We start from the raw sequence: 56,925 nt of genomic DNA, 5'->3' as shown, positions 1-56,925 counted from the left end.
GATCGGCTCCGGCTGCAAGCCGGAGGAAGACATCCCGATGTTGCTGGACGCAAACCGGCGCATGTACCCGCTGGTGCCGAAGGACGGCAAGCGCGACCAGGCGGAGCATGGCGAGTTGCTTGCGAACAATGCGGTGTATGTCGCCTCGCGCTATGCAAAGCACTACCGCATCGGCTCCGACAGCCTGGGCTACATGGTCACCCTGGGCGGCGGTTTCTCGATGAGCGCCCGCACACTGACGGTGCCACAGTGCTACCAAGTCGGACTGACCTACAACAACGCCACGACCACGGGCTCGTCGCATGCCTCGTTTCCGCCCGGGACCTACACGCTGGCCAACCATGGCATGACGAATGGCGTCGTCATGGCAACCGTGCAACGCAGCCCCGGTTGCAGCCAGGCTCCCCGGCCCGCACCGGTCAAGGTGACGACGACGGACATCTGCATCCACCCCAACGGCGGCAGCGCCACGCCGGGTAACGGCACCCTGGCGATCTATCACAGCGGCTGCAAGAACGAACCCCGCCTGAGCTTCAGCTTCACCGTCGGTGGCAGCCTGCGCCAGGCATCCAGTGGCCTATGCCTGCACCCGGCGGGCGGCAGCGCCACGCCGGCGCTGAATACACCGCTCGTCTTCCACAGCGGTTGCGATGAAGCACGCCTGCGCTTCGAGCTGACCGCTGCCGGTTTGCTGCGCCACGTCAGCAGCGGCCTGTGCGCGATCCCCGAGGGCCTGAACGACAGCAATATCCTGCGCAATCCGGGGAATGCCACACGGGTCGTCCTGAGCACCTGTCCGGCCAGCATCATCGGATCGCACCTGTTCCGCAGCCGCCTCAACGGCACGCTTCCCTACCACCTTGGCCAGGAAGGTTACGACGTCTCCTACGGCTTGCCGAACTGAGTATCGGTGCCTTGCGGCGGTTGCGCAGCACGCGCAACCGCCTTTTTTTGTTTCAGGCCGAAGCACCCGTCTGCAGCGGGTAGCCCGCTTCGCGCCAGGCCTTCATGCCACCATCCAGCGCCACCGCGCTGGCAAAGCCCATCTCGCGCAGCGTGGCGGTGGCCAGCGTGGACACCTTGCCGACTTCGCAGCAGACCAGGATGCGTTGCGTCGGGTCCGGCAACTCCTGATTCACGCGCAGCTCCAGTTGCCCACGTGGCAGCAGGCGTGCGCCGGGCACGTGACCGGCCTCGTAGGCATCGCGTTCACGCACATCCAGCACCACCAGCGCATTGCCCACCTGGTCCAGGCTCGCGCGCAGGCTCTCCAACGACATGAAGGGCACGCTCTCCGCGGCCTCGTCGAGCATCTGCGCCACCGACTTGCCACCGCTCATGTTCACGCGCAGCGCCTCGGTGATGTGGGTGGGCATCGACAGGTTCAGCGTGTTCATCATCTCGACGAAGGCCGCCTCGTCGCGCACCTGCAGGCGCGGGTTGCTGGCGATCTCCTCGCCCAGGGTGCTGTGCTTGCGCCCCTTGTAGTCATGCGCCGGAAAGACCATCAGCGCCGGGTCCAGCTTCAGCAGGCGGTTGAACAGGCTGTCGTACAGTGAATGCGGGTCGCCGGTGGGCAGGTCAGTGCGGCCGGAGCCACCGATCAGCAGGGTGTCGCCGGTGAACACGCGGTCCTCCACGCGCAGGCACATGGAGTCGCTGGTGTGGCCCGGCGTGTGCAGCGCCTCGATGCGCATCTTGCCCAGCATCAGCATCTCACCGTCGCCCAGGCGCAGGTCGGCGTACGGCGCCGGGCTGCTGCGGAACATCACGACAGGCGCCTGCAGGCGTTCCGCCAGCTTGCGCGCGCCGGAAAAGTGGTCGGCGTGCGTATGGGTGTCGATCAGGTAGCGGATATGCAGGCCGTCGCGCGCGGCCAGCGCGAGGTACTGGTCGAGCTGGCTGATCTCCGGGTCGATCAGCGCGGCGGAACGGGTTTCCGCGCAGCCCATCAGGTAGGACTGGCAACCACCGGTGGCAATCTGTTCGAAGATCATGGTCGTTCCCCCAGGCTTCATCCACGTCGGACCGGCTGTCCGCGACGCCGCTTCCCGCATGCCGGCAGTATGCCGGCCACGCAGCCCGGCCGGAAGCCGCCGGAACGATGGCGTTCTCCGGTGCTGCACCCATCCCGCTTTTTTTGCACAGGTTTGACCCCGATCTGCGGCCCGGTTCGTTCACCGGACAGGCACACCCCTTTCTGCGTGCCCCGACAAGCTTCAACCAGCTTCACAACGAACCCCGATCTCCCGTCACGACACGAGGCCCTCATGCACACACCACTCCCCATCCACCGCCCTGCCCTCCTTCCGCTCGCTGCCGCCCTGCTGGCCCTTAGCGTGAACGTCACGGCGGCCGACCCGAGCCCCGGTGAGCGACGCAGCACGCTGGAGGACCAGCGCGCGGTCGCGGTCACCGTCTACAACGAGAACCTGGCGCTGGTGAAGGAAACCCGCCGCATCCCGCTGGACGCCGGCGTGAACCGCCTGGCCCTGCGGGATGTCAGCGCCATGATGCGCCCCGAGACGGCGCTGCTGCGCAGCCTGTCCCACGCCGGGAGCTTCAGCCTGCTGGAGCAGAACTTCGACTTCGACCTCCTCACGCCCGCCAAGCTGCTGGAGAAATCCGTGGGTCGCAGCGTGCGCATCGTGCGCACCCACCCGAGCACCGGCGCCGAGACCATCGAGACTGCGGAGGTGCTGTCGGCTGCCAACGGTGTGGTGCTGAAGATCGGCGACCGCATCGAGACCGGCATTCCCGGCCGCATCGTGTTCGACCAGGTGCCGGCCAGCCTGCGCGACCGCCCCACCCTTGTCTCGCAACTGCAGAGCCGCCAGGCCGGCGTGCAGGACGTCGAGCTGTCCTATCTCACCGGCGGCCTCTCGTGGAAGGCGGATTACGTCGCCGAGCTGAACGCGGACGACAGCAGGCTGGACCTCAACGGCTGGGTCACGCTGAACAACCAGAGCGGCACCACCTACAAGGACGCGCGGCTGCAACTTGTCGCCGGTGACGTCAACCGCGTGCGCGACGAGATGCACCAGCGCCGCGACATGGTGGCCGTGGCGATGGCCCCGATGGCGGAGGCCAAAGCGATGACGCAGGAAAGCCTGTTCGAGTACCACCTGTACGGCCTGCAGCGGCCCACCACGCTGGCCGACAGGCAGATCAAACAGGTGGCGCTGCTTGGCGCCGCCAACGTGCCCGCGCGCAAGGAGCTGCTGCTCGACGGCAGCGGGCACTACTACACCGCGTCGGTCGGCGAGATCGGCAGGAAGATCAAGGTCGGCGTGTTCGTCGACTTTGCCAACCGCGAGAGCGCGGGCCTGGGCATGCCGCTGCCCAAGGGTGTCGTGCGTGTATACAAGCGCGACAGCGCCGGCAACGCACAATTCGTCGGCGAGGACCGCATCGATCACACGCCGAAGAACGACAGCGTGCGCCTCAAACTCGGCGAGGCCTTCGACGTCACCGCCGACAAGAAACAGACCGACTTCCGCTCGTTGGGCCGTAGCGAAGGCGTGTACCGCAGCGAGAGCGCATACGAGGTGGTGCTGCACAACGCCAAGGCCGAGCCGGTCACCGTCACCGTGCGCGAACCGGTGCCCGGCGAATGGCGCATGACGGAGCAATCCCACCCGCACGAGAAAGTGGCGGCCGGCACAGCGCAGTGGAAGATCAGTGTGCCCGCCAACGGCAGCACCACGCTGAAATACCGCGTGGCCGTACGCATGTGATTTGCAGGTGCGGCGCAAAGACACACCAAAGCAAGGACGCACCAAAGCAAAACGCCCGGGCTCAGCCCGGGCGTTTCCTGTACTGCCCTGCCGGGTCGCGTTGCGGCGTGCTACCCCACACTCCGCAACGACGATCTCCGGCAGTGATGGATCAGAAGCTCCAGATCAGTAGTTCCAGTTTTCCTGCACGCGGTTCACCGGCGACGGATCGACGCCGTTACCCGGGGCGATGCCGGTCTTCTTGGTGCCGCCCAGCTTGTCCACCGCGTAGATGTCGGTGTAGTTCACGTTGCAGGTCGGGGTGTTCCACTCGGCGCCGATGCTGCTCGACGAACCCGAACCCTTCTCGACACCCTTGTAGGTCGAGCAGACTTCGATCTCGCCGTTCCAGCGCAGCAGGTACACATTGCGCAGCGTGGCCTTGTCGGCCGGGTAGCCCAGCGAGTACGAGCTGTTCACACCCACGATGGTCTGGTGGTTGTGGATGCGCGAGTTCTCGATGATGACGGTGCGCGGGCCCACGTTGTTGGTGCAGTCACCGCACGAGCGGTAGAACTTGCCACCCTTGGTCTTCCAGTTGTCCGCCACGAAGCGGGTGATGTGGAAGGTGCCGCGGCCGTTGTGCTGGAAGGTCTTGTCGGTGCCCAGGAAGGCACCGCCGCAATCCACGCGCATCGTTGTGCCGGGGCCGCCCTTGGCGGTCGCAGCGTCTTCACCGATGTCTTCCCACCACACGTTGGACACCGTGCAGTTGCCCGTGCAATGCACGCCGTCGGCGGCCAGGTTGCCGATCACGACGTTGCGCAGCGTGGCACCTTCTTCCAGCAGGAACACCGGCGGCTGGCCTTCGCCTTGGCCACCGTCGCTGAGGTTGAAGCGCTGGCCACCACCATCGTAGGTCTGGCCGGCGGGCACGGTGATGCTGGCCGTCAGCGGCACGGTGTTGCTCGGCGTCGCGTAGGCCGGGCAGCCGGGCCATGCGCCCACCGTCACGTTGCCGCTACCGCCGGACGAGGTGGAGCTCGACGAGCTGCTGGAACTGGAGGACGACGAACTGGAGCTGCTCGATGAGGAGCTGCTCGACGACGAGCTGGACGAGCTGCTGGAGCCCGTACCGCTGGAGCTGGAGCTGCTTGAGGTGCTGCTGGAGCTCGACGAGCCGGAAGAGCTGGAGGAACCGGAAGGCACCGAGCACTCGTTGTTACCGCCCGAAACCTTGGTGCCGGCGCCGAAGGTCACTTCGCCGCAGACGAAGCTGCCGGTCAGCACCTTGAAGGTGAACTTGTCAGCGCGGCCATACGCCACGTTGGTGGCAGCGGACACCGAACAGGTCTTGCCCTCGGTACAGAGGGTGGTGTAGCCGGACGGCCGGTTGGCGGCCCAGGCGCTCGCAGTCAGGCCCACCGCAAACACGGCGAGCGCAATCTTCTTTGCGTTCAATTTTTGTCTCCTTGGTCTTGTTGGTGCGCGCTCCGGCGTGCGGAGCGGCAACATCCGCCACCCGTTGTCTGACGGATTGACGAGATGTCAGGCTTACATTGGTCGAGCCCCCGGCCCGAGTCAAGGCGCAGTGCAACGAAGTGTGTCGACGATTGCCACGGACCGAGAAGAATGTCTCTTCGAGCGCAGCCACGACAGACGCGCGACGACATCCGTCGATCCCGCCACAGCCGCGCCAGCCAATGATTCAGCGCCCGGTCCGGGCTCGAGAACCTGGCCCCGCCGGTCCCCAGCGTCACGGTCGCGACGGCAACATAGTCCGGGTTCCTGCGACTGTACGGCGTAGCGTTCAGCTCACCTGGAAGCGATTCACCTCGCGCGCCAGTTCGTCGGCCATGCGGTCCAGCGCCTGCGCCGTTTCCGCGGCCTGGCGCACCTCGGCCAGCGACGCTTCGGCCATGCGCGCGATGTTCTCCACATTGCGCGCCACCTCCTCGTTGGCGGTGTTCTGCTCGCGCAGCGCGGCGCCGATCTCGCCGACCGAGCCCAGCACCTCGTCGGCGCTGTGGCGGATCACGACCATGCGCTGCCCGGTGTCGCGGGCCATGGTCACGCCGTCCTGCACCTGGGCCACACCGCCCTGCATGGCGCTCACCGCCGCGTCGGTGCCGGTGCGGATCGCCTCCACGGTCTGCACGATCTGTTGTGCGGTCTGCGCGGAACGCTCCGCCAGCTTGCGCACCTCGTCGGCCACCACCGAGAAGCCCCGGCCGTGCTCGCCGGCACGCGCCGCTTCGATCGCCGCATTCAGCGCCAGCAGGTTGGTCTGGTCCGCGATCTCGCGGATCGCGCCCACCATCTGGTCGATCTCCCGCGAGCGCTCGCCCAGCGCGTGCACCGACTGCGCACAGCCGCCGATCACCTCGGCCATCCGCTGGATGCCGCCGGACACCTCCTCCACCTGGCGTGCGCCCTCGTCGGCATTCGTACGCGCCGTCATCGAGTCACTCTCGGTCTGCGCGGCATGCCGCGAAATCTCGCCGACGCTGACCGCCATCTCCTCCACGGCCGCCGCCATCGCGGCGGCGGAGTCGCTCTGCCGCTGCGCCTGGCCGCTCACCGAAGCGGCCAGCGCCGTCAGGTGGCCCGCTGCCTCGCGCAGGCGAGCCGCGTCGGTGATGACGGTCTTCATCACCTGCTCCATCTGCTCGCTCATTTCGTTGAAGTGAGTCGCCATTTCGCCCAGCTCGTCGCGGGAATCCACCACGATGCGATGGCGCAGCTCACCCTGCCCCAGCATGCGCGTGCCGGCGATCAGGCGGTCGAGCGAGATGCGCAGGCTGCGATGCAGCGCCAGCAAGCCCACCACGAGCAGCAGGGACGCCCCGCCGCCGAGCAGGGCGGTCAGCATGAGACGTTGCGTGGTGGCGCGCTCGCGGGCTGCCAGTGCCTCGCGGATGCCGGGCAGCAAGGTGCCGCGCGTGCCCTCCACCAGGCCGCCGATGGCTTGCGTGAAGCGCGCGAAGTAATCCGCCGGGCTCACACCGAAGCGACCCGCCACCACTTCGTCGCGGGCCAGCGCCACCGCGCTCGCGGTACGTGCCTCGGTCTGCTCCACGAAGGCGGCGAAGCCCTCGTGTTCCGCATGCTGCCCCGCCCGCATCAAGGCCTGGCGCATGTCGGCCCAAGCCAGGTTCAGCTCGCCGAGCACCTCCGACATCGCGGCGCGCTGGGCGTCGCCGATCGCCTCCTGCGCCAGGATCGCATTGCCCATGCCGCGCAGCTTGCCCAGTCGCTCCGACAACTGCGGCATGTCCTCGATCACCGCCACGATGGCGTAGTAGGTGCTCGCGTCCGGGTCCAGCGCCAGCCCGCTGCGGTCACCCAGATGGCTGATGGTCTCGATGAGGCCGTTGATCAGCACCGTGTGCGCCTTGAAGTTCTCCGCACCGGTCAGGTTCATTCCGCCCTGGCGCAGGCTGTTCCACTCGGTGCGCAGCTTGAGCACTTGCTGAGCGAGGCCCCAGGCAGGGTCCGCGCCCGCCGCCATCCGCTCCAGCTCGGCAAAAGCAGCCTCGGCATCTGCCGTGCGTGCCGGCAGCGCGGCCTTCATGGCGGCGTCTCCCGCCAGCGCGCCCGCCGAGGTGCCGCGATGTTGCTGCAGCAGGATCAAGGTATCCAGCGCCGGCGCAAAGACCTCCAGCCCCGCCTGCTCGCTGCGGGTCACTTCGCGCAGGGCCAGTTCGCCCCGCACCGTCCAGCCCACCAGCAGCACCAGCACGGCCAGCGCACAACCGCCGACGACCGCGAACTTCACATTCCAGGACCAGCGCGACAGCAGCCGCACGACAGGGGCAAGCAGGTATTTCATGGCAGGGCTCCGTCCGGCTTCGTTGCCGGCATCTACATGCCTGCAATGACGATGCGATGACATCCGCACTTGATACCCGGCCCGGCCTGTCTGAGCGAAATCTGACGCCGCTCAAGTTTGCCGCCCACAGCCCGGGTACCCGCTGAATGAGCCGGAAAACAGCCATTGCGGGAACTTCCGGCCAGAGTGGTCTGCCGGGATGTGAACGCTCAACCGGTCTCGACGCGCAGCCCAGGCAAGGCGCCATGCAACGAAGTGTGTCGCGGCGAGCTGGACAGGCCCTGGCCCGCTGCACGCCTGCGCGCCAGGAGCCTGGCCCCAACATCAATGCCGGCGGGACAGCCTGCGGATCACGAGCAAGCCGATGCCCGCCAAGGCGAAGCCCACGCCGACGTCACGCTGTACGCCCGGCGCAGTCATGCGCGAGGCCTCCAGGAACGTGGTGGGCGACTCCGGCAGATAGATCACGTCCACGTAGCGGCGGGTACTTGCACCGGACATGTCCGCGGCCTGGCTCTCCGTCAGGCCCAAGGTGTCCCGCACCTCACGACCGTCGTCGGTGGAGAAGGCAATGATCGCCTTGTAGCTGCGGGTGCGCCGGCGCTCCTCCCGCTCGATCTTGAGGATCTCCGCCCGCGCCGTCTTGCCGTGCTCCCTCAATCTGTCGGCACGCTGACCCGTGTAGAGGATGAAGGCACCGCCCGCGACAAGGCAGTACGCAAACAGGCTGCTGCGCAGAAGCTTGAACATGGGTGGCCCCTCCGACCCGTCCGGAACCGGTCTGAACGCCGGAATGTGGGTGGAGTATGGCAAGCGACTGCCGCCCTGCAATCGTGCAGCGCACCACCTTCCAGCGAAGGCACGGCGGCAGTCGATGAAGCGCCAGTCAATGAGCGGCCGTCGGGAGAATGCCATCCGGATCGACCCGATGCCGTCCGCGCCTTGCGTCCACGCGCCTGCCACAATCGCGGATGCCGCACATACGGATGCTATAAACCTACGCTCGTACCCTCACCGGCCGTGCTGCACCGCTGGCCACACGAAGGAGAAAGCCATGCAACGCAAGATCGGCGTGCTGCGGACAACGGTCGTCGGGGGCATCCTGTTCCTCGCGCCACTGGTGGCGACGGTCTTCATCGTCGAGAAGGCACTGGGCCTCGCCAGCAAGCTCCTGCAACCCATCCTCGGGCACTTCCCGCACAAGCTTCTCGGCTTCGTGGCGGTGTCCGATCTGCTGGCGATCGTCCTGCTCGTCGTCATCTGCTTCATCGCCGGTCTGCTGGCGCGCACGGTGCTCGCCAGACGCCTGATATCCACCATCGAACAGCGGCTGCTGTCCAACCTCCCCGGCTACGAATTCTTCAAGGGGCTGGGAGAGAGCATCCTCGGCGCGGACGGCGCAGCGAACCGCCAGCCGGTGATGGTGCGCTTCGACGACTGCCATCAGCTCGGCTTCCTGATGGAACACCTGGACGACGGCACTTGCGTGGTGTTCCTGCCCGGCGCCCCAATCCGTATTCCGGTGGCGTGTTCTACTTCAGCGCCGATCGCGTGCAGCCGGTCCAGGCACCACCGCAGGCCGCGCTAAAGTGCCTCAAGCGCCTGGGCATCGGCTCGGCACAACTGCAGCGGGGCGAACCCGTGCCAACGGAATGAACCCTCGGCGCTCACGGCAGTCGGAGCGTATCCATCGCGCGGGGAAGCGGTACGTGTCGCACATCGCGCGTACCATCGCCGCTCAGCCTCACTCCGCATCAACCCCGCATCAACCTCGCATCACCTCAGGAGAACCCACATGAAATCCCGCGCCGCCGTCGCCTTTGCCGCAGGCCAGCCCCTGCAGATCGTCGAGATCGACGTCGCCCCGCCGAAGAAGGGCGAAGTGCTCATCAAGATCACTCACACCGGCGTGTGCCACACGGATGCCTTCACCCTTTCCGGCGACGACCCCGAGGGTCTCTTCCCGGTGGTGCTGGGCCACGAAGGCGCGGGCGTGGTGGTGGAAGTCGGCGAAGGCGTCACCAGCGTGAAGCCGGGCGACCACGTCATTCCGCTGTACACCGCCGAATGCGGCGAGTGCCTGTTCTGCAAGTCGGGCAAGACCAACCTGTGCGTGTCGGTACGCGCCACCCAGGGCAAGGGCGTGATGCCCGACGGCACCAGCCGCTTCTCGTACAACGGCCAGCCGCTGTACCACTACATGGGCTGCTCCACCTTCAGCGAGTACACCGTGGTGGCGGAAGTCTCGCTGGCGAAGATCAACCCGGATGCCAACTCGGAGCACGTGTGCCTGCTGGGCTGCGGCGTCACCACCGGCATCGGCGCCGTGCACAACACCGCCAAGGTGCAGGCCGGTGATTCGGTGGCCGTGTTCGGCCTCGGCGGCATCGGCCTCGCGGTCATCCAGGGCGCGCGCCAGGCAAAGGCCGGCCGCATCATCGCCATCGACACCAACCCGTCCAAGTTCGAACTGGCAAAGCAGTTCGGCGCCACCGACTGCGTGAACCCGAAGGACCACGAAAAGCCCATCCAGCAGGTCATCGTCGAGATGACCGGCTGGGGCGTGGATCACAGCTTCGAGTGCATCGGCAACGTGAACGTCATGCGCGCCGCGCTGGAATGCGCGCACCGCGGCTGGGGCCAGTCGGTCATCATCGGCGTGGCCGGCGCGGGGCAGGAAATCTCCACCCGCCCCTTCCAGCTGGTCACCGGCCGCAAATGGATGGGCACCGCCTTCGGCGGCGTGAAGGGCCGCTCCCAACTGCCGGGCATGGTGGAAGACGCGATGAAAGGCGACATCGAACTCGCGCCCTTCGTCACCCACACCATGGGTCTGGATGCGATCAACGAAGCCTTCGACCTGATGCATGAAGGCAAGTCGATCCGCTCCGTCATCCGCTACTAGGAGCCCTCAGAGAAACAATGCTGGCGTCGTTGCGGCCGCTTGCCGTACCAGTCGTACTGTCTGCGCGGCCGCGCCTCGCCAGCACCGTTCCGCTTCGCTCCACTTTGTTTCTCTGAGCGCTCTCCATCCAGCAAGAACACAACCAGACAATCAGGCGCAGCGCTAGCGCTCACGGCAATAGCGCAGACCAAGCAAGGAAAACACCACATGGAACGCATCGAACACCGCGCCTGCGCCGGCGGCTGGCAGGACGTGTACCGCCACGAATCCACCGTGCTCGGCTGCACGATGAACTTCGCCATATACCTGCCACCGCAGGCGGCGGAGAAAGACGCAAGGCTGCCGGTGCTGTACTGGCTGTCCGGCCTCACCTGCACCGAGCAGAACTTCATCACCAAGGCTGGCGCGCAGCGCTACGCGGCGGAACACGGCGTCATCGTCGTCGCACCCGACGCCAGCCCGCGCGGTGACACGGTGGCAGATGCCGACGGCTACGACCTCGGCAAGGGCGCCGGCTTCTACCTCAACGCCACGCAGCCGCCCTGGGCGCAGCACTACCGCATGCACGACTACGTGGTGCAGGAGCTGCCCGCGCTGATCGAAGCCAGCTTCCCCGCCAGCGATGCCCGCGGCATCTCCGGCCACTCCATGGGCGGTCACGGTGCGCTGGTGCTCGCGCTGCGCAACCCCGGCCGCTACCGCAGCGTGTCTGCCTTCTCGCCCATCGTCGCCCCCACGCAGGTGCCCTGGGGCGAAAAGGCCTTAGGCGCCTACCTGGGCGCTGACCGCGCAAGCTGGAAAGACTGGGACGCCTGCGAACTCATCGCCAGCGCGAAGGAAAAACTGCCACTGCTGGTCGACCAGGGCGACGCCGACGAATTCCTCGCCACCCAGTTGCAACCGCAACGCCTGCAGGCCGCCGCGCAAGCCGCCGGCCACCCTCTCACCCTGCGCATGCAGCCCGGCTACGACCACAGCTACTACTTCATCGCCAGCTTCATCGGCGAACACATCGCGCACCACGCGCAAGCGCTGCGCGACTGACGATGCCGGCAGGGGGCCGGAAACCGTGCCCCCCTGTTCGCGGCATGAACGGATTGCGGCGCCTCAGTCCTGGGCCTGCGTCAGGCTCAGTTCCACCGTGAAGCACGATCCGGCGCCGGGCCGGCTGCGCACGCTGATGCGCCCTTCCATCTGTTCGACCAGTCGCTTGCAGAGCGCCAGGCCCAGGCCGCTGCCACCGCGCTGCATGCGCTGGTGATCGAGGAACTGCGCGAAGGGTTCGAACAGTTGGCGCTGGTCTGCCTCGGCGATACCCACGCCGGTGTCTTCCACCTCCAGCTTCACCGCGCACAAGCCCGCCCCCTGCCCTTTGGCGACGAGGCGCACGGTGATCTGACCCGCGTCGGTGAACTTGACCGCGTTGCCGACGAGGTTGTCGAGGATCTGGCGCCAGGCATGGGGGTCGATCCACACCCGCGCGGTCGAAGCACCGGAAGTGTCCGCGATCAACTGCAACTGACGCGTGCGGGCCGTGTCGTCATGGCTGGCGATGACGCGCGCCAGCGCCGCGCCCAGCTCGACGGGTTCAGGGGCGAGCAGGTGCGTGCCGCTCGCCAGCCGGGTGAGTTCCCGCAGGTCATCCAGCAACGCCAGCACACTGGCGGTCGCCTCGCGCGCGGCCTCCAGCGGCGCATGCGATCCGGCAGGCACTTGCGCCAGCGCCAGGTCGAGCATGGCTGCCACGTTGTGCAAGGGTGGCCTGATCTTGCTGCCCACCGTGGCAAGGAACACCCCCCTCGCCCGGTCCGCGGCTTCCAGCCGCGCATTGCTGTCACGCAGCTCGGCAAGCAACACGTCGCGGTCGGTCAGGTCGGACGCGCCCATGATGTAGCCGCGATAGCGTCCGTCGGCATCCACATACGGGTGGCTCCAGTAGCGCACCGTCCGCATGCGGCCGTGCACATCGACGACCTCTACATGCTCGTAGGGCACGCCGCTGGCGGATGCCTCCGCCATTCTCCGCGAGGCGTCCACGACATCCCTGACGCTCCCGGGCCCGGTTCCTTCCGACAAGGGCTTGCCCAGGACATCGTCCAGCGTGACGCCAAGGTCCCCCAGGTAGCGACGGTTGCAGGTCGTCATGCGCCCTGCCGGATCGCGCACGCAGATCGCATACGGCAGGGCATCGAGAATCCTGCGCAGCAGCGCCAGCTCCTGCTGCTGAGCCGGGTCGCCCGCTGCCGGAGAGTCGTCCCCGCTGCCTTCCACCAGGCCATGGTGACGCGCAATGTCGATCATCTCGATTAGCGAACCGACGTTCAGCTTCTCCTTGAGCCGGATCTTGTAGGTACTGATCGTCTTGTCACTGAGAGCCAGCTGGTCGGCAATCGCGACATTGCTCATCCCGCGCGCCACCATCTGCAGCACCATCAGCTCGCGACTGGACAAGGCGCGCAACGCAGCGTCATGCCCCCCATGCCCCTTATGCGCGTGCGTCGTGCCGGACGGCGCAAGGAGTCCGGCCGGAAAGTGGCTGTGCCCGTTCAGCACGGCATGCACGGCCACCTTCAGGGCCTCCGGCCCCTCCTGCTTGCTGACGAAACCGACGGCACCCGCCGCCAGGCAACGCTGCGCGAAATAGTCGGTCTGCTGCGCGGTGAATACCAGCACGCGCGGCGCGGGGCTCATGGCCGCCAGGCGCTGCAGGACGGCAAGCCCGCCCAGGCGTGGAACGGCGATATCGAGGATGAGCAGGTCCAGCTCGTGCGTGCGTGCCAGCTGCACGGCGTCGATGCCGTTGTCCGCCTCCGCCACCACCTCATGGCCCTCGGCTTCCAGCACCAGATGCAGCGCGTGGCGGGCAATCGGCTGTTCGTCGACGATCGCGATGCGACTTCCCTTCATGTCCGCCCCGCTGCATTGGCTATGACGAAAGCGTAGTGGGCGTGCGGTGAAAAGGAAAGAACACGGCCCCTCACTGTTCGGAAGGACGGCGCTGCGTGGCCGGGCCAGCCAATCAGTACCCTATTACAGCCGCTTCAGATTCATACGATTTATCCGCAAGCGCCGAATCCCGAGACTGTGCTCATACCCACCGATCAAGGAGCACCGTCATGAAAACCGATCTCTCCAGGCCCGCGGCTTCCCGTCCCGGCCTGCGCCTCTCCGTCCTGGCCCAGGCCATCGGCCTGCTGGTCGCGGGGCTGGCCTTCTCCGACAGCACGAGCGCGGACACCACCGTTTCGACCACCGGCGCCACAGGCATCAGTACCGGCGCCCATGCGGGTGAGACGGTGAAGCTCGCCGCCCCGCAGACGACCGGTGTTGCCGCCGGCGCGGCGCAGGAAACGCAACTTTCCAACGGCAGCGTACAGAGTTCCGCCACCACCGCCGCGCAAGCAGCCGGCCAGACCGGCGTGCGCGCCAGCGATGGCGGCAAGCTCACGGTCTCCGGCAGCGAGGTGCTGCTCGACCCGAAGACCGGCACCGGCGCAGCCATCACGGCCAGCGGCCTGACCGGCGTGAGCGTGGAATCCGGCGCGGCGGTGACGCTCGACGACACGAAGGTGGTCGTGGGTGGCGGTGCCAAGGGCAACAACAATCGCGGCGCCGTGGTGACAGGCAGCGGCAGCAAGCTCGACATGAGCGGCGGTTCCGTGGACACCTCATCCTGGGGCGCCGTGGGCGTGCGTGTCGATGACGGCGCCAGCGCCACCCTGCGCAACGGCGCCCGCGTCACCACCACCGGTGCGCGCAGCACGGCGACGGCGGGCAGTCATGGCGTATCGGTCAGTGGTGCCGGCAGCCGCCTGGATGCAGCCGATACGAGCGTGACCACGTCAGGCGCATCGGCCTATGGCCTCAAGCTGGACAACGGTGCGCAGGCCAGCCTGGACAACACCGACATCCGCACCGCCGGCGGCAACGGTCACGGCGTGGTCGTGGATGGCACGGGCTCGGTCGTCGATATCCAGCGCGGCAGCATCGACACCACCGGGAAGGGCTCGGTCGGCGTGTGGGCACGCCAGGGCGCCACGGCCACCCTGTTCGATACGGTGATCGGCACCAGTGGTGCGGCACTTTCCTGCGCCGCGCCGGTGGACGACGAGCGCGTGCTGAGCCTCAGCCATGCGCTGTTCAGCACCGGCATCGGCACACGGATCGACGGCAGCGGCCTCGACATCACCGTGGCTGCGGGCAGCGCCAGCGCCGCCCGTGCAGAGGACGGTGCCGCCATCCAGCTGCGCGACAGCAAGCTGAAGCTGAGCGGCGCGGCAACCAGCACGGCGACGACGGCAGCGCTGCACGCCACGAATGGCAGCCGCATCGATGGTGAATCGCTCAGCGTGGAGAGCATCGGCGCCAACGTGGGCGGCGCGCGCGCCGAAGGTACAGGCAGCGTGGTGAGTCTGCGCGGCAGCACGGTCGCCATCGGCGGCGGTGGCAGCATTGCCAACCCTGCCGCCGCTGCGCGCGCCATGGCGGGTGCCTCGGTCAACATCGAGGACAGCCAGCTCAAGACCACCGGCATGTTCGGTCACGGCGTCAGCGTCGAAGGCGCGGGCTCGCAAGCTACCGTCTCAGGTTCGCTGATCGAGGTCGAAGGCAGCCGCGCCATCGGTGTGAATGTCACGGGCGGCGCCACCGCCCAGGTGAGCGACAGCCGCATCAGGCTTGGTGCTGCTCCCGGCGCAACCGGCCCCTTCAGCCCCGGTGTGCTGGTGGAGAAGAACTCTCAACTTGCCTTGACCGCCAGCGAAGTACACACCACGCAGAACAGCAGCCATGGCGTGAGCGTCCAGTCGGACTCCACCCTGGCCATGCGTGGCGGCAAGGTCACGACCGACGGAAACTACTCCACCGGTATCAGCGCGGGCAGCTCGGTGGTCAGCGTGGACGACGTGGCGGTCGCCACCCACGGCAACGACAATGCCATGGGCATCGTGGCGAACGGGGATTCCCGGGTGACGGTGAATGGCGGTTCGGTGACCACCACCGGTGACGGATCGCCGGTGGCCAGCAACCTGACTTTCCCCCACGCGCTGGCCGCGCGCAACCCGGGCGCAGTGCTGATCGCGAATGGCGCCAGCCTGCATACCCAGGGCAAGCAGGCCTACGGCGCCGCGGCGGACGACGGCGGCAGCATGGTGCTGAACAACCTCTCCGTGCTGACCGAGGGCGACTACTCGCGCGGCCTGTATGCAGGCATCGGCCAGGCCAAGCCGGGCAACGTCAGCTTGGTTGCCAGCAACGTTTCCGTGGAAACACGCGGGGACCAGGCAGCGGGCGCAATGGTCAGCCGCCAGTTCAAGGACGAGACGGCGGTGATGGCCCTCGACAGCACCACGCTGCGCACCGCAGGCCTGCAATCGCATGCGCTGCAATCCGAATCGGGCGCCTCGCTCAGGGCCCGCAATACCGCAGCGGCAACCACCGGCAACGGCGCATTCGGCGCACTCGCCAGCAACACCGGCACGCTGGACCTGGACACCGCCAACCTCGTCACCGCCGGCGCCTCGGCGCACGGCGCAGTGGCAAAGAACGGCGGCCACATCGATGGCCAGGACGTGGTCATCCACAGCGCTGGCGACCATGCCGCAGCCCTCTACCTGCAGGGCACGGACGCCCAGCGCGGAACGGCAAACCTGCGCGACGCAGTACTGAACAACCGCAGTGGCGCGACGATCGCGGTGGCCGGTGCGGGCGATGTCAACCTGCAGAACGCGATTGTCGGCGGTAGCGGCGAATGGCTGGGCGTGGATCGCGCGATGGCCAGCGACGGCAGCAGCATCCCCGATATGGGTACCGGCCAGTGGCAGGGCGTCGGCAAGTCCTACGACGCCGCGGGCCAGGCCACGGTGAACCTGTCCCGCTCGGTGGTGACCGGCGCGGCACGCACCGAGGCAGGCAGCCACTCGGACGTCGCCCTGCGCGACACCAGCCTCTGGCACATGACGGCCGACTCCACGCTCGGCACGCTGCGCAACCAGCAAAGCCTGATCGACTTCAGCGCGCCGGCAGGCGGTCGCTACAAGCAACTGCGCGTGGAGAACTACGAGGGCGACAACGGCACCGTGGCCCTCAACACCTATCTCTACACCGACAACTCTCCGTCTGACCAGGTGGTGATCGATGGCGGCAAGGCCAGCGGAAGCACCAACCTGCTGGTCAGGAACGCAGCCGGCCCTGGCGCACTGACGACGGGCAACGGCATCAAGGTGGTCGACGCCGTCAACGGCGGCACCACGGAGACCGAGGCCTTCCGCCTGTTGAACCGGGTGAAGGCCGGACCGTACGAGTACACGCTGCATCGTTCCAGCCAGGACGACAGCAACACGGAAGCCTGGTATCTCCGCTCGACCACGGAGGCGAGGCCGGACGACGCCACGCCGCATGACCCGGGCAAGGCCACCATCGCGGCCGTGGATCCCGACGCACCGCGGGTGACGCCGAACTACCGCGCCGAGACTTCGCTGTACAGCGGCGTCCCCGCACTGGCCCTGAAGTACGGTCGCAGCATGGTGGATACCCTGCACGAGCGCATCGGCGAGCAGCGGCGTCGCGACATCGACCCCCTGCCGACCGAGGACAAGGGCGAAGGTGGACCCTCGATGGCCTGGGGTCGCCTCATCTATGAAAAAAGCCAGGATGCGCTGGGTGGCATCGACGCCCGGGACACCGTGCAGGCCGTGCAACTGGGTGTCGACCTCTACCGCCACGAGGACAAGGACGGCAGCAAGGACCATGCTGGCCTGTCGGTGCATGACGGCCGCATCGACGGCGAGCTGTCACACCGGGACGGCCAGCATGCCGGCACCGACGCGCTGCATGGCTATGGCATCGGTGCCTACTGGACGCACTTCTGGCCGAAGGGTGGCTACCTGGATGGCGTGTTGCAGTACAACCGCCTCAAAGTGAAGGCCCTGCCCGCCGACATGCCGGCACTCACCACCAACGGGCATGGTTTCACCGCCTCGCTGGAAACCGGGCGCCCCTACCTCTTCGGCGAAGAGAAGCGTTTCCTCGTCGAACCGCAGGCGCAGCTCATCTACTCCAGCCTGAAGCTGCATGACACGCGTGACGAGGCCGCCGACGTGCGCTTCAGCCAGGTCGATAGCCTCACCGGTCGGCTGGGCGTGCGGCTGCAGCGTGAGTGGTACCGCGGCGACAAGCCGGAAGAACAACTGCGCACCACCACCTGGCTGCGCCCCAGCGTCTGGCACGAGTTCCGCGGCAAGCCGGTCACGGAGTTCTCGTCGGCGGCCGGCTACGTCCCGTTCCGCGTGGATACCGGCGGCACCTGGATGGAGCTGAACCTGGGCCTGGATCGCCAGATCAGCAAGAACACGAGCCTCACCGGCTCGCTCGGCTACCAGCAGTCCCTCGACGGCGACAGCCGCGGCTATGGCGGAATGATCGGACTGAAGATGAAGTTCTGATGCCGGGCGCGGGCGAGACGACAAGGCGGGCCATGGCCCGCCTTGCTTTTTGTGAGGCACGGATGCGCGGCTGCGCGAGCGCGGTGGTGGCTGCGTCGCGCTGCCACCTGACCGGACGACTTCATTTCATGCAGGTGTGCCCCACCTCTCCCTGATGCTGCCCGCACAGACACACGCTGGTAGCGTTCATGGTGCCCGGCGTTCGCTGCAGGTTCATGCCGTCGGCGCCCTGCCGCTGCCTGTGCCGCGCTGGGGGCTAAGCGGACGGGGTCAGTAATGCCCCACCCGGGCCGGCAGTCCTTGCAGGCTTTCAGGGCCCCGTCGGCCTTGGTGGCGGAGAGGCAGGCCGGGGGCCTGGCCGGCCGGTCGGCGCCGGATCGCGGGCGGTCTGGGCGGGGGTCGGCGAGCCGAAATCCGGCGGCTGGCAGGTGAAGTGCAGGTCGCCTTTGCTACGCATCAACTGCATGCCGTCCGGGCACTGCCGGCCGTCCAGTGGAATCGCCACCTTGCCGTAGCAGGAGAAGCGCTGCCCGCGCACCGGCGGGTCGGGTCTGCGCCGCCAGTCGGGCGGGCACTCGTAGCCCGACATGCCATCCGCACCCGCGGCGGGGGATGCCGGCTGCGCCGGTGCCGGATTGCTGGCCAGCAGCATCAAGGCACCGATCGAGGTGGCGAGGTGATGACGCGTCCGCCACAGGACACGTGAGCAATTCAAGGACGGGGATCGCAAGGACTGGCCTTTCATGGGTGTCGGGGGGACGGGGGACGGTGCGTTGCGTGCATCGTGGCCCGGGGCGGCGGGTGCCACACTCGGTCGCGCGTTCGGTTGCTGCTCGGTTGCCCGTGCAGTGCACGCATAGATTCACGCATCCCGGCGCCGCTTGACAAGCATTTGCCGGAGCCCGCGCGTGACCATGTTTGCGCTGCCGCGCACGCGCCCTGGACAGCGGCAAACGGTGGCGTGCTGCGCGCCCCATCCTGCGTGGAAATGTCCGGCATGCGGGCACGGCCAGAGGGTGGCCGCGGAGTACCGCAACAACTGCCGGATCTCGTCGCCCGACATGTGGCGATGGCTCAGCCGCCGTCCGCACCCGTGATGCACCCCACCTAGCGCGTCGCCCGCATCTCCGTGGGGGACGCGCCGAAGCGCTGGCGGAAGCGGATGCTGAAGCGTGACGCGGAGTCATAGCCGCAGGCCAGCGCGATGTCCTCGACGCGGCGCTGGGTGTTGAGCACCAGCCCCAGGCCGGTGTTCATGCGTATCGCATCCAGCATCTCGCGCAGATGCGTGCCCTCGCTGGCAAGGTGACGGCGCAGGGTCGCCTCGCTGCAATGCAGGCGCTCGGCGATGTCGGCGGCAGACCATTTCGCCGCCGGTGCCGCCTGCAGGATCGCGCGAAGACGCTCGCTCCAGGCATCGTGCCGGTTCAGGAACAGCACATGGCCGGCGCCTTGCAGCACCAGCGACAGCAGGACTTCTTCCAGGCGGTGGCGTGCGATGTCCGGCTGCGGTGGCTGATCGTGCTGCCACAGCTCCAGCAGGTGCTGCCAGGCGGAAGCGAGGGCTGGCGCCGGCACTACCGGCGCGCTGGTGTCCGTGCGCGTGTCCAGCAGCGCACGCACCTGCGGCCCGTATCGCCCACGGAAGGCCTCCACCGCCTCGGGCGCGATGTTCAGCACCTCCGCCAGGTAGCCCTGCTGCGAGGGCACGTTCATCAGGTCGATTTCCGTGCGCGCCGCAAACGCCGCGATGCCCCCCGCCGGCACCTCGCAGGTCGGCAGCAGCCCCGCTCCCGCGAAGAGCCGCTTCGTCCCCACCGCCACGCGGATCAGCAACGGCCGGAATACCGGCACGCGGCGGATGCGCTGCGGCAGGCTGGCGCGATGGTGGCTCAGGTGGAAGACGCCCGGCACGGACAGCGCCGGCCGGGGCGTGGGGGCATCGGTGTTCACGCCGCGCATGGTGCCGCGCGGCGCCTCCGGCAGCAAACCGGTGCGCGACCCGGTGTCCAGCGCGGCATCCACGCCGGCAGCTCCATGACGCATCAGCAGTACCTCGACCACGCCACTACGCCACTACACGAGCGCGCGGCTACGGCCGGCCATAGGTCAGCGTCAGGCTCGCCTTGCCCAGCGCGCTGCGCAACAGGTTGAAGCCCACCATCGCGTTGCTCGGGTTGGCGGGCAGCTTGATGAGCTCCTCCGGCATCGCGAACACGGTGATCACGTAGCGATGCGGCTTGTCGCCCCGCGGCGGGCAGGCGCCCATGAAACCCGGCCGGCCCCCGTCATTGACGTTCTGCACCGCGCCGGCAGGCATCAATCCCGCCGCCGGGTCACCCGCGTTGGCGTGCAACGACAGCGCGGTGGCCGGAATGTTGTAGACCTGCCAATGCCACCAGCCACTCATCGTCGGCGCGTCGGGGTCGTGCATCGTCACCGCGAAACTCTGCGTGCCCGGCGGCGCGTTGCGCCACTGCAAGGCGGGCGATGCGTTCTGCCCACCGCACTGCACCTGCGCCAGCGGCAGGCTGCCACCGTCTTCCAGGCCCGGGCCGGTCAGGGAAAAATCGGCGCCGCGAACGGCGCCGCAAGACAGCAGGAGACACAGCGGGAAGGCGAACGCGCGGAAGCGACGGAAGGGACGAAAGGGGTGCGCACAACGGGGCGTGGGCATGGCGATCTGCCTTGCGGACATGTCGGGATTGACGCCACCAGTCTGCCGCCAGACGCCGGCGCCCTGCGGTGCGCGGACGCGCAATGTCGGTGCCGAAGCGCGCATGTCGTGGGTGCTGCATGGCAACCGCCCGTCGCCTGGCGGGCCGATTTCACGCAGCGAATTTTTGCCCGTGTCTGGTGCGATTGATTCCGCCGCGTCGGCGCCGACACCGCGCGAGGCAACGCTTTTGCCACGCCCGTCACCGCCGGAAAATGCCGAAGGCATCGACGGCGCAGTCAAGCCGCTGAAATTAAAGCTTGCTTAGTACGCCGAACAGGTGCACCCTGCAGTCCGCGACATTCAAGTCCGCGCAGTACGTCCAGTTTAGTACCCTCGCAGTTCCCGGTATTTCCTTGATTCCCCTGTCGTCTTGATCTCGCGCCCTTCGGGGGCGTGTGCCCCTTTATTTTCTGGAGATTCAAAATGGCAACAGGTACCGTCAAGTGGTTCAACGATTCAAAAGGTTTTGGTTTTGTCACGCCTGACGACGGCGGACAGGACCTTTTCGCGCACTTCTCCGCGATCCAGGGCACCGGCTTCAAGTCGCTCGCCGAAGGTCAACGCGTGAATTTCGACGTGACGCAGGGCCCCAAGGGCGCCCAGGCCAGCAACATCACGCCGCTGTAATTACCAAGCGGTCGTAGCGAAGCCCGGCAACTGCCGGGCTTCGTCTTTATGCGCACGAGGCACGCACCCAGCGTTTCTCACCACGCATCCAGACTGCGCGCTACCCGCCCCCTTCAGCTGCGCCCTTCTCTACACCCTTACCTGGACTCCCTGCACATGGCCAAAGAAGAACTCATCGAAATGGAAGGCACCGTGGACGAAGTGCTGCCGGATTCGCGCTTCCGCGTCACGCTGGAAAACGGACACCCCCTCATCGCCTACAGCGCCGGCAAGATGCGCAAGCACCACATCCGCATCCTGGCGGGTGACAAGGTGTCGCTCGAAATGTCGCCCTACGACCTCAGCAAGGGCCGCATCACCTTCCGCCACATCGAGAAGCGCAACACCCCGGCCGCCGCCCGGTCGCAATTCCGCCGTCGCTGAGACCCCGGCAGCGCGTGGCCAGTCGCTGACGCGCACCGCCATCGCCGGTTGCGGCGTGAAGTCCCACAACACCTCGGCTGTTGCGCCTAGGTGACAGGGCTTGCATGGCGCCCATAGTGAGGGTCTGGTTCCTGCCTTTGCGGGGCCTCACCCCCAAAGGAGCGCACCATGTCCGTCAAGACCCTGCAAGAACTGTTCATCCACGAACTCTCCGACATCTACAGCGCGGAGAAGCAACTTACCCGCGCCCTGCCGAAGATGGCCCGCGCGGCCACCCACCCGGAGCTCATCGCCGCCTTCGAGTCCCACCTCGAAGAGACGCGCACCCAGGTCGAGCGTATCGACCAGATCGTCGAGGCTGCGGGCCTCTCGCTCAAGCGCATCAAATGCGCAGCGATGGAAGGCCTGGTCGAGGAAGGCAAGGACGTCATCGACGGCGTGGATCAGGGCCCGGTGCGCGACGCAGCGCTCATCGCCGCCGCGCAGAAGGTCGAGCATTACGAGATTGCCAGCTACGGCACGCTGTGTGCCCTCGCCCGCCTTCTCAAGTTCCCTGCCATCGAGAAGCTGTTGCAGGAAACGCTCGCCGAAGAAAAGAACGCCGATCAGAAACTGACCGCCCTGGCCACCACCGCTGTAAACGAAGAAGCGCTGGAAGCGGCCTGACCGCAGAGGCACTGCGACCGCGAGCCCGTGCCGCACCCGCAGTGCCAGAAAGGCGGCAACGCCATGAAGACCGTACGCACCCGGCAGCTTCGCATCGCCGAGCTGGACCAGAAGATCGCCTCAGCCGAGGCACGGCTGCGTACGCTGCGCGACGCACTTGAAGATCTGCGGGAACAGAAAGGGCTGGCTGCGCTGAACGACGCCCTGCTCGAAAACGAACGCTTGCAGGAACAACACACCCAGGCCGCGCAGGAAGCAGACCGCACGCACGCCGCCGCGCTGAAGGAAGCCTTCAGGGCCTCGGAGACCGACGTGCTGACCGGCCTGCCGAACCGTGCGTCGCTGTGGAACCGCCTGACGCATGACATCGCCATCGCCCGCCGGCACCAGGCGCACGTGGCGGTGTACTTCATCGACATCGACGGCTTCAAGCAGATCAACGATCAACTGGGACACGAAGCCGGCGACCACCTGCTTCGGCACGTCGCCGACTGCCTCGCATCCACGCTGCGCGCCAGCGACTCGGTGTTCCGCCTGGGCGGCGACGAATTCCTCGTCATCGTGCCCGACATCAACCCGGGGCACATCGCCGTCATCGCCCGCAAGATCGCCGAGGCCATCAGCCGGCCGTGCGCCCAGTCAGGCCAGCTGGTGAAGGTGCAGGCCAGTATCGGCACCAGCCTCTACCCGCAGGATGGCGCCGACCCGCAAGGGCTCGTACGCAAGGCGGACGCCGCCATGTACGACGCCAAACGCTCCAGCGCCTGCGCAAGCTGAGCGCGCTCCTCACACCCTGAAGCCGCGCATTCCGCGGCTGGCAACACATTTCCGAAAGGTTCGCCATGCGCGACTACTCCACCCGCACCCAGCACATCCATGCCGGTGCCTACTGCGACCGCCAGGGACTCTGGTGGGCGGCCGGCTTCGTCCGCGCCCACGGTCTGTCCCCCGGCGCACACGACGTCGCACTCGCCATGCCGATGCGCACCGAAGCCGAAGCACGCGACCGCGCCAGCCGATGGCTCAGCAAGGTCCACCCCACCGCGACACCGGACGCCCCTGCCCTACCCACGCATCAACAGAAGGAACCCTCGTGAAGAAATGGAAACTGGGTGGTCTGACATTCCAGACCAGCACCCTGCGCCACAGCATCCTCGGCTGGCAGTCCTTCGTGACGGCCCGCAGCACCTCCGAGCCCGACCGGCCGATGTCCGAACTCTACAAAGGGCGCTCCATCGACCAGCCCACCGCGCAGCAGCAGGCGGACAACTGGCTGAACGGAAAATATCCTGGCGTACGTCAGGTGCGCGATTGAAACGTAGCGGCTGCGGATAGCCCGCACAGGCAAGGCAGAGGCAGACCAGGCCGGAGCGGAATGTAGAAGCATGGCGCGCGAGGCCTGATGCATTGGCGCGCCCGGCGCGCTCATTCATGCCCCCGGCCGGCGCCAGGCCGTCCGCAGGGATCGCAGCGGCAAGCCGAGCGGAGCACCGCCTCCACACCGCTTACACCTGCGTCGTCGGGGGGCCGGGCGAGTCAGCACGCCTCAGCCGGAATCTCGTGCCCCTCGTCCCCGGTTACCCGACGACATATCCATGTCCGCCGGCAGGCCATCGACCGCCTCGCCCGCCCCGCCTCTCGCTACCGGTCTGCGGGAGCGACCTCAGCGCGTCGCCGTCCAGTCCTTGCCATTCACCTTGCCGCGTATGGTGTTGCCATCCACCACGCCCACGTAGCGCTGGCCCGCGGCGGTGAACTGGATGTTGGTGCCGGTCAGCTTGGTGTCCGAAATGAAGGCGCCCTTGCCGCCGCTGTTCAGCGAGCCCTCGATCTTCTGGTAGGTCTGCGTCAGCACAAGCTGCTGGTCGCCCAGCTTCCAGGTGCCACCCACCTTCGCCGGCACCGTCCACTTCAGCGCGTTGCAGTGGCCGGAGCAGCCCTCCGTGACCACCGCGGATTCATCCGGCACCCAGTCACCCATGTCGAAGGAGTTGGACACGATGCGCGTGCCCGGCTTCATGTCCAGCAGCGTCGGACGCAGGCGCAGGTTCAGCTGCGGCAGCAGGAACAGCGTCACCACCGTCGCGTCCGAAAAGTTGGACTGGAAGATGTCCCCCAGTTCCAGCTGCACCTTGTCGGCCATGCCCTCCGCGGCGGCGAGGCGCTTCGACAGCGCCACCATGTCCGGGTTGTATTCGATGCCACGCGCCTTCGCGCCGCGCTTCGCCGCGGTGATCACCATGCGGCCATCGCCCGAACCCAGGTCCACCAGGCTGTCCTTCGCCGTCAGCCCCGCCATGTCCAGCATCTTGTCCACCAGCGTCTGCGACGTGGGCACCCACACCACGTCCTTGCCCGGCTGCCCCACCGAGGGCTCATACGTCGCGCCCCCCTGCTGGGCCCACGCCAGGCCACTGGTCACAACGAAACAGGCTGCAGCTACGAGCGACTTCCGAAAGACCGACATCATCGTTCTCCTTGTTGGAAAGACTGCCTGGACGTCCCGCGCGGGACATGGTTGAAACGACGGTCGCCCATGCCTGTTACAGCCGAGCGCGACCTGCCTGTGCTTTAAACCATTGCGGCGCAAAAAAGTGCCGCGCTTTACAGACCGGCAAGCGGCGAAACACGGCCCCTGCCGAGCTCCCTGTCGGCACTCCCTTTTCCCTCCACACGCCGCGAGGGAAAGGCGTTTTACCGGGCGCTAGGATTCCTGCGCGCGGCCTCATCCTGCACGATAGCCGTTTCAACTACGGCGATCGCGCCCCGACTGCTGGTAGTGGCTGCGCTTGGCCGCGTACATCGCGGTGTCGGCCTGATGCATCGCGCGGATCAGCGATGCCGCGTCGGCACTGGTGGCAGTGCCGATGGAAAACGACAGCGCCGGGCCGGTGTAGAACTGGTTGTTGAGGCCGGTCATGCGCTCGATGCGCGTGATCGCCACCTGCGCCTCCTGTTCGCCCACACCGCACAGCAGGATGCCGAATTCATCCCCGCCGATGCGCGCAATGCAGTGGTCCTCACCGATGGCTTTCTTCAAGGCCTCGCCCGCACGGCGCAGCAGATCGTCACCCGCCGCATGACCCTGACTGTCGTTGGCGGCCTTCAGGCCGTTCAGGTCCAGGATGATGACGCTGACCGGGAAGGGGCCGGCATGCGCCTGCTTGAGCGCTTCGTCGAAGTGCGCCCGGTTGCTCAGCTTCGTCAGCTGGTCATGGCGACCGAGATACTGCAGATAGGCTTCCGCCTGCTTGCGTGCCGTGATGTCGGTCAATGACACCAGCACACGCGTCCAGCTCTCCTCGTGGCCCGGCAGGATCGAGCCTTGCAGATGCAGGTTCAACACCTGGCCTGACAGCGTGTAGTTGATCGTCTCGCACTGCATGGAGTGGCGTCCCTCCCACAGCTCCACCAGTTGATCGGCGAAGTGCGTCAGCATGTCGTCACGGAAGATGCGGTGCAGGTTGTCCAGCACCTCGCGCTTGTCCGCCGCACCGTGCATGTCCAGCGTCGCACGGTTGATGTCGACGACCTTGATCGCCTGCGCGCAGGCCTGGACGAAATCGGGACGGCTGTCCAAGAAGGCGCGCATGTCCGTCACCCCGGCCGCACGCTGTGCATCCAGCAGGCTGCGGATGCCGCTGAAATCCTCGATCCACAGGGATGTCGGCGAGTACTCGAACAGGCTGCGCACATACGCCTCGCTCTCGCGCACACGCCGCTCGGCCTGCACGCGTGCGCTGATGTCTTCCAGCGCGATGATGGCGCGACTCCAGTCGGCCTCGTGCCCAGTCACGATGCGCGCATTCACCAGCACATCGATGCGCTCGCCATCCAGCGTGTAATTGGGCCCCTCGCCCGAGTAAGTGGTCTCCCCGCGCCACAGCGCAATCATGTTCCGCGCCTGCACCTCGCGCATGTCGGCACGGAACACCTTGTCCAGGTTCGCCGTCAGCTGCGCAAGATCCCTAGCCTTGAAGAGCTGCAGCGTGCGCTGATTCACCGCCAGGATGCGGATGGCCTTCGCGCAGCTTTCCAGCGCCGCGGGCGTGTCGCGGAAATACGCCTCGATGTCCTCCACCCCCGCCATCCGCCAGCCGTCGAACAACGCCTTGACGGCGCTGAAGTCTTCGAGCCAGAGGGAGACCGGAGCATCCTCGAAAAACAGGGTGTCGTCTGGAGCGGGCATCTGGTGGCACTCAAGAAGATTGCACAGACCCCAAGACTACGCATTCCGGGTGCCGCGTGGGTGAGAAGTCCCGTGAAGTAGCCCGAATGCGGCAAGGCGGAACCCGGAACGGAACGGTGACACCGGACGGTCCCGGATTCCGGCTTGCGCCTTCATCCGGGCTACTTGCTGAGTGAAGATCGAGGTTTCCCGTTGTAAAGCCTCACCGCTGCTGCGAGCGGATGTGGGCAATACGTTCATCGCAGTAACTCACTTCCGGGGAATCGTCGTCAAACCAGAATTTCGCGTTCTGGAAGCTCTTCTCTGCTTTCTCGTACTCTTTCCGGCCGATCTGAATTTGTCCGAGCTGGATGAGATTGTGCCCCCATACGCGCCTTGGCACGAAAGCAGCAGAAAAGGTTTCGATCAACTCGTTGGCGCGCAACAGCGCAGCCTCCGATTCAGCGAGCTTTCCCTGATCGAAATAAACCGCGCCGAGTTCGCTCAGATACCCCGCCAGACTGCTCGTATCTCCCGGACCGGGCACATCGACCAGCGCAATGGCTCGCAAGAACAACACCTCTGCCTCGCCAAGCTCCCCTAAGCGCCACTGAACGCCTGCCAGATTTCTGATTCCGATAGCAAGCGAAGCGGGTCTCACGTTCTCTATCGCCTCCAGAATGGCATTGGACCTAATGTAGTAATCCCTTGCTTCGGTATCGCGATTGATCTCCGCAGCAGTGAACCCCAAGAAATGCAACACCATGCCCACCGCGCGCTGATCCGGGCGAGATTCGGCTTCCAGCAACACCAGGACTTTCTTATATGTGTCGAACGCGTCGCGGTAACTTCCCGTGACCCGTCTGTCGTCTGCATGCTTCCACAGCGTGCGCCAGTCGGATGAATCGGCAGCCCAAAGGCTGGAACAAGCAATAACCCAGATGAGGGCCGTGCGCATCACACATTTGAACATCATCGTCACAGGGAGAATTCGAAGTCCGGATCGTACAACGCGGGCCGGGCGATACGCCTGAAAGCAGCGCGGCTGCAGGTAGCCTTGCACAGCCACATACCGGTACATCTCGCACGCATGAACCCACTCGTCCAAAGAGTGGACCATTGACTCAGATCAGGGAGCCATCCACTTTCACTCAACCCTCGTGACATATTTCCGTCACTTGCCCCATGGTCTGCCCCGGAAGCAAATGGTCGGCAGATACCCTTCTCGCATAGAACAGGCTGCACGCCACGATGCGGCCGAAAGGGAGACATGGCGCGTCGTCGGAAGAAGACCGGGCGGGGGATCATCGGGCTTGCCTTGCAGAGTAACTGGCCGGTAGCGGCCAGCTTTGCGGTACTCACACCGCTCATCGGCTTCGTGCTCTTCCCTGCTGCGGTCGCCCACACCCCGCTGTCCGCCCTCCCCAAAGCCCTCAACTCGCTGATCTGGATCGGCTCCGGATTCTTCGCGCTGACTGCAGCCGTCAAATACCTCCAGAGCCAAAAGCGCGCTTCAAACCAACGGGCCGCCGAGTATGTAGCGCGCGAGGACATGCAGCTGCACCTCGGCCGCATCGTGGCCTCCGCGAACGCCTCCACAGCGGCAGAGCCCGCACAACAACGCGCTGCAGAAAAAAAGCGGCCCACGCGATGGTCCTTGCAGGTGCTGCAGGACATGGAATGGAAACGCTTCGAAGACCTGTGCGCCGAGTACTGCCGCGCCAAGGGCATCCATAGCGTCACCACGTCGCTGGGCGCCGATGGCGGCGTCGATATCCGGCTGTACGAAGACGCCGACGATCCGACCCGATGTACCGCCATCGCACAGTGCAAAGCCTGGGGCGACCGGATCGTAGGCGTAAGAGCCGTGCGCGAACTGCGCGGCGTGATGGCGCATGAACAGGTGGAGCAAGCCTTCTTCATGACATCAGGCAGCTATAGCGAAGAGGCAACTACCTTCGCTCGCCAAAACCACATCACGCTGCTCGACGGGGAATTGCTCCTGGAACTGATCCAGCAGTTACCGGCGAACGCACAGAAAAACCTGCTGGACTTTGCCACGCGCGGCGACTGGACGACGCCAAGTTGCCCGCGATGCGGCACCAAGATGGTCGAGCGGTCAGGCCGGACGGGGAGATTCTGGGGCTGTTCAAATTACCCGCAGTGCCGGCAGATATTGGGCATGCGCGGAGAAGGGTGGACGGAACTCCGTAAAAGATTCCGCCAGCGCGGCGTAGTGACAATGCCCAGTCAGATTTTGTGCGGCTGAAGCGGTGGAGCACGAATGGCCGGAGGCCGGAGCGCATCGCACAGAAAAATTAAAGATCAAGATACTTTAGTTTCAAAGGGAGGCAATGTGATTTCAAGTTCAACATTTAAGTATGTCGTGAATCATGTTATTGCGCATGGCGACACCGATATTTTCCCTTTGCCAATAGAGGCCAGGGTTTTCAAGGATAAGCCAGACGAGACAATATCCCTCCTTAAATCCATCGACACCAAATTTGATGATTATTTCCATAAGGACGCGCCGGAAAATCATAGAGCACTTTCAGGAGTCGGCTACACCGGTTTTCGCTGGGCTGCTCAGCTTGACCCTCTTTGGAATTTATATTTCCTCGCGCTTGTGTGGGAGCTTTCCGAGGAGATAGAGGAGTCGAGGGTTCGAACCGAGAAAGAGGTTGTATTTTCATATCGACGAGCCGACCCAAAGGACGACCCCACGTTATTCACCCCAAGCATTGGGTGGAAGGAGTTCAGGGCAAAGTCGGCAAAGATGGCCGCGCAGCATAAATATGTGTTGGTGTGTGACATCTCTGATTTCTACTCTAGGGTTTATCACCACAGACTGGAAAATGCGTTGTTGCAGGCTGCGAAAGCAAAATCCCCGAAGAAAATTGCTCTTGTCAAAAGAATCATGTTGTTCTTACAGCACTTTTCACACAACAACTCCTATGGCTTGCCCGTAGGTGGCAACGCGGCAAGATTTTTGTCCGAACTGCTCCTGACGCGAACGGACAAATTGTTCTTAGCGAACGGCATCAAATTCTGCCGATTTGCGGATGATTATTGCGTCTTCGCGGACACGGAAGACGAAGCGTTTAGGTGCCTAGTTGCAATGTCAGAGCTTCTTCTTAGGAACGAAGGATTGTCTCTTCAGAAATCAAAGACCAGAATTGTCTCCGGCGCTGAGTTCATATCGGAGAATAATTTTGAATACGATGACGAGAAAGATCATGGCGCTGAAGCTTCCCGATTTCTGCGTCTTTCCTTGCACTATGATCCATATTCTCCAACCGCGGATGCTGACTATGAGCTTCTTAAGGAAGAGCTGTCCGGTATTGATGTGCAGCGACTGATTGCGCGTGAGCTGGCAAAAAGTCGCGTGCATAACGCGATGGCTAGAAAATTGATTGACGTGGTTCGGCACTTGCCAGAGGCTCAAAAACACCAGAGCATTCAATCATTTATTGAGAACTATGGCGTTCTTGCACCGCTGTTCCCAACGTTAATGAGGTTGTTAAAAAGGGAATTTTCTGATCTGCCAGCCGGCGTGCGGATATCGGTCATTGAGTCCATAGGAAAACTCATAGCAAATGACTCTCACATAACTCAGATTGAGATAAATTTACTGTATGCAATACGAGTCATGTCTGAAATGCATACGGATGAGTCCGAAGAGATGCTCAACCTTGCCTACCGCAAAACTGCGAGCGCCCTCGTCCGTCGCGAGATAATGCTAACAATGGCAAAGTGGGGGGCCTTGCATTGGGTGTCCGACAAGAAATCAATGTTTTCATCCTTCACGAAATGGGAAAGGCGCAGCTTCATTATCTGCGCTCCGTTGCTTGATGATGAAGGTAAGCACTGGCTTGCAAAGGCAAAGAAAGGCTTTTCTTTGTTTGATTCTCTCTGCGAATCTTGGGCATCGGACAAGTACAAGTCGGGAAGCCTTCAGGGGTTGCTATGATTTCTGAAAGAATTTTTGCAAGGGGATTTGGCTCATTCTGGCGTAGCGTCATGCCCTGGAGTGAGCGAGGAGTCCGTACCATTAATTTGGCGCTGCGTGAGAGATTTGATGCTCCGCTAGAGCTAACTTCGCGCGAGGATGATCGAGGGTTTCTGAATGAACTGGCCTTTCGAATAGCGATGGTGGGTTTTGGAAGGAACTTGCCACCTTCGGACTGGGGTGTTTTTGAGGAGTCGCTTCAGATCGCGGTGAACAAGATGGCTCATTTTGTTCATGAAGGCTTGCTGCCGGTGTCGGAGCCGGGCAAAAATGAGGCGATCTTGCTGGCGAGGCGTCTCCACTCACAGCTGCTATTCCATTCTCGCCATTCAAATTTGGTCTTTTCACCATTTTTTAACGGCTGTGGGTTCGTTGATGCTTGCGAGGGGGATATTTTAAGTGGGGCGACTTTGATTGAAGTGAAGTCTGGCGTGAGAGCTTTTGGATCGCCGGATATTCGACAGCTGTTGACGTATTGTGCCTTGGCAAGAGCAGGCGGGGGGCCAGCTATAGACTCTGTGTCACTAATTAACCCTCGGCAAGGGGTTAGCTTTGATATCTCTCTGGACAATTTGTCTGATTTGCTGGCAGGTTGTTCGTCCACCCAGCTTCTTGATCAGATCATTCAGTTTGCGGTTTCAGGGCATCCTGAATTGATCGATGGCCGGCTGTAGGAGCAAGTGCGAATGCCTTGTCGTCAGAAGACATTGACGTTCCTGTTGCGTATGGCGGTTCGGGTTTTGTTCTTCGTTCTCAAAAAAGGCCCGCCAGTTGGCGAGCCTTTTTATTGATAGCAGGCAGTTGGATTTCTGCTTGCAAGAAAATGGCGATCAACGACTGATCGGCTTATACCGGATCCGCTTCGGCTTCGCCGCTTCTTCACCCAGGCGCTTCTTCTTGTCCTCTTCGTACTCGGCGTAGTTGCCGGCGAAGAAGGTCCATTGCGAATCGCCTTCCGCGGCCAGGATATGGGTGGCGATGCGGTCGAGGAACCAGCGGTCGTGGGACGTCACCAGCACGCAGCCGGAGAATTCCAGGAGGGCGTCTTCCAGTGCGCGCAGGGTTTCCACGTCGAGGTCGTTGGAGGGTTCGTCCAGCAGCAGAACGTTGCCGCCCTGCACCAGGGTCTTGGCGAGGTGCGAGCGGCCGCCTTCGCCACCTCGCCTGTTACGCCACGAGCGGATGCGTCATGTCGCCACGCCCGGCCAGCAAACCGTTAACTGAGATATCCTCGTCCAGCGCGTCCCAATGCAATCCGGACGGACTGAGTTCGACGTCGGCACGCTCTTGAGGCATGGCGCGCAATAGGCGCGGGAACCATGCGAGCGGAACACCGAGGACGCGGCCGTCTTCGAGCTCGACCCACATCCGGTCATCGTCAAAACGCACGGCTGTTGGTGAGGCCGTCACTTGTGTTCCTCGTCACCCGCCTCGACGATGTCTCGGCCGTCGTTCAGCAACCTCCTCGCGGTTTCGAAGACGCTCGTGAAGACCGTTCGCAACCGCTGGTTGGTGACGTTCCCGCAGGTAACCCAGATCAGCTTCGGGGGCGGGCCAAGACGCGACACCAGCTCCACAAAATCGGAGTCCTTGCTGATCAGGACCGCGTTTGCTGCTTTGGCCTGCTGGAAGATGGTGAGGTCGTCGGCATCTCGCAAACCGAGATCCCGCAACGCGTGCGCCTCAACATTGAAATGCCCGGAAAGCCAGGCGGCCAGACCGGGCGGTAGCTGAGCGTCGATCCAGAAGATCACGCGACCAGCCGCTCCAGATCCGTACGCTTGGCCGCGAAATGCAGGCAGGCACGGATGTCGGCGGATTCCAGATCCGGGAAGTCGTTGAGGATTTCAGCTTCGCTCACACCATTGGCGAGCATTTCGAGAACGTCGCTGACGCGAATGCGCATGCCGCGAATGCAGGGCTTGCCACCACACTGTTGCGGATTCCAGGTAATGCGCGATTCGTTCTGCATGATGACTCCCGATGAGCGGGGCATGCGCCGCATGCCCCGTGCTCTTGATTGTAGGTGCTGGCCGCTTAGCGCGAAATCGGCTTGTACCGGATCCGCTTCGGCTTCGCCGCCTCTTCACCCAGGCGCTTCTTCTTGTCCTCTTCGTACTCGGCATAGTTACCGGCGAAGAAGGTCCATTGCGAGTCGCCTTCCGCCGCCAGAATGTGGGTGGCGATGCGGTCGAGGAACCAGCGGTCGTGGGAGGTGACGAGCACACAGCCGGAGAATTCCAGCAGGGCGTCTTCCAGCGCGCGCAGGGTTTCCACGTCGAGGTCGTTGGAGGGTTCGTCCAGCAGCAGGACGTTGCCGCCTTGCACCAGGGTCTTGGCGAGGTGCAGGCGGCCGCGTTCGCCGCCTGACAGGTTGCCGACGATCTTCTGCTGGTCGCCGCCCTTGAAGTTGAAGCGGCCGATGTAGGCGCGGCTGGGCATTTCGAATTTGCCGACGGTGAGGATGTCGGCGCCTTCGGCGACGGCTTCGAACACGGTCTTGCTGCCGTCCAGACCTTCGCGGGTCTGGTTGACGGCGGCGATCTTGACGGTGCTGCCGAGTTCGATTTCGCCGGAGTCCGGTTTTTCCAGGCCCTGGATCATGCGGAACAGGGTGGACTTACCGGCACCGTTGGGGCCGATGACGCCGACGATGGCGCCGGGCGGAATCTGGAAGCTGAGGTTGTCGATCAGCAGGCGGTCGCCAAAGCCTTTGCTGACGCCCTTGAAATCGATGACCTGGTTGCCGAGACGCTCGCCCGGCGGAATGAAAATTTCCTGCGTTTCATTGCGCTTCTGGTATTCGACGCTGGACATTTCCTCGTAGCGGGCCAGACGCGCCTTGCTCTTGCTCTGGCGGGCCTTGGCACCCTGGCGCACCCATTCCAGCTCCTGCTTCATGGCCTTGCGGTGGGCGGTTTCCTGCTTCTCTTCGGTGGCCAGGCGGGCTTCCTTCTGCTCCAGCCATTCGGAATAGTTGCCCTTCCAGGGGATGCCTTCGCCGCGGTCGAGTTCGAGAATCCATTCGGCGGCGTTGTCGAGGAAGTAGCGATCGTGGGTCACGGCCACCACGGTGCCGGGGAAGCGCACCAGGAACTGCTCCAGCCACTCGACCGATTCGGCGTCGAGGTGGTTGGTGGGTTCGTCCAGCAGCAGCATGTCGGGCTTGGACAGCAGCAACTTGGCCAGCGCGACGCGGCGCTTCTCACCGCCGGACAGCGGGCCGATCTTGGCGTCCCACGGCGGCAGGCGCAGCGCGTCGGCGGCGATTTCGAGCTGGGTTTCCAGGTCCGCACCGCTGGTGGAGATGATGTTCTCGTACTTGGCCTGCAGCTCGGCCAGCTTGTCGAAGTCGGCGTCCGGCTCGGCGTAGGCGGCGTACACCTCTTCCAGCTTGGTCTTGGCCTCCATGATTTCGCCGAGCGCGGATTCCACTTCCTCGCGCACGGTCTTGTCGGCGTCGAGCTGCGGCTCCTGCGGCAGGTAGCCGATGCTCATGTTGGGCTGCCACTGCACCTCGCCGTCGTATTCCTTGTCGACGCCGGCCATGATGCGCAGCACGGTGGACTTGCCCGAACCGTTGAGGCCCAGCAGGCCGATCTTGGCGCCGGGGAAGAAGGACAGGGAGATGTCCTTGATGATCTGACGCTTGGGCGGAACGATCTTGTTCACGCGAAGCATCGACATGACGTACTGAGCCATAGCTTTGTGCGGGCTTCCCAGAACCGCTTCCAGCTTCGTTGCGCCTCCTCGCCGTACCTGTGTGTACTGTCGTCGTCGGCGACGCCTTGCTGGAACCGGTTCTGGAAAGCCCTTTGTCCGGAAGTGATTGGAAAGGCGGAAGGATACCGTAGGCGGGTGACGGGTCGGCTGCCGAGCTTGGCTGGATTTGCGCTAGGGGCGGGTTCGTAGCGTGGGTCCGGACAGTTTGCCGGTTCGGCGACAACCCGCCGCCTTCCCGCGTTTGGATGACGGTGGTGAATTCACGAGCCGGTGTCCTGCGAAGTTTGTGGTGGGTTGCTACGCGAACCCATCCTACGGGCTCATGGGCAATAGCCGAGGAGGCTGGCGAATCGTTTCACCGCAAACGTCATCTGGATCGGCACGGCGCATCCGCAGCGTGTTGAAACCCTGGTTCTTCCGGGGTGTTCGCGGGTGATGCTCCGCGAGCGTGGCCTCGAATATCGTTTCAGATATCGTTTCACGGATGGCCCACTTGGCACGCTGCCTTCCCTCGCGCCCAGCGCCTTGCGTCTGCAAGAACCTGACAAGCCGCACGCACGACGGTAAAGCGCACGGCCTTCTCAATCCAGCGCGCGGTCGCGGAACTTGCGCACCGTGGCCAGCAGCCCGTGCAGCAGCGGCGAGGTTTCGCCCTTCAGGAAGTAGCAGTGCAGGTCCATGAAGGCGTTGGCGTTGTTCTTCAGTGGCCGGTACACGATGTTGGGCAGCTGCAGGTTGAGCAGGGAGCTGGGCACCAGCGCGACGCCGAAGCCGGAGGCCACCAGCGCGGCGCAGGTGATCATGTCCTCCACCTGCTGGGCGACTTTCGGCTCGATGCCCTTGGCGCGGAACAGGCCCAGCACGATGCGCGCGCTGTTGGCGTCCGAGGCACCGCCCAGGATGAGCTGCTCGTCGGCCAGTTGCGTGATGTCGATGCTGCCTTGCGTGGCCAGCCGGTTGCGCATGTGCAGCGCCACCATGAAGGGCTCGCGCGCCACCAGCTCGCTGCTGATGTCGGGCTCGTTGGGCAGGTAGCGGTCGAACACGGCCATCGCCCTGCCCTCGCGCAGCGCGGCGTACTGCAGGGTGCGGTGGATGTTGTGCAGGGCCAGCTTCACGTCCGGGTAGGTACTGGTGTAGGCGGACAGCAGCTCCGGCACGATCTGCAGGATGCCGGAGCCGAAGGCGCCGATGTCCAGCCGGCCGACCAGGCCCTTGCCGGCGCGCTGGGCGCGGTCCGTCGCTAGGTCCACCAGCGCGCGGATGTTGCGTGCGTCCGCCAGCAGCGCCTCGCCCGCCTGGGTGAGCTCCACGCCGGCGGCATTGCGCACGAACAGCACCACGCCGAGCTGCTCCTCCAGCGCCTGGATCTGCCGGGTGAGGGGCGGCTGCGACATGTGCAGCCGTGCAGCGGCGCGGCTGATGTTGCCCTCTTCGGCGACTGCGATGAAGTTCCTGAGCTGGCGGAGATCCATGCGGGATGACACGGGCGTTCCCTGCGGTGCTTGCGTGGAGGCGCAAGCTTGCCAGAGGCAGCCATGCGGCACGATCAGGACGTGACCGGATGGGGCCGGCAGATCAGCGCGGGCACGCCACCCAGCACGTCACCGAACACGTCACTGAGCACGCCACTGTGCGCGAAAGTCTGTGAGCCGGCGATTGTGGTGAGCGCTGCCGGCAAGCGTCCAATACCGATGGCGGATGAGGTCATGCGCGGCCGGCATCGGCCGTGCCTTCGTCGCGGAAGCTGCGGGCGGTCTGCAGCATCTCGCCCAGCAGCGGGTTGGTGTCGTTGCGGCGGTATCCGACGTGAAGCTGCATGTGGGCGTCCGGCTCGCCGGCGATCGGCCGGTAGACCAGGTCGGGCAGCTGCATGCGCGCCATGGAGGCCGGCGCGAAGGCGATGCCGAAGCCGCTGGCAGCCAGGATGGAAGCGGAGATCAGGTCACCTGCGTAATGCACCACGTTGTGCGCGGTGCCGTGGCGCTGGAACATGTGGCTGCTGCGCTGGTGCACCCGCCCCAGCTCGCCCACCATGGGCACACCGTCGAGTTGCGGGATGCGGATTTCCTTTTCCGCCGCGAGGGGATGGTCCTTGTGGAGCGCGAGCATGATCGGCTCGCGGGCGATGAGCTCCACCGCGATGTCATCCGTCTCCACGATGTTGCGGTCGAAGAGGATCAGCAGACGGCCCTGGCGCAATGCTTCCAGTTGCGGCCCCTTCGGCGCGCTCTGCATGGCCAGCTCGACATCCGGGTGGGTGGCGGAAAACGCCTGCAGGATGCGCGGGACGATGTCGAGCATGGCCGTGCCGTACACGCCGACCTCGATCCGCCCCACCTGCCCTGCCGCCATGCGACGGGCCTGCAGGGAGGCGAGCTCCACGTGCGCCTTGATGTCGCGCGCGTGCTCCAGCAGCAACGCACCGGCCTGCGTCAGCTCGACGCCGGAGGTGGTGCGATGGAAGAGCTTCACGCCGAGGTCTTCCTCCAGGCTCTGGATGTGGCGCGTCAGGGGCGGCTGCGAGATGTGCAGCCGTGCCGCCGCGCGGCTGATGTTGCCCTCTTCGGCAACCACGATGAAGTATTTGAGCTGGCGGATTTCCATGCCACGGATACTGTATGAGCCGGCCCTGCGGATGCAACCCGGGAAGCCCCTCGCGCGCACTGCGTACTGATGAGGGAGAACCGGAAACGGGAAAGAACAAAGAGGAAAGACAAAGGGCCGCCCTCGATGGGCGGCCCCGGTACGACGTGAAGAACGCTGCGGCGTCAGTAGGCGAGACCGAAACCGTAGGGGTACAGCGTGTCCGCTGCCGGATAGCCCGGCGCGTCGGGCTGGTTGTCGGTGATGGCCTGCAGCTTGTTGGCCAGTGCGAAGGGCAGCTTGCCGGCAGGTGCCGACTTGCCGCTCAGCACGTCGAGCAGCGCCGTGTTGCTGACACCGAAGCCCGCCACGATGGCGCCGGCGTTCTTCAGGCCGCTGGCGTCGTCCAGCACGTAGGGCTGGCGGAAGTAGATGCTCAGTACCGTCTTGTCCGCCCCCACCTCGTTCATCACGGCCTGGATGTCGGCGAGCGACGGCGAGATGCTCCACGACTGCGACGCCGCCATGGTGGTGAAGGACAGGTTGCCGGCCTCCCACGGGAAAGCACCACCGAAGCCCAGCCCGTTGTCGGTACAGGACAGCCCCTGCACGGCCTGCGCCACGCAGCGGTCCAGCGCGCCCCAGGGCTGGCCGGTCAGCGGGTTGAGGTACGCGGGGTTCATGCCGGTGGCGACGTTGTTGCTCTGGTAGGTGCCGGTGACGGCGCGCGGGTTGGAGACCTCCACGCGGATGACGGCGAAGTCGTGGCCCGCCGCGGTGGGTCGTGGCAGCGCCGCGCCACTGGCGTTCTTCGGCTCGCCATCGGTCACCACGTAGCCGTACTTCTCGACGTCCGCCTTCGCGATGCCCATGGTGTAGAGCTTCGCGCCGGCCTTGAGCGGCAGCGTCTTGCCACTGGACTGGTTGCGGTTCTGCAGCAGCACGATGGATTTGCGCTGGATGTCCATGCCGATGGCGCGGCTGGCATCGTTGCCCACGATGGCGTCGGCCTTGTCCGCCTCCACGTAGGGGTTCTCGAAGAGCCCGAGCTGGAACTGCACCAGCAGCAGACGCCGCGCGGCTTCATTGACACGCGCCTCGGTGACCAGGCCGGCCTGCACGAGATCGGTGATGGTCTTGTTGGTGCTGAAGCCGGACAGGGTGTCGGTGCCGCCGTTGATGGCCGCCGCCACGCGTTCCGGAACCGTGTTGTTCTCCAGCCCCCATGCACGGTCGTTGATGATGCCGGTGTCCGAATTCACGTAGCCGGTGAAGCCCAGCTTGCCGCGCAGCAGGTCGGTGACGATCTGCTTCGAGAACGCCATGCCGGTCTGGTCATAGGTGACGCCTTCGTAGGTCACGCTGATGGGCACGCCGTAGTACGGCATGATCGACGACACGCCGGCATTGATGGCGGCCATGAAGGGCTTGAGGTGGTAGCCGAAGTTGCCGGCGGGATACACCTGGTTCTTGCCGAAGGCGTAGTGCGGATCGAGGCCCATCTCCTGCGGGCCGCCGCCGGGGAAGTGCTTCATGGTCAGCGCCACGGCGGATTTCGGATTGACCGGCCCGCCCTGCAGCTCTTCCACCAGCGTGCGCATGATGTTGCTGTTGAGGTCCGCGTCTTCGGTGAAGGTCTCGTGCACGCGGTACCAGCGCGGCTCGGTGGACAGGTCGGCCATGTAGCCATACATGCCACGCAGGCCGATGGCCTTCCATTCGTCCGCCATCACGCGCGAGAAGCTGCGCATCAGCGACATGTCGCCCGCGCCGATCGACGCCGAGGCAAGGCCGGCTTCCTTGGGGAATTCGGTGAAAGCCCCTGCGGCCTCGTTGATACCGACGCGCGCGTCCTTCTCGTAGTGGTTGCGGGCGTTCGACTTGAACAGCGCGGGGATGCCGAGGCGCGTCTTTTCCGACAGCTCCTGCATGGCATTGGTAAACGTGGCGGCCTGGGCAGGCGTCACTTGCGGCGTGCTGCCGGAACACGCCGCATTGGCGATCACCACGTTGCGGAAGATGAAGCGGCTCATCTTCTGTGTGTTCACGAAGTTGGTGCCGGACGCAGGCACTGCACCGGCACAGCCCGCGTTCAGCGTGTCGATCAGCATGAGCCCGGCCTTTTCCTCCAGCGTCATGCGCGACACCAGGTCATTGGCGCGGGTCGCCGCGGGCAGGCGCCAGTCCTCGTACGGGTCCAGGGCACCGCTGGCGTTGAGATCCTTGAACTGGCGTCCATTGACGGTCAGCACGGGCTTGGAACGCACGCCGAGGACCACTTGCGCCGGCTCGGGCGCGGCAGCCGGCGGGGGATCGTCGGACCCACCACACGCGGTGAGCAGGACGGACGCGCTGGCGGCCATCAGCCCCAGGCGGGTTACAGGCTTTCCAGGCGCGGGGCGCAGGGCGCTTGCGCGCCCTTTCGTGCAGCTCTTCATCTCGTCTCCTCGGCTCTACAGCCTATTCATATGGCATTCCGGACACGGTGTCCGGCTGCCGTCTGAATCATTGCCGAGGGGGTTCAGGCCCAGCCAATGCTAAATCCCGTGATCGCAATACCTCTTTTGGTATGGTAGTAGGCCAGAACACTGCGAAAGCCGCTCGCCAAGGGCCGCGCGGGCCGATGCGGCATGCGCTGACGACAGACGCGTAAACAGGTCGCGTCGGTGTAAACCACTAGGGGCGCGGTACGGCAAAAACGGCGGCCGCAGCCTGCCCAGCAATGTGTGCGGGCTGCGATGGTGGTGGCGCGGTCGCCGCTGCGGAGGCAGAAACCGGCGGAAGAAAAGGAAGGAAAAGGAAAGAAAAGGAAAAACGAAGGGTGACTCCGTGCGGATGGACCGCACGGAGCAAAGCGGGCCGCGCAGGCCCTACCAGGAGCGTGCGCCGAACTTGTAGTTGCGCGTCTCGCCCTTGTCGGCGCGTGCCGCTGGCACCGGCACCGGGGTGGTGCTGGCGGGCACCGGAACGGGAACGTTGCCGGCGGGCTGGGCGATCATCCCCAGGCGGTCACGCAGGGTGATCGCGAGAGTGATGAGCTCCTCGCTTTCGGCGGTGTCGGCTTCGTCCAGCACGGCGATGCGATAGGCGGCATCGTCGAAAAAGCGCTGGGTGTTGATCTGCAAACCTTTCTCCTTGCGGAACTGGATCTTGAGACGGGCGATGAGCTGGATGAGCTGGTTGTCCATGTAGCGAGTGTCCCTGGCAGGCCGCGGAAATCCGCCGGATTGCAAAAGCACGCGGCATGCCTGAGCGGCCGACCATCACTCGCATTCGATACGAGTCACCGGGAGGCTGACAGGTCAGACCAGTTGCGGGAGCGCAGCGTGGCACGCAGGTGGTGTGCGCAGCCGCGCACCGGCCCGCGCTACCGCTCAGTTGAGCGAGGTGCGCACGCTGCCATTGCCCAGCAAGGCGCGCACTTCGCGCTCCGGCATCGGCGCGGCGAACAGGAAGCCCTGCGCGTCCTCGCAACCCAGCTCGCGCAGGAAGGCACGCTGCGCTGGCGTCTCCACGCCCTCCGCGGTGATGAGCAGGCCAAGGCTCTTGGCCATGGCGACGATGGCGCGGGTGATGGCGGCGTCGTTCTGGTCGTCGGGCAGGTCGCGCACGAAGGAACGGTCGATCTTGATGCGGTCGATCGGCAGGTGCTTGAGCAAGCCCAGCGAGGAGAAGCCGGTGCCGAAGTCATCGATGGCGATCGACACGCCCAGCGAGCGCAGCAGGTACAGCAGGCCCTGGCTGTGCTCGATGGTCTGCAGGGTGCTCTCGGTGATCTCGATCTCCAGGAAGCGTGCCGGGAAGTTGGTGCGCTCGATGACGCGGGCGACGTGCTCCACCAGGGCGTCGCCCGCCATCTGCCGCACCGACACGTTGACCGCCATGCGCACCGGCGGAAAGCCTTCGGCCAGCCAGGCCGCGCCGGTCTTGCAGGCCTGCTCGACGACCCATTCGCCGATCGGTTCGATGAGGCCGCTCTCCTCCGCCACCGGGATGAAGCGTGCCGGCGAGATGAGTCCCAGCTCCGGATGCAGCCAGCGGATGAGTGCCTCGAAGCCGATCAGCTCGCCGTTGGCGAGGTTCACCACCGGCTGGTAGTAGAGCTGCAGCTGGTTGTCCTGCAGCGCACGGCGAAGGCCCATCTCGATGTTCATGCGCTCGCGTGCGCGCGCAGCCATGTCCGGCGAGTAGAAGGCGTAACGGTTGCGCCCGCGTGCCTTGGCCCCGTACATGGCGCTGTCGGCGGCCTTCACCAGTTCCTCGCGGTCGGTGGCGTTGTCAGGGAACAGCGCGATGCCGATGCTGGCGGTGACCAGCACCTGCTCGCGCGGCAAGGTGACGGGCGCGCTGACTTCACGCAGCAGCTTCTCCGCCAGGGCGGCGCAGTCCTGCTCGCGCGCGACCTCCGGCACGATGACGACGAACTCGTCGCCGCCCAGACGGATCGCCACGTCGCCGCGCCGCAGGTGGCCGCGGATGCGGTTGGCCACCGCCTTCAGCAACTGGTCGCCACTGGCGTGGCCCAGGGTGTCGTTGATGAGCTTGAAGCCGTCGAGGTCGATATACAGCAACGCCAGGCGCTGGCCGCCGCGCCGCGCCCGTTCCAGCTCCAGCTCCAGGCATTCCTCGAAGCGGTGGCGGTTGCCCAGGCCGGTCAGGGCGTCGTGGTAGGCCAGGTGGTTGATCTGCGCCTCCGCCTGGCGGATCGCGCTGATGTCGGAAATGGCCACCACGTAGTGGCTCACCGCGCCGTGGTCGTCGCGCACGGCACAGACGTGCTGCCAAGCGGGGAACACTTCGTCGTTCTTGCGCAGGCAGGCGATCTCGCCATGCCAGTAGCCACGTTCCGTCTCCAGCAGGCGGGGGTAGAACTGGTCGCTGTGGCGGCGCGCATGCAGGAAGGTGTCCGGGTCCAGCCCGCGCACTTCCTCGATGTCGTAGCCGGTCAGCCGGCAGAACGCCGGGTTGGCCGACACGATGCGGCGGCTTTCATCCAGCACGAGGATGCCCTCGGCAGTGGTCTGGAACACCACGCTGGCCTGGCGCAACTGCTCTTCGTGCAGGCGCCGCTCGGTCACGTCGCGGATGACGCCCACCACGCGGCGCGCCCCGGCGGGTTCGTCGAACACGCGGGCGTGCAGCTCCGCCCAGCGCAGCAGTTGCTCGCCGTTCGGTTCGTCGTGCAGCACGCGCACGGTGGCGCTGACCTCCCTGCGCGTTTCGAGCGCCTGCTCCACCTCGCGGCGGTCCTCCTCGATGACGTGGCCGAGAAAGCTCTCCGGAATGCCACGGTAGATCTGCGGCTGGGCGCCGAGAATGCTCTCGACATGGCCGGACGCAAAGAAGCGTTCGTGGCCCGACTGCTCGTGCGCCGCCCCTCTGGGCGCCGCGCTCTCCCACTCCCACACGCCGAGGCGGGCGGCGTCCATCGCCATCTCCAGGCGCTGCTCGGAGCGATGCACCTGCTGCTCCACGCCGTGCCGCACCAGGGCCATGCGCATGGTGGCGGACAGCTCGCGCAGGTCGAAGGGCTTGAGCAGGTAACCGTAGGGCGCGCTGGCCTCGGCCCGCGCGAGGTTGGCCTCCTCGGCGTAGGCGGTCAGGAAGACCACCGGCGTGTGCCAGCGGTCGTGGATCTGGCGTGCCACCTCGGTGCCATCCACCGGCCCACCGAGGTTGATGTCCATGAGGATCAGGTCGGGCTGCTGCTTCTCGGCCTCGCGCAGTGCGTCGACATCGTTGGCGGCAATCGCCACCACGTCGTAGCCGAGGCGCTCAATGCTGATCTTGAGATCCAGCGCGACGATGCGCTCGTCTTCCACGATCATGACGCGCGGGTTCATGCGCGATCCTCCGGGTGAAAGAACAGGGTGAACACGGTGCCGCCCTCGCGCGACACGCCGATCTCGCCCCCCAGCTGTTCTACCAGCAGCGGGATGAGCTGGAAGCCCAGCGAACTGGCCTTGCCGAGCTCCTTGTCGGGCGCCAGGCCGATGCCGTCGTCGGCGACGATGATGCAGCCGCTGCCGTCCGAACTGCGGCGCAAGGTGATGTCGACGCGACCCGGGCGATCGTCCGGGAACGCATGCTTGATGGCATTGGTGACCAGCTCGTTCACCAGCAGGCCGCAGGGCACGGCGCGCTGCAGGTCGATGCCCAGGCCCATCGCCTCGTTGCTGACGTTCAGGGTGATCCGGGCGGACTGACGCAGGAAGGTCTCGCGCAGCAGGCTGGCGAGACGCGCGATGTACACGCTGAGCTCGATGCGCGAGAAGTCGTTGCGCTCGTAGAGCAACTGGTGGATCAGCGCCATCGCCTTCACCCGGCTCTGGCTCTCCGCCAGCACCACGCGCGCCTCCGGCGTGGAGGTGGAGGACTGCAGGTTGAGCAGGCTGGAGATGACCTGCAGGTTGTTCTTGACGCGGTGGTGCACCTCGTTGAGCAGCACCGTCTTCTCTTCGAGCGACTTGTTGAGCATCGTCTGGTCGGCCTTGCGCTTGGTGACGTCGACGATGGTCGCCAGTACGTGCATGCCGTCGGCCGTCTGCAAGGCATTGAGGCCGATCTCCACCGGAAACTCGCTGCCGTCGCGACGCAGCGCGAAGAGTTCGCGACGCCCCGCCATGTCACGCGTGGTCGGCGAGCGGAGATAGCTGGAACGCAGGCCGTGGTGCATGTCGCGGTAGCGGTCGGGCATCAGCATCTCCACCGGCTGGCCGATCATCTCCTCGCGACGGTGGCCGAACATGCGCTCCAGCCCCCGGTTCACCAGCACGATGCGTCCGTCGCGATTGACCATCGCCATGCCGTCGGGCGCCACCTCCACCACCGCGCGGAAGCGTTCCTCGGAGAGCCGCAGTGCTTCCTCGCTGCTCTTGCGGTCGCTGATGTCGATGGCCGACGCGATGAGGTGGCTGATGTGGCCAGGCTGGTCGTTCATCGGGGCCAGCATGAAATCCAGCGTGGTGCGGCTGTCGCCGGCCAGGCGGGCGACGATGTCGTAGCGGGCGGTCTCGCCGGCAGCGGCCCTGGCCACGGAGTTGCGCAGCAGCTCCTGCACGCTGTCGTCGTGGTCCCACCACGGGCATTCCCAGAACGGGCGGCCCAGCGCACTGTCGGGGTCGATGCCGGCGGCATCCAGCGGCACGCGGTTGACGGCGATCAGCGTGCCGTCAGGCGTGAGCGTCCATACGTAGGTGAACAGGCTGTCCAGCACCCGGGCGATCGGCACCTCCCCGCCCAGGCCGGCTATCGTCGCCAACCCGCCCTGCCCAGCGGCATGCGCGGATGGGCCTTCCCGGACTGTCTCCATTGCCATGTGCCGCCTCCCTGCCCCTGCCCACTTGCTGTTCTACAGCCCAGAATGGCCGCCGCAGCCAATATGCCGGCTCAATGACGTGATGACGATTGAATTCTTGCAAACTTGAGCCGCCCGAAAGGGCAGGCAACACGGTCAGGCCTGGGCCCGCTGGCTGGGTGGGACCGGCCGGGTGGCAGGAGATTCCGGAAAAGGGAAAAACGGGCAAAAAAATGCCGGCTCATCGAGCCGGCATGGAAGACCGCGGTGGCTACCCCCCAAAGGCGCCACCACGATGGGGAACGGGGTGTTGCCGTCAGGTGCCCAGGGTCACCAGCAGCGGCTTGCCCGCGTGTTCGTCGTTGCTGGCGTTGGCCGGCTTGGATGGGCGGTTGCCGGCGGCGTCGCTGCGGCTCTCGCCCAGGGCTTCGATGTCGCCAGCGATGACACCGCCGGACTCGACGAGCAGGCGGCCGTAGCGCACCTTGCCGGTCACGCGGCCAGTGGCGTGGATGATCAGTTGGTCGCGCGCGGTGATTTCACCTTCGAAGCTGCCCCAGATTTCGGCGATGTCGATGCCAACCTTGCCGGAGAAGGCGCCGTGCTCGTTGATGCGGATGACGCGACTGTCCATGGTGGCCTCGACGCGGCCATCCACGATCAGCGTGTCGCAGTCGAGGATCTCGGCGCCACGCAGCTTCACGTCCGGCCCGACGATGAGCTGGCTGCCTTCCGCCGGTTGCAGTACCGGCGCCACTTCGCGCGGAGTGGCCGGCGCGACGGAGCGCGTGGGTGCCGGTTGTTCGGTCACGGCCACCGACGGGCTGAGCGTGCCCGTTGCCGGCGCGCTGGCGCCTGTCGTACTGCCGTTGCCACTGCTGCCGTTACGCCCGAGACGCTCGCCGACCGGGCCAGTGTTGCGGGGCAGAACCGAAGGCTTGTTGAACATGGAGTCTCCTGCATCAAACTGCGGCACACCGGATGCACGCCGCGGGCGCCGCTTTATTGCAATGCCCGTGCCAGGAATACAAAACGCATGTTTATCAATGGATTGCGAATTTTTCTTCATGTGACACATGGACAGGATGTCGGGCCTTCCCGTCACCTTTGAAGCGCGCATTCCCCAAGTGCTTGATTCCTAGTCGTCGCAAGCTGTCGTCAGGTCACGACGCCATTTCGCCCTGTCACCTTCCAGGCCCCCGCCGCCGTCTCCTCGACGGACCTTCGGGCAATACCCCTGCCCCCAGCGTGGTTTAGCAATCCTTTAAGGTTTTCTTACTCAAGATTTAGCGACGGCCGTTGCGACACCTCCCTAAGCTGCGCTCACTTCCTACCGCCCTTCATGGCGGAGCGAACGCCAATCATGTCTTTGTCATTCATCCTTGGGAGAAACACCATGCCGTTCCAGCAACAAGCCGAGCGTCACAACATGTACACCTGCGTGCACAAGGGCATCCGTGCACTGATGCAACACACGCTCTACGAGGTGGGTCGTTGCGACTGGCGCGACGACCTCGAAAGCGACGCCGCCGCCGCACAGCTGCGCGCGATGATGGAGCTGATGTACAGCCACCTGCATCACGAAGATGTCTTCATCCACGCGGCCATGGAGGCACGCCGCCCCGGTTCGGCGATGCAGACTTCGGGCGATCACCACGAGCATGTGCTGGCCATCAAGGCCTTCCTGGCAGGCGCGGATGCGCTGGGCAGCGCTGAGGTGGAGGAACGTACGCGCATGGGCGCCGACGTCTACCGTCGCCTGGGCCTGTTCGTATCGGAGAACCTGGAGCACATGGTGGTCGAGGAGACCGACAACAACGCGGTGCTGTGGGCCTGCTACAGCGACGAGGAATTGCGCGGCATCGAGCACGCGCTGGTGTCGTCGATCCCGGCCGAGCGCCACGGGCAGTTCCTGCGCTGGATGCTGCCGGCGATGAACACCGCGGAGCGCACCGCACTGCTGGCGGGCGCACGCCAGGGCATGCCGCCGGAAGTCTTCCAGGACGTGCTGGGCAACATGCGGCCGCTGCTGTCGGAGCGCGACTGGTACAAGCTGATGGAAGGGCTCGGGATTGGCCGGCAGAGCGCCCAGGAAGCGCTGGCCGCCTGAGGGGATGGGAAGTCGGGGAGGACGGGGAAGACGGGAGCCGGTGTCGGTCCGGCGTCCCGTGTCCGCTACAGCAGCTTGCCGGGGTTCATCAGGCCGCGCGGGTCCAGCGCGGCCTTCACGGCACGCATCAGGTCCATTTCCACCGCGGACTTGTAGCGCAGCACTTCTTCCCGCTTGAGCTGGCCGAGGCCGTGCTCGGCCGAGATCGACCCGCCATGCGCGGCCACCCGGTCGTGCACGATGCGGTTCACCGCCGGGGTTTGCGCGATGAACACGTCATTGTCCTGCCGTTGCGCACGCGACATGTTGTAGTGCAGGTTGCCGTCGCCGACGTGGCCGAAGGTCACGATGCGCAGCCCCGGAAAGGCAGACTTCAAGGCGGCATCCGTGTCGTGCAGGAAGGCCGGGATGCGCCCGACGGGCACGGCCACGTCGTGCTTGATCGAGAAGCCCTCGCGCTTCTGCGCTTCCGAGATGTTCTCGCGCAAGGCCCACAAGGCGGCACGCTGGGTGTCGCTGGCGGCCAGCGCCGCGTCGCTCACGACACCAGCCTCCATCGCGGACGCCAACGCCGTCTGCAGCAGATCATCGAGTGGCGCGCCGGGGTCGCTGTCGGCCAGTTCGACCAGTGCATGCCAGTCGTGTCCACCTGACAGTGGCACCTGTGCGCCAGGGATGTGTTGCAGCACCAGGCCGAGCGCTTCGCGACCGACCAGTTCGAAAGCCGTGAGGCGCTCCCCGCAACGTGTCCGCAGGCCGCGCAACAACTCGATGGCCGCGGCGACGTCGCGCAGGGCCACCCAGGCCACGGCGCGACTGTGCAGCGCCGGGAAGAGCTTCAGCACCGCTGCGGTAATGACGCCCAACGTGCCCTCGCTGCCGATGAACAGGTGCTTCAGGTCGTAGCCAGTGTTGTCCTTGCGCAGGCCACGCAGGCCGTCCCACACGCGGCCATCCGGCAATACCGCCTCCAGGCCGAGCGTGAGCTCGCGGGTGTTGCCATAGCGCAGCACATGCACGCCACCCGCGTTGGTGGCAAGGTTGCCGCCGATCTGGCAACTGCCTTCGGACGCGAGCGACAGCGGGAACAGGAACCCCGCCTCCGCCGCTGCCGCTTGGGCCGCCGCCAGCGTGCAGCCGGCCTGCACGGTCATCGTGAGGTTGTCGGCGTCGACCGCCAGTACGCGGTTCAGTCGCGACAGGCTAAGCACCACTTCATTGCCCGTGGCATGCGGAACGCCGCCACCGACTAGGCCGGTATTGCCGCCCTGCGGCACCACCGGCACGCCCGCCGCATGACAGGCGCCCAGCACGGCCGCGACACCTGCGGTGTCGGCCGGCTTCACCACGCACAAGGCGCGACCACGGTAGCGGCCACGCCAGTCTTCCTCGTGCGGCGCACGATCATGCGCGTCCAGCAGCACATGCGCTTCACCCACGATGTCACGCAGCGTCGCGAGCAACTCGCTCACGCAGGCCTCCGCGTCATGGCGAGCCTGTCGGCGAGTCTTGCCGCGTAGTCGGCGGGAACGCTGAGGGCGTTGCGCCCCGCCTCCGCCAGCAGCAGGTTGATGCGCAGCAGGCGTTCCTGCAGGTCGGCATGTTGCGAATCCGTGCAGCCCGTGGTGGCGAGCTGCAGCGCGATGGCCACCGCCTCCTTGTGCAGGACGAGTTCCGGCGGAATGTAGCCGGCGTTCTTCAGGATGCGCCAGGCCATGCGCTGTTCGGCCGGCACGAGGCTCATGTCGTCCTCTTCCGGCAGTGGTTGGCCTGCACCCGGCAGGTTGTCGAAGGCGCCGGCTTCCAGCGCCTGGGTGATGCGTTGTTCAGCGAGGACATCGAGCAACAGCATCGTGGCGCTCTGGGTCAGGCCTCGTCGGCGTAGATCGGCTCGGCGTACAGGTCGTGCGCATCGCGATCCGTCACGCGCACGCGGTAGAAGCCGCCCACCTCCATGTCCTGCCCGTCGGGCACGATCACGAGGCCATCGATTTCCGGCGCGTCGCCTTCGGAGCGGGCAACCGCGCCGTCCTCGTCCACTTCGTCGACCAGCACGACGATCTCGCGACCGATCTTGGCCTCCAGGCGCTGCTTGGAGATGTCTTCCTGGAATTCCATGAGGCGTTGCTTGCGCTCCTCGCGGATCTCCTGCGGCACCGGATCCGGCAGCTCGTTGGCCTTGGCGCCCTCCACCGGCGAATACGGGAAGCAGCCGACGCGGTCGAGCTGCGCTTCGCCGAGGAAGTCGAGCAGTTCGTTGAACTCGCCTTCCGTCTCACCCGGGAAACCGGAGATGAAGGTGCTGCGGATCGTCAGGTCCGGGCAGATCTCGCGCCAGCGCTTGATGCGCGCGAGGTTGTTCTCGGAACTCGCCGGCCGCTTCATCAGCTTGAGGATGCGCGGGCTGGCGTGCTGGAACGGCACGTCGAGGTAAGGCAGCACCTTGCCGTCCGCCATCAGCGGGATGATGTCGTCGACGTTGGGGTACGGATACACGTAGTGCAGGCGCACCCACACGTCGAGCTCCGACAGTGCGGAGCACAGGTCGTAGAGCTTGGTCTTGTACGGCTTGCCGTTCACGAAACCGGTGCGGTACTTGACGTCCACGCCGTAGGCGCTGGTGTCCTGCGAGATGACGAGGATCTCCTTCACGCCGGCCTTCACCAGCGCCTCGGCCTCGCGCATCACCTCATGGATGGGGCGCGACACCAGGTCGCCACGCATCGACGGAATGATGCAGAAGGTGCAGCGGTGATTGCAGCCTTCGGAAATCTTCAGGTAGGCGTAGTGGTCCGGCGTCAGGCGCACGCCCTGCGGCGGCACGAGATCGGTGAAGGGATCGTGCGGCTTGGGCAGGTGGGTATGCACCGCCATCATCACTTCGTCCGTGGCGTGCGGCCCGGTGACGGCCAGCACCTTCGGATGCACCTGCTCGACGACGCCCTGCCCGGTGGCGGCATCCTTCCGCGCGCCAAGACAGCCGGTCACGATGACCTTGCCGTTCTCCTTGAGCGCCTCGCCGATGGCGTCCAGCGACTCCTCGACCGCCGCATCGATGAAGCCGCAGGTGTTCACGATCACCAGATCGGCGCCGTCGTACTGCTTGGCCACTTCATAGCCTTCCGCACGCAGGCGGGTGAGGATGCTCTCGGAGTCCGAAGAGGCCTTCGGGCAGCCGAGTGAAACGAAGCCCACGCGCGGCACGGACGGGGAAATAACCTTGCTCAAGACGAACTACCTTCCGGAAAACAAAACGGGCGTCGCCGGATGGCCACGCCCCTTGCAGATAAGTGCTTATTTTAGCAGGCTAATTGGAGATCAAAAAACCGGTCGTCCAAAAACGAAGACGGCGCACCGGGCGCCGTCTCCTGATCTGCCGCGACAGACGTTTATTTCTTGTCCTTGGGCGGGAACTGGAAGCCCGTGAACATGTTGCGCGTCTGGCTCTCGATCTGGTCCTGCATCTGCGTGAACATGCGTTTGCTCTGTTCCATGTAGGCCGTCATCATGCTGTTGAGCGCCGGCCCCTGGAAGTTGAGGAACTGCATCCACAGGTCCTTGCCGAGCGGGCTGTTCTCGCCGTACATGGACTTGGTCTGCTCCTGCAGCTTCGCCTGCATTTCCGTGAAGGCGTGGATGTTGTTCTCCAGGTAGCGCCCCATGAAACCCTGCATCGCGTTGCCGTAGAAGCGGATCATGTGGGACAGCAGATCGCTGGTGAACATCGGCGTGCCGCCCGACTCTTCCTCCAGGATGATCTGCAGCAGGATGCTGCGCGTCAGGTCGTCGCCACTCTTGGCGTCGATGACCTGGAACTCCTCCTGCCCCAGCACCAGGTCACGGACGTCAGCCAGGGTGATGTAGCAGCTGGAAGCCGTGTCGTAGAGACGACGGTTCGGGTATTTCTTGATGAGTCGAGGATGCTGCTCCGCCATGTCCTGGTTCCTCCAGAGTGGTTTGGGGGCACTCCATGCCTGCCGCACTTCGCTGCGCGGCATTGCAACAGTCGGCGCGATACTACTTTCGTATTAGCCGTTTTGCCAGCGGCATCGCGTCCGGCGAGCCATTTTTGCTGCGGCTCATGCTGCAGATTATAGCAGCGCACAAAAGTCGGCCCCGCAGCATTGGCGGGGCCGAGACTTTTTTGGCAATGCCTACGGGTTAACACATCTGCGCATCAGCACATGTGCAGACCACCGTTGATGTTGATGGTTGCACCGGTGATGTAACCCGTCTTGTCGGAGGCCAGGAAGGCGCACAGGTCGCCGATTTCTTCCGGCTTGCCCAGGCGTCCGGCCGGCACCTGCGCGACGATCTGGGCACGTACTTCTTCCTTGATCGCCATGACCATGTCGGTGCCGATATAGCCCGGCGCAATGGCGTTGACCGTCACGCCCTTCTTGGCGACTTCCTGTGCCAGCGCCTTGGTGAGGCCCAGGATGCCGGCCTTGGCAGCCGAGTAGTTGGCCTGGCCGAACTGACCCTTCACGCCGTTGACCGAGGAGATGTTGATGATGCGACCGAAGCCGCGCTCGGCCATCGCCGGCAGCACGGGATGGGTAATGTTGAAAACGGAATCGAGGTTGGTGGACAGCACCGCATCCCAGGCGCTCTTCTCCATCTTGCGGAACATGGAGTCGCGGGTAATGCCGGCGTTGTTCACGATGCAGTCGATCTGGCCGATCTCGGCTTCGATCTTCTTGATCATCGCGGCGCACTGGTCGTAGTCGGTGACATCGGCCTCACCGGCGTAGACGTCGAAGCCCTCGGCCTTCATCTTGGCCAGCCATTCGTCCTTGGGGGGGAAGTCCGGCAGGCAGTTGGCCACGACCTTCCAGCCGTCGTTTGCCAGCGCCTTGCAGATTGCCGTACCCAGACCGCCCATGCCGCCGGTCACAAGCGCTACGTTCTTCGCCATTTTGATCACCTCGCTCGATTGATAACGGACACCACGTGGGGGAACGGGTGCCCGACCGTGCATCGCGGCACATGCCGCGATGCTCAATACATGTGCTGCCCCCCGTTGATCGAAATGTTGCCGCCGGTGACGAAGGCCGCTTCGTCGGAGGCGAGATACGCCACCAGGCCGGCAATCTCTTCCGGCTTGCCCAGGCGGGTGATGGGGATCTGCGGCAGGATCTTCGATTCGAGGATCTCCTGCGGGATCGCCTTCACCATCTTCGTGCCGATGTAGCCGGGCGAGATGGTGTTGACCGTCACACCGTGCTTGGCCACTTCCAGCGCCAGCGCCTTGGTGAAGCCGTGCATGCCTGCCTTGGCTGCCGAATAGTTCGTCTGACCGAACGCGCCCTTCTGGCCGTTCACCGAGGACACGTTGATGACGCGTCCCCACTTGCGTTCCACCATGCCGTCCATGACCTGCTTGGTCATGTTGAACACCGAGTCCAGGTTGGTGTGGATCACCGAATCCCAGTCGGCCTTGGTCATCTTCTTGAAGGTCATGTCGCGCGTGATGCCCGCGTTGTTGACCAGCACATCGATGGGGCCGACCTCCTTCTGCACCTTTTCCACGCAGGCGTGGCAGGAGTCGAAGTCCGTCACGTCGCAGGCGTAGGCCCTGAAGCCGTAACCCAGGTTGTGCATGTCCGTCAGCCACTGCTGATGGCTCGTGTTGTTGGGCGAATGCGTGGTGACCACCTTGTAGCCCAGCGCCGACAGCTTGATACAGATTGCCTCACCGAGGCCGCCCATGCCCCCGGTTACCAGTGCAATGCGAACCATCCAGATCCCCTTTGATTGGTGTGTTGCGGTTGTTGTATGCCGGTGGGTTGTCTGCGCGGGCCCCGGCTCGTTCCCGCATTTTTCGACACCTGCCTGCAGGCCCTCGCACGACGCTGTGCGAGGGCCTGCAGGCAGCCGTTCAGATGCGTTCCTTGACGTAGCGGCCTGGCGCCCGTTCGATCATCTTGTGCTCACGGCTGCCCAGGCGCGCGCGCGGCTCCACGCTCTTGCCACTGCGCGCCTTCAGCCACTCCATCCAGTGCGGCCACCAGCTGCCCGGCTTTTCCGTCGCGCTGCCGAACCATTCGTCCGCTGTCATCGAGGCGCCATCGCCCACCCAGTGGCTGCGCTTGTTCTTGGAGGCCGGGTTCACCACGCCTGCGATGTGGCCGCTGGCCCCCAGCACGAAGGTGGTGTCGCCGCCCAGCAGGCGGCGGCCGAGGTAGGAGGTCTTCCACGGCACGATGTGGTCTTCGCGGCAGGACAGGAAATACGTCGGGCAGTCGATGCGTCCCAGGTCCACCGGCTGGCCCAGCATGCTCAGCTTGCCCGGCACGCGCAGGTTGTTTTCCAGGTAGGTATTGCGCAGGTACCAGGCGGCGAACGGACCCGGCAGGTTGGTGGAGTCGGAGTTCCAGTACAGCAGGTCGAAGGCGGTCGGCTTGTTGCCCTTGAGGTAGTTGTCGACCACGTAGTTCCACACCAGGTCGTTGGGACGCAGGCTGGAAAACACGTTGGACAACTCGCGCCCCGCCATCAGGCCGCGACGGCCGATCGTGGCCTCCTTCGACGCCACCGAATGCTCATCCACGAAGCACGCGATGTCCCCGGTTTCCGTGAAATCGAGCAGCGCGGTCAGCAGCGTCATGCTTTCCACCGGATCCTCACCACGCGCACGTGCCACCGCGATCGCGCTGGCCGTCAGCGTGCCGCCGATGCAGAAGCCCAGGACGTTGGGCTTGTCGACGCGGGTGATTTCGCGCACGACCTGCAGGCCTTGCAACACGCCGTGCTCCACGTAGTCGTCCCAGGTCAGGTGCGCGTGTTCGGCCTGCGGGTTGCGCCAGCTGACGAGGAAGGCCGGGACGCCCTGCTCCACGATGTAGCGGACGTAGGAATTCTCGGGTTGCAGGTCGAGGATGTAGTACTTGTTGATGCACGGCGGGACGATCAGCAGCGGACGCTCCGTCACCTTGTCGGTGGTCGGCGTGTACTGGATGAGCTGCATGACGTCGTTTTCGTAGACGACCGCACCCGGCGTCGTGGCGAGGTTGCGACCCACTTCGAAAGCGGTGTCGTCGGTCATGGAGATGCGCCCCTTCTCCATGTCGCCGATGAGGTTCATCAGGCCCTGCGTGATGCTCTCCCCCTTGGTCTCCAGCGCACGCTGGATGAATTCGGGATTGGTCGCCGCGAAGTTGGCCGGGCTCATGGCGTCGATGTATTGCCGCGTCAGGAACTGGATGCGGTTCTTGGCCTGGCGGTCCGCCACCGGCAGTGAATCGGCAACCGCACTGAGGAACTGCGCGTTCAGGAGATACGACTGGCGGATGTAGTCGAAGACGGGACTGGCACCCCAGTGCTCGGACACGAAGCGGCGGTCTCCCGCGGCCGGTTTGACGATCGGCTCGGCCGGCTCACCGGGCCTCGACTGCGTCATGCTTGCCCACAACTGCGCATGGCGGTTCATGTGTTCACGCTGGAGCGCGGCCAGCTTCTCGGCGTCGACGGGCAGCGGCAACGCGCTGCCGGAAGGAGCGGCTCCAGCCTGCGACCACTGCTCCAGAAAGCCCTGCATCATTGCCTGTCCCGCTTTCAGCATGCCTTCGAGTGCGGGATTCGAGTAAGTCTGGTTCATCGTGATCTCAGTCCGTCGGGAATCGTTTCTGCGGCGGCGTTGGCCCGCCCTCGTATCATAGAGCGACCTTGCGGTCGATTTTTGCATCGCACAATTTCAGCGTCAAGAAAGCAGCTTCGGCTTTACGCGCACTGCGTTCAGGCTGCTGTAACGCCCTGGTCATCATGTACATCATTGCAATCGGCTGGCTGTTCTGCGCCCTGATGTTTGCCGTCGGCTCGGATTCCATCGTTGCCGCCGTATTCACTTTCCTTTTCTGGGGGCCGCTGCCGCTGGCCCTGTTCATCTATCTCTTCAGCGGTCGCGTCCGGCGCGAGCGCGCCGCTGCACGGGAGCGCGAGGAGGACGAGGACCACAAAGCAGGTTGAATGCCAGACTGGCCGGACATCGTTTGCGTCAAGGACTTGCCATCGCCGTGTCGGGAATCGCAGACGCTGGCGTGAGCCAGATCAGTGCAGCCATGCGGCCGGTCGCGCCATCGCGGCGATAGGAAAAGAATGCGTCGGGCTCGCTGACCGTACACCGGTCGCCGCCATACACCGCATCCGCCGGCACGCCGATGTCATGCAGCCGCTGGCGAGCCAGCAGATAGATGTCAGCGAACCACTTGTCTTCCAGGCCAGAACGGAACGCAGCTTCGGCGCGCTCGTTATGCGCCATGAAGGCTGAACGCACCTCGCCACCTACCTCGAATGCCGTCGGCCCGATGGCAGGCCCGAGAAAGGCCATCAACGTCTGGGGTGGCACACCCATCTCTGCGACACAGCGCTCTATGACGCCCGCGCAAAGCCCGCGCCATCCGGCGTGTGCAGCAGCCACCACGCTGCCCTGGCGATCACAGAGCAGCACCGGCAGGCAGTCGGCTGTCATGACCGCACACACCTGTCCGGGCCGGTGGCTGACCGCGGCATCCGCCACTGGCACGGAGGACGCTTGCGTAGTCGAATCGACGCGGCAGATCTCGATGCCATGCACCTGTTGCAGCCAGCGTGGCGTGCCTGGCAGCAGGGCCGTGACGCGCTTGCGGTTCTCGGCGACGTCGCCGGGATTGTCACCAACGTGATCCCCCAGATTCAGGGAGGCAAAGGGTGGCTGGCTCACACCTCCTGCGCGCGTCGTCACCCAGGCTCCGACATTCGGAGGACAGGGCCAGGCTGGTGCGAACCCGCTGGGCAGCATGCTCATCCACCCCTCCTCAACTGCGCCATGAGTTCCTCGATGTCGGCAGCCAGTGGCACTTCCCATTGCATGCGCTGCCCGGTGTCCGGATGCTCCAGCCCCAGCCGGAACGCATGCAGGGCCTGACGCGCAAGGCCATGTGCCAACGCCGTGCTGCGTCGGTTGCCATAGACAGGATCACCCAGTAGCGGATGATCGACATGCGCCATGTGAACGCGGATCTGGTGCGTGCGCCCCGTCTCGAGCGAACACGTCACCCGCGCCGCACCCGCAAACTGCTCGACCACCTCGTAGCGCGTGCGCGCGTCGCGGCCATTGCTCACGACCGCCATCTTCGTGCGATGCGTCGGATGGCGACCGATAGGGGCATCCACCGTGCCGCGCGCCTGGGGTGTGCCTAATACGATAGCGGCATAGTCGCGTCTGACACTGCGCGCCTGCAGCTGCCGCACCAGTTGCGTCTGCGCCGGCAGCGTCTTCGCAACCACCATCAAGCCGGACGTCTCCTTGTCCAGCCGATGCACGATGCCCGCCCGCGGGATCTCCGCTGCGGCTGCAGAGTGTGCGAGCAAACCGTTCAACAAGGTTCCGCTCCAGTTTCCACTCCCAGGGTGCACCACCAGGCCGGCGGGCTTGTTCAGGACGATGATGTGCGCATCCTCGAACACCACGTCGAGCGGAATCGCCTCCGGCGCGTGCGATTGCTCGGCCTCGGGCATATCCTCGGCGATCGCCAGCAGCTCATTGCCATGCAGGCGCTGCTTCACGTCGGTCAGCACGACGCCTCTGCAGCTGACACGGCCCTCACGGATCCAGCCCTGCAGGCGGCTGCGCGAATGCTCGGACAGCATTTCAGCCAGGCCCACGTCAAGCCGCTTGCCGGCCAGCACTTCGCTGACCTGCAAGCTACGAGGGGGGGTTGAAGGGCTTCCGCTATAATCCTCGTCGGAATCTTCAGGTAGTGTCGGAATGAACAAGCTCACCCGCGCCAGTTTACCGGTAGTCATTGCAGCCTGTATCTCGGCTTGCAGCAGTACGCCCAAGGTTAACGAATCCAGCAACCCCGCAGAGCTCTATACCGCGGCCAAGGAAGAACTGGTCAGCGGCAACTACTCGGGGGCTGTCGAAGCCTACGAGCGCCTGGAGGCGCGCTTTCCGTACGGGCGTTACGCGCAGCAAGCCCAGCTCGAGGTTGCCTACGCGTATTACCAGCAGCGCGAGCTGGGCTCCGCGATTGCCGCCTGCGACCGCTTCATCAAGCTCAACCCCAACCACCCGAGCGTCGACTACGCCTACTACCTCAAGGGCCTGTCTCTGGAGAACGCGGATCGTGGCTGGATGAGCTGGCTGTCCCGTGAAGACATGTCGGAACGCGACCCCAAGGCCACGCAGGAAGCCTTCGAGTCCTTCCGCGAAGTCGTCACACGCTATCCCAGCAGCCGTTACGCGCCCGATGCGCGCAAGCGCATGGAAACAGCGGTCGCCGGCCTTGCCAATCACGGCCTCGTCGTGGCGCGGTACTACCTCAACCGCCGCGCGCCGCTAGCCGCCGCGAACAGGGCCCAAGCGCTCATCAAGACCTACCCCGGCTCAGCCTCAACCGAAGAAGCTCTGGGCATCATGATCACCGCTTACGGTGAACTGGGCCTGCAGTCACTCCAGGATGATGCGCGTCGTGTGCTGAAGCTGAACTATCCCAACAGCCGATTCATGAATGGCGTTTCGAAAAGCTGAAACCCGGGTGGATGAGAAAACGGCGCTGCAATTTTTGCAGCGCCTTTTTTATGCCACCAATCCGCAATCTCCGAAGTAAATCGCCTCAGCAGAATTCATTGAAGCGGCGCCGCGCCCTGATCATTGGGGTGGTTTCTGCGTGTCGCTGGAGGAGGTTGAGTTCTGGCAGGGTCGCGCGAGTCGGTTGCA

The 56,925-nt window shown here is 65.0% G+C and carries 51 protein-coding genes and 1 pseudogene (1 of these 52 only partly in view); 20 read left to right on the top strand and 32 right to left on the bottom strand.

The genetic code is table 11. The features are described 5' to 3' along the window. A protein-coding gene (locus tag VVD47_RS19415; protein ID WP_327605178.1) for an RICIN domain-containing protein crosses the window boundary here: on the top strand, window positions 1–904 show its 3' portion. Its footprint begins 491 nt before the window's first position; the window shows 904 of its 1,395 coding nt (coding positions 492–1,395); the start codon falls outside the window, past its left edge; its stop codon occupies window positions 902–904. Window positions 905–956: 52 nt separating this feature from the next. Here VVD47_RS19415 and VVD47_RS19410 read toward each other — a convergent pair whose 3' ends face one another. Continuing rightward, entirely contained in the window at window positions 957–1,997 is a 1,041-nt protein-coding gene (locus VVD47_RS19410; protein WP_327605177.1) for an MBL fold metallo-hydrolase, read from the bottom strand. A 273-nt stretch (window positions 1,998–2,270) separates the two neighbouring features. Here VVD47_RS19410 and VVD47_RS19405 point away from each other — a divergent pair, with 273 nt between their 5' ends. Further along, window positions 2,271–3,737 (top strand): DUF4139 domain-containing protein, encoded by a 1,467-nt coding sequence (locus tag VVD47_RS19405; protein ID WP_327605176.1) that lies wholly within the window; start codon window positions 2,271–2,273, stop codon window positions 3,735–3,737. A gap of 165 nt (window positions 3,738–3,902) precedes the next feature. On the opposite strand, the gene VVD47_RS19400 is transcribed toward VVD47_RS19405, so the two are convergent. The 3 genes from VVD47_RS19400 to VVD47_RS19390 all read right to left on the bottom strand — a co-directional run bounded on the left by VVD47_RS19400 (window position 3,903) and on the right by VVD47_RS19390 (window position 8,298). After that, a complete protein-coding gene (locus VVD47_RS19400) occupies window positions 3,903–5,177 on the bottom strand; it encodes a pectate lyase (protein ID WP_327605175.1) in 1,275 nt (424 codons plus the stop codon). A gap of 349 nt (window positions 5,178–5,526) precedes the next feature. Next, window positions 5,527–7,548, bottom strand: coding sequence for a methyl-accepting chemotaxis protein (locus VVD47_RS19395; RefSeq protein WP_327605174.1), 2,022 nt, complete (start codon window positions 7,546–7,548; stop codon window positions 5,527–5,529). 324 nt (window positions 7,549–7,872) lie between these two features. Continuing rightward, window positions 7,873–8,298, bottom strand: coding sequence for a DUF3592 domain-containing protein (locus tag VVD47_RS19390; RefSeq protein ID WP_327605173.1), 426 nt, complete (start codon window positions 8,296–8,298; stop codon window positions 7,873–7,875). Between the two features lie 304 nt (window positions 8,299–8,602). On the opposite strand from VVD47_RS19390, the gene VVD47_RS19385 reads away from it, so the two are divergent. The 3 genes from VVD47_RS19385 (at window position 8,603) to fghA (ending at window position 11,497) form a co-directional block, all read left to right on the top strand. Then, window positions 8,603–9,136 carry a DUF502 domain-containing protein gene (locus VVD47_RS19385; RefSeq protein ID WP_327605172.1) on the top strand — a complete coding sequence of 178 codons (534 nt, stop codon included), beginning with the start codon at window positions 8,603–8,605 and terminating at the stop codon, window positions 9,134–9,136. 207 nt (window positions 9,137–9,343) lie between these two features. After that, a complete protein-coding gene (locus tag VVD47_RS19380; RefSeq protein ID WP_327605171.1) occupies window positions 9,344–10,453 on the top strand; it encodes an S-(hydroxymethyl)glutathione dehydrogenase/class III alcohol dehydrogenase in 1,110 nt (369 codons plus the stop codon). Window positions 10,454–10,660: 207 nt separating this feature from the next. After that, window positions 10,661–11,497: an S-formylglutathione hydrolase gene (fghA, locus tag VVD47_RS19375; protein ID WP_327605170.1), complete on the top strand. Its 837-nt coding sequence runs from the start codon at window positions 10,661–10,663 to the stop codon at window positions 11,495–11,497. Between the two features lie 63 nt (window positions 11,498–11,560). On the opposite strand, the gene VVD47_RS19370 is transcribed toward fghA, so the two are convergent. Then, a complete protein-coding gene (locus tag VVD47_RS19370) occupies window positions 11,561–13,360 on the bottom strand; it encodes an ATP-binding protein (protein WP_327605169.1) in 1,800 nt (599 codons plus the stop codon). 209 nt (window positions 13,361–13,569) lie between these two features. On the opposite strand from VVD47_RS19370, the gene VVD47_RS19365 reads away from it, so the two are divergent. Next, entirely contained in the window at window positions 13,570–17,895 is a 4,326-nt protein-coding gene (locus VVD47_RS19365) for an autotransporter outer membrane beta-barrel domain-containing protein (protein WP_327605168.1), read from the top strand. A 310-nt stretch (window positions 17,896–18,205) separates the two neighbouring features. Here VVD47_RS19365 and VVD47_RS19360 read toward each other — a convergent pair whose 3' ends face one another. The 3 genes from VVD47_RS19360 to VVD47_RS19350 form a co-directional block, all read right to left on the bottom strand. Then, window positions 18,206–18,610: a hypothetical protein gene (locus VVD47_RS19360; RefSeq protein WP_327605167.1), complete on the bottom strand. Its 405-nt coding sequence runs from the start codon at window positions 18,608–18,610 to the stop codon at window positions 18,206–18,208. A gap of 392 nt (window positions 18,611–19,002) precedes the next feature. Then, a complete protein-coding gene (locus VVD47_RS19355; RefSeq protein ID WP_327605166.1) occupies window positions 19,003–19,959 on the bottom strand; it encodes a helix-turn-helix transcriptional regulator in 957 nt (318 codons plus the stop codon). Window positions 19,960–19,987: 28 nt separating this feature from the next. Next, window positions 19,988–20,572, bottom strand: a complete 585-nt coding sequence (locus VVD47_RS19350; protein ID WP_327605165.1) for a YbhB/YbcL family Raf kinase inhibitor-like protein — start codon at window positions 20,570–20,572, stop codon at window positions 19,988–19,990. Here VVD47_RS19350 and VVD47_RS19345 point away from each other — a divergent pair. From VVD47_RS19345 to VVD47_RS19315, 7 genes are all read left to right on the top strand, one after another. Further along, entirely contained in the window at window positions 20,571–20,879 is a 309-nt protein-coding gene (locus VVD47_RS19345; protein WP_327605164.1) for a hypothetical protein, read from the top strand. The genes VVD47_RS19350 and VVD47_RS19345 overlap by 2 nt on opposite strands. A gap of 158 nt (window positions 20,880–21,037) precedes the next feature. Continuing rightward, window positions 21,038–21,241 carry a transcription antiterminator/RNA stability regulator CspE gene (gene cspE, locus VVD47_RS19340; protein ID WP_327605163.1) on the top strand — a complete coding sequence of 68 codons (204 nt, stop codon included), beginning with the start codon at window positions 21,038–21,040 and terminating at the stop codon, window positions 21,239–21,241. A 156-nt stretch (window positions 21,242–21,397) separates the two neighbouring features. Beyond that, window positions 21,398–21,664 (top strand): translation initiation factor IF-1, encoded by a 267-nt coding sequence (gene infA, locus VVD47_RS19335; protein WP_327605162.1) that lies wholly within the window; start codon window positions 21,398–21,400, stop codon window positions 21,662–21,664. A gap of 168 nt (window positions 21,665–21,832) precedes the next feature. Continuing rightward, window positions 21,833–22,330: a YciE/YciF ferroxidase family protein gene (locus VVD47_RS19330; RefSeq protein ID WP_327605161.1), complete on the top strand. Its 498-nt coding sequence runs from the start codon at window positions 21,833–21,835 to the stop codon at window positions 22,328–22,330. 63 nt (window positions 22,331–22,393) lie between these two features. Continuing rightward, window positions 22,394–23,107: a GGDEF domain-containing protein gene (locus VVD47_RS19325; RefSeq protein WP_327605160.1), complete on the top strand. Its 714-nt coding sequence runs from the start codon at window positions 22,394–22,396 to the stop codon at window positions 23,105–23,107. A gap of 65 nt (window positions 23,108–23,172) precedes the next feature. Next, window positions 23,173–23,427 (top strand): hypothetical protein, encoded by a 255-nt coding sequence (locus VVD47_RS19320; protein WP_327605159.1) that lies wholly within the window; start codon window positions 23,173–23,175, stop codon window positions 23,425–23,427. Further along, a complete protein-coding gene (locus VVD47_RS19315; protein ID WP_327605158.1) occupies window positions 23,424–23,645 on the top strand; it encodes a hypothetical protein in 222 nt (73 codons plus the stop codon). Before VVD47_RS19320 ends, VVD47_RS19315 begins: the two co-directional genes overlap by 4 nt. A 348-nt stretch (window positions 23,646–23,993) precedes the next feature. Here the strand turns inward: VVD47_RS19315 and VVD47_RS19310 are convergent, their stop codons facing one another. From VVD47_RS19310 to VVD47_RS19300, 3 genes are all read right to left on the bottom strand, one after another. Continuing rightward, window positions 23,994–24,797 (bottom strand): SAM-dependent methyltransferase, encoded by an 804-nt coding sequence (locus VVD47_RS19310; RefSeq protein ID WP_327605157.1) that lies wholly within the window; start codon window positions 24,795–24,797, stop codon window positions 23,994–23,996. A gap of 279 nt (window positions 24,798–25,076) precedes the next feature. Then, entirely contained in the window at window positions 25,077–26,519 is a 1,443-nt protein-coding gene (locus VVD47_RS19305) for a GGDEF domain-containing protein (RefSeq protein WP_327605156.1), read from the bottom strand. Window positions 26,520–26,721: 202 nt separating this feature from the next. Next, window positions 26,722–27,480: a tetratricopeptide repeat protein gene (locus VVD47_RS19300; protein ID WP_443081001.1), complete on the bottom strand. Its 759-nt coding sequence runs from the start codon at window positions 27,478–27,480 to the stop codon at window positions 26,722–26,724. 288 nt (window positions 27,481–27,768) lie between these two features. Between VVD47_RS19300 and VVD47_RS19295 the strand changes: the two genes are divergently transcribed. The 3 genes from VVD47_RS19295 to VVD47_RS19285 are packed head-to-tail and all read left to right on the top strand — an operon-like array spanning window position 27,769 to window position 31,181. Further along, complete coding sequence (locus VVD47_RS19295) at window positions 27,769–28,767, top strand: restriction endonuclease (RefSeq protein WP_327605155.1); 999 nt, start codon at window positions 27,769–27,771, stop codon at window positions 28,765–28,767. Window positions 28,768–28,782: 15 nt separating this feature from the next. Next, window positions 28,783–30,468, top strand: coding sequence for an RNA-directed DNA polymerase (locus VVD47_RS19290; RefSeq protein ID WP_327605154.1), 1,686 nt, complete (start codon window positions 28,783–28,785; stop codon window positions 30,466–30,468). After that, the gene (locus tag VVD47_RS19285) at window positions 30,465–31,181 is read left to right on the top strand and encodes a hypothetical protein (RefSeq protein ID WP_327605153.1); all 717 of its coding nucleotides are present in this window, start codon (window positions 30,465–30,467) and stop codon (window positions 31,179–31,181) included. The genes VVD47_RS19290 and VVD47_RS19285 overlap by 4 nt, the downstream gene beginning before the upstream one ends. Before the next feature lie 156 nt (window positions 31,182–31,337). On the opposite strand, the pseudogene VVD47_RS19280 reads toward VVD47_RS19285, so the two are convergent. The 12 genes and pseudogenes from VVD47_RS19280 to VVD47_RS19225 form a co-directional block, all read right to left on the bottom strand. Next, window positions 31,338–31,667 (bottom strand): annotated as a pseudogene (locus VVD47_RS19280) (energy-dependent translational throttle protein EttA); the annotation flags it as partial. Window positions 31,668–31,674: 7 nt separating this feature from the next. Continuing rightward, window positions 31,675–31,917, bottom strand: coding sequence for a DUF2442 domain-containing protein (locus VVD47_RS19275; protein ID WP_327605152.1), 243 nt, complete (start codon window positions 31,915–31,917; stop codon window positions 31,675–31,677). Continuing rightward, on the bottom strand, window positions 31,914–32,261 hold the full coding sequence (locus tag VVD47_RS19270) for a DUF5615 family PIN-like protein (RefSeq protein ID WP_327605151.1): 348 nt from the start codon (window positions 32,259–32,261) through the stop codon (window positions 31,914–31,916). Before VVD47_RS19270 ends, VVD47_RS19275 begins: the two co-directional genes overlap by 4 nt. Then, complete coding sequence (locus tag VVD47_RS19265; protein ID WP_327605150.1) at window positions 32,258–32,479, bottom strand: DUF433 domain-containing protein; 222 nt, start codon at window positions 32,477–32,479, stop codon at window positions 32,258–32,260. Before VVD47_RS19265 ends, VVD47_RS19270 begins: the two co-directional genes overlap by 4 nt. 65 nt (window positions 32,480–32,544) lie before the next feature. Next, entirely contained in the window at window positions 32,545–34,209 is a 1,665-nt protein-coding gene (gene ettA, locus VVD47_RS19260; RefSeq protein WP_327605149.1) for an energy-dependent translational throttle protein EttA, read from the bottom strand. Between the two features lie 602 nt (window positions 34,210–34,811). Then, on the bottom strand, window positions 34,812–35,705 hold the full coding sequence (locus VVD47_RS19255) for a LysR family transcriptional regulator (RefSeq protein ID WP_327605148.1): 894 nt from the start codon (window positions 35,703–35,705) through the stop codon (window positions 34,812–34,814). Window positions 35,706–35,937: 232 nt separating this feature from the next. Continuing rightward, window positions 35,938–36,837 carry a LysR substrate-binding domain-containing protein gene (locus tag VVD47_RS19250; RefSeq protein WP_327605147.1) on the bottom strand — a complete coding sequence of 300 codons (900 nt, stop codon included), beginning with the start codon at window positions 36,835–36,837 and terminating at the stop codon, window positions 35,938–35,940. Window positions 36,838–37,001: 164 nt separating this feature from the next. Next, window positions 37,002–39,254, bottom strand: a complete 2,253-nt coding sequence (locus VVD47_RS19245; RefSeq protein ID WP_327605146.1) for a glycoside hydrolase family 3 protein — start codon at window positions 39,252–39,254, stop codon at window positions 37,002–37,004. A gap of 432 nt (window positions 39,255–39,686) precedes the next feature. Continuing rightward, window positions 39,687–40,004, bottom strand: coding sequence for a hypothetical protein (locus VVD47_RS19240; RefSeq protein ID WP_327605145.1), 318 nt, complete (start codon window positions 40,002–40,004; stop codon window positions 39,687–39,689). Between the two features lie 186 nt (window positions 40,005–40,190). Next, window positions 40,191–42,659 carry a two-component system response regulator gene (locus tag VVD47_RS19235; RefSeq protein ID WP_327605144.1) on the bottom strand — a complete coding sequence of 823 codons (2,469 nt, stop codon included), beginning with the start codon at window positions 42,657–42,659 and terminating at the stop codon, window positions 40,191–40,193. Next, the gene (locus VVD47_RS19230; RefSeq protein WP_327605143.1) at window positions 42,656–44,134 is read right to left on the bottom strand and encodes a sensor histidine kinase; all 1,479 of its coding nucleotides are present in this window, start codon (window positions 44,132–44,134) and stop codon (window positions 42,656–42,658) included. The genes VVD47_RS19235 and VVD47_RS19230 overlap by 4 nt, the downstream gene beginning before the upstream one ends. A gap of 295 nt (window positions 44,135–44,429) precedes the next feature. Further along, window positions 44,430–45,062 carry a bactofilin family protein gene (locus tag VVD47_RS19225; RefSeq protein WP_327605142.1) on the bottom strand — a complete coding sequence of 211 codons (633 nt, stop codon included), beginning with the start codon at window positions 45,060–45,062 and terminating at the stop codon, window positions 44,430–44,432. Between the two features lie 447 nt (window positions 45,063–45,509). Between VVD47_RS19225 and VVD47_RS19220 the strand changes: the two genes are divergently transcribed. Beyond that, window positions 45,510–46,223 carry a hypothetical protein gene (locus VVD47_RS19220; RefSeq protein WP_327605141.1) on the top strand — a complete coding sequence of 238 codons (714 nt, stop codon included), beginning with the start codon at window positions 45,510–45,512 and terminating at the stop codon, window positions 46,221–46,223. Window positions 46,224–46,288: 65 nt separating this feature from the next. Here VVD47_RS19220 and VVD47_RS19215 read toward each other — a convergent pair whose 3' ends face one another. The 7 genes from VVD47_RS19215 to VVD47_RS19185 form a co-directional block, all read right to left on the bottom strand. Beyond that, entirely contained in the window at window positions 46,289–47,695 is a 1,407-nt protein-coding gene (locus VVD47_RS19215; protein ID WP_327605140.1) for an FAD-binding oxidoreductase, read from the bottom strand. Beyond that, window positions 47,692–48,075, bottom strand: a complete 384-nt coding sequence (locus tag VVD47_RS19210) for a DnaJ family domain-containing protein (RefSeq protein ID WP_327605139.1) — start codon at window positions 48,073–48,075, stop codon at window positions 47,692–47,694. The genes VVD47_RS19215 and VVD47_RS19210 overlap by 4 nt, the downstream gene beginning before the upstream one ends. 14 nt (window positions 48,076–48,089) lie before the next feature. Continuing rightward, the gene (rimO, locus tag VVD47_RS19205; protein ID WP_327605138.1) at window positions 48,090–49,451 is read right to left on the bottom strand and encodes a 30S ribosomal protein S12 methylthiotransferase RimO; all 1,362 of its coding nucleotides are present in this window, start codon (window positions 49,449–49,451) and stop codon (window positions 48,090–48,092) included. Window positions 49,452–49,612: 161 nt separating this feature from the next. Further along, complete coding sequence (phaR, locus tag VVD47_RS19200; RefSeq protein ID WP_327605137.1) at window positions 49,613–50,158, bottom strand: polyhydroxyalkanoate synthesis repressor PhaR; 546 nt, start codon at window positions 50,156–50,158, stop codon at window positions 49,613–49,615. Between the two features lie 242 nt (window positions 50,159–50,400). Further along, a complete protein-coding gene (locus VVD47_RS19195; protein ID WP_327605136.1) occupies window positions 50,401–51,141 on the bottom strand; it encodes a beta-ketoacyl-ACP reductase in 741 nt (246 codons plus the stop codon). 83 nt (window positions 51,142–51,224) lie between these two features. Continuing rightward, complete coding sequence (phbB, locus tag VVD47_RS19190) at window positions 51,225–51,965, bottom strand: acetoacetyl-CoA reductase (RefSeq protein ID WP_327605135.1); 741 nt, start codon at window positions 51,963–51,965, stop codon at window positions 51,225–51,227. Between the two features lie 139 nt (window positions 51,966–52,104). Continuing rightward, window positions 52,105–53,823, bottom strand: coding sequence for a PHA/PHB synthase family protein (locus tag VVD47_RS19185; protein WP_327605134.1), 1,719 nt, complete (start codon window positions 53,821–53,823; stop codon window positions 52,105–52,107). Window positions 53,824–53,891: 68 nt separating this feature from the next. Here VVD47_RS19185 and VVD47_RS19180 point away from each other — a divergent pair, with 68 nt between their 5' ends. Beyond that, entirely contained in the window at window positions 53,892–54,191 is a 300-nt protein-coding gene (locus VVD47_RS19180; RefSeq protein WP_327605133.1) for a hypothetical protein, read from the top strand. 28 nt (window positions 54,192–54,219) lie between these two features. Here the strand turns inward: VVD47_RS19180 and pgeF are convergent, their stop codons facing one another. Further along, window positions 54,220–55,002 carry a peptidoglycan editing factor PgeF gene (gene pgeF / locus VVD47_RS19175; RefSeq protein WP_443081006.1) on the bottom strand — a complete coding sequence of 261 codons (783 nt, stop codon included), beginning with the start codon at window positions 55,000–55,002 and terminating at the stop codon, window positions 54,220–54,222. Window positions 55,003–55,004: 2 nt separating this feature from the next. Then, complete coding sequence (rluD, locus tag VVD47_RS19170; RefSeq protein ID WP_443081005.1) at window positions 55,005–55,985, bottom strand: 23S rRNA pseudouridine(1911/1915/1917) synthase RluD; 981 nt, start codon at window positions 55,983–55,985, stop codon at window positions 55,005–55,007. Here rluD and VVD47_RS19165 point away from each other — a divergent pair. Next, window positions 55,972–56,736 (top strand): outer membrane protein assembly factor BamD, encoded by a 765-nt coding sequence (locus VVD47_RS19165; protein ID WP_327605130.1) that lies wholly within the window; start codon window positions 55,972–55,974, stop codon window positions 56,734–56,736. The two genes, rluD and VVD47_RS19165, sit on opposite strands and share 14 nt — an antisense overlap. Before the next feature lie 79 nt (window positions 56,737–56,815). Then, the coding region (locus VVD47_RS20840; protein ID WP_443081004.1) for a pyridoxine 5'-phosphate oxidase C-terminal domain-containing protein at window positions 56,816–56,925 on the top strand (110 nt) is incomplete at its 3' end.

Source organism: Uliginosibacterium sp. H1 (genome assembly GCF_036017065.1).
Taxonomy (GTDB): domain Bacteria; phylum Pseudomonadota; class Gammaproteobacteria; order Burkholderiales; family Rhodocyclaceae; genus Uliginosibacterium.
The sequence above is the reverse complement of the archived record's forward strand: the minus strand, read 5'-3'. Positions and strand labels throughout refer to the sequence as shown.

Bases quoted from the DNA above. Each gene is read 5' to 3' on its own strand.
- VVD47_RS19410 (WP_327605177.1), bottom strand. From the start codon at position 1,997: ATGATCTTCGAACAGATTGCCACCGGTGGTTGCCAGTCCTACCTGATG.
- VVD47_RS19405 (WP_327605176.1), top strand. From the start codon at position 2,271: ATGCACACACCACTCCCCATCCACCGCCCTGCCCTCCTTCCGCTCGCT.
- VVD47_RS19395 (WP_327605174.1), bottom strand. From the start codon at position 7,548: ATGAAATACCTGCTTGCCCCTGTCGTGCGGCTGCTGTCGCGCTGGTCC.
- VVD47_RS19390 (WP_327605173.1), bottom strand. From the start codon at position 8,298: ATGTTCAAGCTTCTGCGCAGCAGCCTGTTTGCGTACTGCCTTGTCGCG.
- VVD47_RS19385 (WP_327605172.1), top strand. From the start codon at position 8,603: ATGCAACGCAAGATCGGCGTGCTGCGGACAACGGTCGTCGGGGGCATC.
- VVD47_RS19380 (WP_327605171.1), top strand. From the start codon at position 9,344: ATGAAATCCCGCGCCGCCGTCGCCTTTGCCGCAGGCCAGCCCCTGCAG.
- fghA (WP_327605170.1), top strand. From the start codon at position 10,661: ATGGAACGCATCGAACACCGCGCCTGCGCCGGCGGCTGGCAGGACGTG.
- VVD47_RS19370 (WP_327605169.1), bottom strand. From the start codon at position 13,360: ATGAAGGGAAGTCGCATCGCGATCGTCGACGAACAGCCGATTGCCCGC.
- VVD47_RS19365 (WP_327605168.1), top strand. From the start codon at position 13,570: ATGAAAACCGATCTCTCCAGGCCCGCGGCTTCCCGTCCCGGCCTGCGC.
- VVD47_RS19345 (WP_327605164.1), top strand. From the start codon at position 20,571: ATGGCGATCTGCCTTGCGGACATGTCGGGATTGACGCCACCAGTCTGC.
- VVD47_RS19350 (WP_327605165.1), bottom strand. From the start codon at position 20,572: ATGCCCACGCCCCGTTGTGCGCACCCCTTTCGTCCCTTCCGTCGCTTC.
- cspE (WP_327605163.1), top strand. From the start codon at position 21,038: ATGGCAACAGGTACCGTCAAGTGGTTCAACGATTCAAAAGGTTTTGGT.
- infA (WP_327605162.1), top strand. From the start codon at position 21,398: ATGGCCAAAGAAGAACTCATCGAAATGGAAGGCACCGTGGACGAAGTG.
- VVD47_RS19330 (WP_327605161.1), top strand. From the start codon at position 21,833: ATGTCCGTCAAGACCCTGCAAGAACTGTTCATCCACGAACTCTCCGAC.
- VVD47_RS19325 (WP_327605160.1), top strand. From the start codon at position 22,394: ATGAAGACCGTACGCACCCGGCAGCTTCGCATCGCCGAGCTGGACCAG.
- VVD47_RS19320 (WP_327605159.1), top strand. From the start codon at position 23,173: ATGCGCGACTACTCCACCCGCACCCAGCACATCCATGCCGGTGCCTAC.
- VVD47_RS19310 (WP_327605157.1), bottom strand. From the start codon at position 24,797: ATGTCGGTCTTTCGGAAGTCGCTCGTAGCTGCAGCCTGTTTCGTTGTG.
- VVD47_RS19305 (WP_327605156.1), bottom strand. From the start codon at position 26,519: ATGCCCGCTCCAGACGACACCCTGTTTTTCGAGGATGCTCCGGTCTCC.
- VVD47_RS19295 (WP_327605155.1), top strand. From the start codon at position 27,769: ATGGCGCGTCGTCGGAAGAAGACCGGGCGGGGGATCATCGGGCTTGCC.
- VVD47_RS19290 (WP_327605154.1), top strand. From the start codon at position 28,783: ATGGCCGGAGGCCGGAGCGCATCGCACAGAAAAATTAAAGATCAAGAT.
- VVD47_RS19285 (WP_327605153.1), top strand. From the start codon at position 30,465: ATGATTTCTGAAAGAATTTTTGCAAGGGGATTTGGCTCATTCTGGCGT.
- VVD47_RS19265 (WP_327605150.1), bottom strand. From the start codon at position 32,479: ATGCAGAACGAATCGCGCATTACCTGGAATCCGCAACAGTGTGGTGGC.
- ettA (WP_327605149.1), bottom strand. From the start codon at position 34,209: ATGGCTCAGTACGTCATGTCGATGCTTCGCGTGAACAAGATCGTTCCG.
- VVD47_RS19255 (WP_327605148.1), bottom strand. From the start codon at position 35,705: ATGGATCTCCGCCAGCTCAGGAACTTCATCGCAGTCGCCGAAGAGGGC.
- VVD47_RS19250 (WP_327605147.1), bottom strand. From the start codon at position 36,837: ATGGAAATCCGCCAGCTCAAATACTTCATCGTGGTTGCCGAAGAGGGC.
- VVD47_RS19245 (WP_327605146.1), bottom strand. From the start codon at position 39,254: ATGAAGAGCTGCACGAAAGGGCGCGCAAGCGCCCTGCGCCCCGCGCCT.
- VVD47_RS19240 (WP_327605145.1), bottom strand. From the start codon at position 40,004: ATGGACAACCAGCTCATCCAGCTCATCGCCCGTCTCAAGATCCAGTTC.
- VVD47_RS19235 (WP_327605144.1), bottom strand. From the start codon at position 42,659: ATGAACCCGCGCGTCATGATCGTGGAAGACGAGCGCATCGTCGCGCTG.
- VVD47_RS19230 (WP_327605143.1), bottom strand. From the start codon at position 44,134: ATGGCAATGGAGACAGTCCGGGAAGGCCCATCCGCGCATGCCGCTGGG.
- VVD47_RS19225 (WP_327605142.1), bottom strand. From the start codon at position 45,062: ATGTTCAACAAGCCTTCGGTTCTGCCCCGCAACACTGGCCCGGTCGGC.
- VVD47_RS19220 (WP_327605141.1), top strand. From the start codon at position 45,510: ATGCCGTTCCAGCAACAAGCCGAGCGTCACAACATGTACACCTGCGTG.
- VVD47_RS19210 (WP_327605139.1), bottom strand. From the start codon at position 48,075: ATGCTGTTGCTCGATGTCCTCGCTGAACAACGCATCACCCAGGCGCTG.
- phaR (WP_327605137.1), bottom strand. From the start codon at position 50,158: ATGGCGGAGCAGCATCCTCGACTCATCAAGAAATACCCGAACCGTCGT.
- VVD47_RS19195 (WP_327605136.1), bottom strand. From the start codon at position 51,141: ATGGCGAAGAACGTAGCGCTTGTGACCGGCGGCATGGGCGGTCTGGGT.
- phbB (WP_327605135.1), bottom strand. From the start codon at position 51,965: ATGGTTCGCATTGCACTGGTAACCGGGGGCATGGGCGGCCTCGGTGAG.
- VVD47_RS19185 (WP_327605134.1), bottom strand. From the start codon at position 53,823: ATGAACCAGACTTACTCGAATCCCGCACTCGAAGGCATGCTGAAAGCG.
- pgeF (WP_443081006.1), bottom strand. From the start codon at position 55,002: ATGCTGCCCAGCGGGTTCGCACCAGCCTGGCCCTGTCCTCCGAATGTC.
- VVD47_RS19165 (WP_327605130.1), top strand. From the start codon at position 55,972: ATGAACAAGCTCACCCGCGCCAGTTTACCGGTAGTCATTGCAGCCTGT.